Raw genomic sequence first — 57,671 nt, 5'->3', positions numbered from 1 at the left:
TGCGCTGCCAGGATATGCATAAGTAATATGGGAAAGAACGAGGGTGGTGGAGCTGTTCAAATTGGTTCTTGACATTGTGCCTCCTCGGCATGGGAGGCCGCGTTTTGCCGCATATGCTCTGATTGGCTCGTTCCGACCAACGTGAACGCCCGTCGACTCGAGTCAAGCTGAAAGAAAATGAGTCGACGGCAATGCTCGCAAAGGTAGTGTTTAGGATATACGAGGATCAGTGAAAAGACGATACGACAAATGTGCAGCCAGATTTATTCTTGGATAGATGGCAATTTGCAAATTGGCGTCGATATGTATCGTCTACAGCTTCACGAATCCTTTTCCTTTCCGGGGCGCTGGCTTGGCATATGGGCCTGCGCTGAATTCTTCCGTAGAGTCTAACAAAGCAATAATGCGGACGCAAGGAGGCGTTGCGTCTGAAAGCACGCCATTGCGTTGGACGCTTGAAGGGGTTTGCAAGTCGATTGAAAGAATACTAGTGCATCCGCTTCTTGTAACTAGCATGCGATGGTGGGCATCGTGAATGTTGAGCGAGGTCATCGACTTGATTTTTCTGGTGTTTGAGATATTAGCTTTCGCGATTTACCCTCCAAATTGCAGAGGTTTGAGACGACCGGAAAGGAATGCTTATGCTCGATTCTCCGTTCTTCAGCTACTGGGGAAAGGCGAAAGGAGTTGCTTTTCTCCATCACGGCAATATCGCATCGGGGCTCAAAGTCGTAAAAACGTCGTAAGGTACGCGATATGGTTCGCCGGGATCCTAACTAGCTAGGCATTTTTCTGAATCTGCAGATGTTCCCATGGCAGATAAACAGTACGCGTTGCATAGGGCGATACCTTTCATATAGAAGGCTGCTAAAGAGTCGAAGCCGGGCGCATGCCAAGTTTTATTTCTTGGCCAGTTTGAAGTAGCGCTCAAATATCAATTCGAAAACGTAATAGAACATCAATCGACTGTCGAGGTCCATGCTGCCCAAGCGGATTTCTTTTTGCACGGTGTAGATGGGGTAGTCGGCTAGTTTCGAGAGGGAATTTCGAGAAAAGCCGGTGAGCGTGACGACCTTGCACCCGCGCGTTTTGGCTATCGATGTGGCGTCAATAGACACCTGCGTCTCGCCGCTTACGGAAACGCTGAAGACCAGGTCGTTTTTGCCGAGGAGTTCTGCGTAATGCCTCATGACGTGGCGTTCACTGAGCGTGTCGGTATTCTTGCCCATTATTTTGAGCTTTTCAGCCATCTCGAGGCACGGGTATTTCGAAAAGCCCGAGCAGAAGAACACGATATGCGAGGCGTCCTGGATAAGACTCACAACCGAATCGATGACCCGGTCGTTAAGCAGATCTTTGGTCTGTACGAGCTGGGTATCAAGAGGAAGTGCCTCGATAGTGAATCGATTGCGATCGAGCGAGGCGGAATACGATTGTTTGAGCTCCGTAAACCCCGAGAAGCCAAGCTTGTGGGCAAGCCTGACGATTGTATTGGGAGCGACGAAGAACCGTTCGGCAACGCTCTTAAGCGTGACATCGTCAATATCATCACGCAGCTCGATGATGTAGCGCATGATCTCGCTTTCGAGATCGTTGAGCTTGCTCTCGCCAGCTCGCACATGATCATAAAAAGATTCTTGATCTTTCATAAGATGTTTCAGCCCCTCGCACCTCGCCGTACATATGGTACCGCTTTGTGTAGCCAGGTGAGAAATCGGTAATCGGTCAAGATTGCCTATTGCCCATGAACTGGGCAAACGCGCGTGTCTGCCTACACATATCTGTGTCGTGAGCGAAATCATGTGTCCCCGTTTCGCATTGGCCCACACGGGGACTTGCAAATGACCTTATGTCGCAAAATACCAATCGAAACGAAGCAAGCCGAGGACAGCCGCGGAGCCCAAGGTCTTCGAGAACACCGATCAGCCAACCCTGGAGGGACGGAACATGAAGGATAAGCTCAATATTGTGATCGTTGGCGGCGGCTCCACGTGGTGCCCTGGCATTCTTAAAGCCCTGACCAAGCACATGGACATTCTGCCGCTGAACCGCGTGATGCTCTATGACATCGATGCCGAGCGCCAGCGTCCGATCGGCGAGTTTGGCAAGATCCTCTTCGCCGAAGAGGAGCCCGGTGTGGAGTTTGGTTACACCACCGATAAGGACGAGGCTTACACCGACGTCGACTTTGTGCTCTGCCAGATTCGTACCGGCGGCTACGAGATGCGTAGCAAGGACGAGAAGATTCCGCTGCATATGGGAATCATCGGCCAGGAAACGGTGGGCCCTGGCGGCATGGCTTACGGTATGCGCTCCATGCATGACATGGTTGAGATCGTCAACGACGTTCGCGCCCATAGCCCGGAGGCGTGGATTATCAATTACACCAATCCGGCTGCTATTGTGGCATATGGTCTCGAGCGCGTCCTGCCCGATGAGCATCGCGTTCTCAACATCTGCGACCAGCCTGTCAACCTCATGCGCTCTTACGGTCGCCTGCTCGGTCGCGATATGAGCAAGACGGAGCCCGTGTACTTTGGCCTCAATCACTTCGGTTGGTTCAAGCACATCTACGATGAAGAGGGCCATGACCTCGTCCCGCAGATTAAGGAGTACACGGAGAAGAACGGCTTCCTTCCTGCCGATGCCGAGCAGCGTGACCAGTCCTGGCTTGATACCTACGCCATGGTCAAGGACATGCTCGAGGACTTCCCCGACTATCTGCCCAACACTTATCTGCAGTACTATCTGTATCCCGAGTACAAGGTCGCTCACCTCGACCCCGACTACACTCGCTCCGACGAGGTTATCAACGGTCGTGAGAAGCGCGTGTTCGCCGAGTGCGAGCGTGTTGCCAAAGTCGGCACCGCAAAGAACTCCTCGGTTGTGCAGAACGATGCTCATGGCGATATGATCGTGGAAATCACCTCGGCCATTTATCGCAACACCAATAAGACCTTCATTGTCATCGTGCCCAACAACGGCATTATCGAGGGTATGCCCGATGACGCCATGGTCGAGGTCGCGGCAAGCGTGGGCGCCAATGGCCCGCAGCCCTATGCTGTTGGCAAGATTGGCACCTTCTATCGCGGTCTTATGGAGAACCAGTACGCCTATGAGCGCCTGACTGTTGAGGCTTGGATGGAGGGTTCCTACGAGAAGGCCCTGCAGGCACTCACGCTTAATCGTCTGGTCGGTGACGCAAAGAAGGCGCGTAAGGTGCTCGATAAGCTCATCGAGGCCAATAAGGATTACTGGCCGGAGCTTAAGTAGCTAGTTCCATAGCGTTTGGTAACTGTTATGGGGCGTGTGGGTTGTAGAGCTGCACGCCCCGTTTCTTTAAGAGGGGTATCCCATGAACAAAGATGAGCTGCTGGCAAAGTTCCAGCGCCTGGGCAAAGTCCTCATGACGCCTGTCCTGATCCTGCCAATCGCCGGCATCCTTCAGGGCTTTGGCAATGCCTTTACCAGCCCCACCCTTACGGCGGCTGTTCCCTGGCTTGCTGCTCCGGGCTTTGCGATTTTCTTTTCGATTCTTAAGGCCGCAGCCGGCATCGTTATGAGCAACATCCCGGTTATCTTCTCGATTTGTCTCGCCTATGGCTTCGCCAAGTCCGAGAAGGCTACCGCGGCGCTTTGTGGCTTTTTGGGCTACATGTGCATGAACTCCGTGATGGGCACGTTCCTCACGGCGACTGGCGTTATCGATCCCGCCAATCTTACGACGGGCCAGAGCACGATCCTCGGTATCACCACGCTCGACACGGGCGTTATCGGCGGTCTTCTGGTGGGTGCAATCGTCGCATGGCTGCATAACCGTTACTACAAGATTGAGCTGCCTGCCGTGTTCTCCATCTTCAACGGCACGCGCTTTATCCCGGCGGTAACGCTGCTCTCATGCAGTGTCCTCGCATTGGTCATGTCCTTTGTTTTCCCGTTTATCCAGAACGCTCTCGGTGCGCTGTCCGAGTTCATCAAGACTACGGGTGCCTTTGGTGCATTTGTCTACGGCGCTGGCGAGCGCATGCTCCTGCCTTTTGGTCTGCATCACTTTGTCTATTTACCGTTCTTCTTCACGTCGCTCGGTGGCGTCGAGACCATCGACGGCCAGACCGTTCAGGGCGCTATCAATATCTACAACGCGATCCTGGGCTCTCCTAGCACGCCGTTTAACATCGAGGTCAGCCGTTTTGTCATGAACGGTAAGGTTATCTTCGCCATGTTCGGCCTGCCCGGTGCTGCACTCGCCTTCTACAAGACGGCGCTTCCCAAGAACAAGAAGAAGACCGCAGCGCTCATGATTGCCATCGTGGTGCCTTGCATCCTCTCCGGCATTACCGAGCCGCTCGAGTACTCCTTCCTGTTTATCGCGCCCATCCTCTACGTGTTCCACGCTCTCATGGCTGGTCTTGCCTATGCGCTGACCTATATCCTGCAGTTCAACGTGGCCGGCTCCGCATCCTTTGGCGGCCCGCTCTTGTCGTTGATCTTTAACGGCATTATGGGTGCAGCCAAGGGCTCCAACTGGCAGGTTATCCTGTTCCTCGGCCCCATCTACTTCGTGGTGTACTACTTCGTCTTCAAGTTCATCATTCTTAAGAAGGATCTAAAGACCCCTGGCCGTGAGGAAGAGTCTGGCGATGAGGCCGAAAAGGCTCCCAAGACCGTGATCAGCGACCTCATTCCCGCCATCGTTGAGGCAGTGGGCGGCGACAACAACATTAAGTCTGTCGAGGCCTGCTTCACCCGTCTGCGCATCCAGCTCAATGACTGTGACAAGGTGGTTGATGACGCCGAGTTTACCGAAAAGCTCGAAGCGCGTGGCATCGTGCATGTTAACGGCGGCGTGCAGATTGTCTACGGCAACATGGCATCTAACTACGCAACCCAGATGCGCGAGCTGCTGGGTATGGAATAAACGCCCCAAACACACGATCAAGATTAATACAGGTCGGCGTCCGATTCTTCAATCGGGCGCCGACCTGTGCTGTTTTGGGGCGAATGGGCAAGTACATGATGCGCTTGCTGCTCTCTTTTGGCACTGCCTATCGTGTATTCGGAAGCCTTGCGATGGTGAGGTGCGTTCTTTTCGGTCCTAGCGTGTTTGCGGCTAGCGCTGCGCCCGAAGTCGATTTGCACAGCTGATATACAGAGCGTTAACCGCGCTTTGTAGGCTCATGCCCTCTACCAGGGCGGTCGAGTACTCGCTGAGTGACTCCGCGCTTACGGGTAGCAAGAGCTCACGTGCCCCGTTGTTATCGAATGCCATGTTGCTCGATATCCAAATAACGCGGCAACCTCGCCGCTTGGCCTCAACGTAAAGATTGAAGATATGGCTCGTCTTCCCTGAGAACGATACAAAGACGGTTAGATCGTCGGGTTGGAGCAGACAGAGCGACGTCTCCTGTCCCTTGACGGAGCCAAATGAGAAGCACAGTCGGTTTACGCGGCTCAGCTTTTCGCAGAGTGAGCGGGCGACGAGATTGGAGAATGAGCTTCCGTATACGTAGACATTTTGCGCATCGAGAAGCCAGTCAACGGCCCGCTCGAGTCGATCCTCAGTGAGCAGGCGTTTTGTTTCAAGCAAAGAGGTCTCTACGATATCGAAATACCAGGGTATATCGATTTGCTTATGAGCCCTTGTCTCGGTTGTCTCACGCTGGAGCCAAGCGTTGAAGTCGTCAACTTGCTCTTTGAACGATCGAAAGCTCGAGCCGTTTACGCGCCTGCAGAAGCGCGAGATGGTCGCGGGCGATGTATTGCATGCGCGGGCAAGTTCTTCTATTGAGAGCTCTGGGACCTCGTCGTGATGGGAAAGGGCGTAGAGTGCGATGTGGGCGTCAAGGCTGCCGCCCTTCTCGACGTCTTCGATACAAGACCTGAGGTTCGAATAGACCTCGTACATCGACATTCAAATCACTCCAAACAATAATGCCCCGGAGCGGATATGCCATCTCCGGAGCATTGTGGTGAAGCTATGGGACGGATTTATTCCATGCCCAAGTATTCTCTCATTTCGACTTTGTAGACAGAAGCCTTATTGCCGTAAACGATCTGAACGCCGCCGCCAACGTGCACGATGGCACTGGCGCCGAGGTTTTTGGTGAAGACGCTATCGTCCTTGACCAGGGCGGTGTCTTTGAGGCTGAGCCTCAGGCGGGTGAAGCAGGCGTTGACGCCCGAGATGTTATCGGCGCCGCCCACGGCATCCACGATCTGCGGGATGAGGTCGCTTACCTGGACAGGTGCCTTGGAGTCGATGGCCGACGTGTCATCCGCTGCCTGCGTGTCATCATCCTCGCGGCCCGGGGTTTTGAGGTCAAATTTCTTGATAAAGGTGCGGAACAGCACGTAATAGATCCCGAAGTAAGCGATGCCGAGCGGAATAAGCCAGAACCAGTTGGAGCCTTTGTCGGCGTTCATGATGCCGTTGAAGATCCACGAGAGGAGCGGTCCGCCGAAGGCGGAAGGCCCGGGCACATTGAACTGTACCAGGTAGGTGAGTACATACGCGATGCCGCACAGCAGGGCGTGGACCACATAGAGTACGGGCGCTACAAAGAGGAAGGAGTACTCGAGCGGTTCGGTTATGCCCATGATGGCGGCCGGAATGACGGCGGCGATCATGAGGGAGCCGACCTTCTTTTTATTCTCGGGACGGGCACAGTGGTAGATGGCGAGCGCCGCCGCGGGCAGGCCGCACATGGCGAACAGCACCTTGCCGTTCATGACGTATTTTGAGATGTCGATGTCGTACATCATGCCGGGCGTGTTGAGCATGGCGTTGTAGATGTTGACAGCACCCTCGACGGTCTGGCCGTCAACCTGGATGCTACCGCCCAGAGAAGTGAAGAAAAACGGCAGGTAGATGAAATGATGCAGGCCGAAGGGCAGAAGCATGCGCTCGGAGAAGCCATAGATGAACGCGCCAAACACCCCGGTGGAATCGATGAGTGTCGAGGCGGCCTTTAGGCCGGTTTGCACAAACGGAAACACGAAGGCGAGCGCAACGCCCACCAGGCTCGCGAAAACGACGGTGAGGGCGGGGACGCAGCGTGTGCCGTTGAAGATGCCGAGCACCGGCGGAAGCTGCACCTTATAGAATCGGTTGTGGATCCACGCGACTACCAAGCCGATGATGATGCCGCCGAATACGCCGGTGTCGAGTGTGGTTACGCCCAGGATGGCGTTCTGACCGGTCTGCAGGTTGGCGGGATCGATGATGCCCAGCAGGATAAGCAGCTGACCCATGATCGTGTTCATGGTCATGTAGCCGATGAAGCCTGAGAGTGCGGCGGTCGCCTTCTCGGCCTTGGCGTAACCGTAGGCAATGCAGATCGCAAAGAGAACCGAGATGTTACCATTGATAACGTTGCCGGCTGCTTTGATGAGCGTGCTAAAGATCACCATCGGCTCGGTGCCCAAAAACGGGCAGAGCGAGATGAGGTTAGCATTGGAAAGGGCGGAGCCCAGACCGACCAAAATGCCGGAAACGGGCAGGAGGAGGACCGGCGCCATGAGCACCTTGCCGAGTCTCTGGAACTCGGTGTAGAGCTTGCTTTCTTTCATGATGTTCCTTCGATGCGCGGGGAGTTAGGACAGGGTCGGCCAATAATCGCCGTTCGCTTCGATCAGGTCGTCGAGGATTTGGCGCGCGACGGTAGTCGAAGGGACGGTCTTGTTGATTGCGATGGCTTCGAGCGCCTTCTGGTAGGAATGCTCGTAATATGCGTCGACGGCGAGCTTTTCGCTGGCATTCTGCTCTTCGATAAGCCCCTTGTAAAAGGTGGGGATAGCAGGCTGGCTGATGGGTTCGGGGCCCCAAGAGCGCAGGTAGGCGGGAACCTCGACCATGGCGTCGTCGGGCAGATTGGGGATGGCGCCGTTATTCTCGACGATTACGAGATAACGTTCGCACTTGTTGTAGGCGATAGAGGCGGCTGCGTCGACGATAAAGTCGCCAAAGACCGTGAAGCTCTGTACGGGGCTCTTGTAATTGGCGGGATCTGCCAGGTACTTGTCGTGCTCGGCAAACATCTCCTTCTCGCGTCCGTTGATGACGTTGTCGGCGCGCGTCCAGTTGGGGTCCATGTCATCTGCCATGTCTTTGGAGTACAGGTAGTACTGCAGGTAGCTGTTGGGCAGATACTCGGGATAGTCCTTCACAATCTTGACGTATTGACCCCAGGTGTGCATCCAGTCCTTGTCCTTGTGATGCTTGTCGCTCACGGCCATGCCGTGCTCGAGAATCATCTGACGAAGCTCCGGCAGACGATCGCGCCCCTGCTTGTCGTAGATTTTGGTAAACCAGCCAAAGTGATTGAGTCCAAAATACATGGGGTCGATATCGCGCCAGCTGGGAAGTCCAAGCATCTTAGAGTACGAGAGCAAGATAGCCGTGGGCATATCGCAGATGTTAAGGATATGGTCGTTGCCAAACTCGCGACGCGTGGCCTCGGCGACAACTGCGGCGGGGTTGGAATAGTTGAGGATCCAGGCGTCTGGACTGTATTTCTTGGCGTAGCGTACGAGGTCGAAGACGCCGGGGATAGACCTGATGCCATAGGAGATCGAACCGCCGGCGCCGCAGGTTTCCTGTCCCACGCAACCGTACTTGAGAGGGATGCGCTCGTCCTGGCGACGCATCTGAAGGCCACCCTGGCGGATTTGCGCGAAGACGAAGTCGACATCGGTGAATGCCTTTTCGGGATCGGTCGTCACGACAACTTCGATGTCAGGAGCTTCCTGCTCGATGAACTGCTTCATGATGTCGTAGACGAGATGCATGCGCTTTTCGTCGATGTCGTACAGGGCGAGTTTGCGCAGCGGTAATTCGTTTTTCTTCTGCAATAGGCTCTGGATGATGCCAGGGGTGTGGGTGCTGCCGGCCCCGGCGATTACAACTGCTTTCTTGTCCATGTGGTAAACCCCTTTCGTGTGGATTGACCATTTCAGACTACGAAAGCTCTACCTGCGATTCTATCGATTTTCAGATTGCGAAAAACGATAGCGATAATCTTAACAGGATGCGTTTTGCGTGGTTAAATAGCGCCGGGAAAGATACTGACTTGGGCGGCAGGCGACGTGTTGCACGGCTGCGGGAGCGAACGCCAGGCGGTCAAAAGATGGCGGGCGGTGCTGCGGCTTTTGGCTGCAATTGCGCTACCCGCGGCGACGCTCCCAGCGAGCCAACTTAATCGTCACCAGCGTGAGGGCCCAGGCCACAAGCGAGAACGCGGCGCCCACTGCGCCCACGTACGCAATGCCAACGCTGCTTACCACGGCGCCGCCCACCGCGGTGCCAAACGAAATGCCGACGTTAAACGCCATGGGCTCAACCGAACTTGCGAGTACCATCGACTTGGGATGGCGGCTGCGTGCCACGTCCATAAAGTGCGTGATGCACGACACCGAGAACAGGTACATGAGCAGCGCCAAGCTAAAGACAAAGACCAGTGCGAGCGGCATGGTGCCGCCCACAGCAAACAGCCCGAGTAACGCTGAAGCCTGCAGCACAAACGTCACAAGCAGCGCCTTCATGCCAAAGCGCGCATCGATCCATCCGCCCAGGATGTTCGAGATCAGGCAGAACACGCCATAGACCATAAGCGTGGTACTCGCCTGAACAGTGCCCATACCCAGCATCTGCTCAAGATAAGGCGTAACGTAGCCGTAGAATACGTAGACCGAGCCCACACCAAACAAAAAGATGAGCATGCCGGTGATGATGCACGGCTCGCATAGCAGACCCGCCTGCTCGCGAAAGGTGGCAGGTTCGTCGGTCTGTCCGGCGCGCGGCATAAACATCACGAGCGCTCCGCATATCAGAACGGCAAAGGCAAGCGTGCCGTACATGGCCACGTGCCAATCGAGCGTGTCGGCCACAAACTTGCCGATCGAAGTGACAAAGACCATTGCCACGGAAAACGCACCATATACCACCGAGATGGCAAGCGAAGTTTGCCGCGGGGACAGCAGCTCGGGGATGTACGTCACGCCCACGGCGAGCAGCGCGCCCGAGACAGAGCCCAAGATGATGCGCGAGATAAAGAGCACCTGGAAGTTGGGCGCTAGTGCCATGACTAGGTTGCCGAGCACAAAGACGATGCTATAGCACACGAGCAGCTGGTAGCGGCGAAAACGCCCCGTGCTGAGCGCGAGCACCGGCGTCGCGATAGCGTAGACAAGCGCAAACACGCTGATGAGCTGGCCCGCTGTGGCAAGCGATACGCCGAGTTCCGTCGCCAAGTCACTTTCGATGCCGATGACCACGAACTCGGAGCAGCCGAGCGAGAATCCCAACAGCACGAGCAGCGCCAGGCAGAGCTTGCTGCGCGCGGGGGAGAGCGCGGCGGCGGTTGACTTACATTTAGGCGTGGTTGCGGCGGCCAAGGTTGTCACTCCAATGTCGCATAAATAAGCGGGATTCAATCCCTGCAACTCTAACAGAATGTGGCAAAGGGACAGTTTCTTTGTCACATGGCGAGCTTGCCTGTATAGTCGCAATACAGGTGAAGATGGTCTCAGGTACATCGCGGGTGACAGGAGATCCCATGGGTATGCACACGACAAAGGTTGCAGTGGGCGAGGGCAAGTTTGCGCTCGAGGCCCAGTTGACGGTGACGCCGCGGGGCATAAGCGTCTCGAACAGGGCCTTCATGCCAAAGCATACGTTGATCTAGCTGCACAGGATATTGGAGGGCAGACAGAGCGCACCGTAGACCATAAGCATGGTCGAGATCTCGAAGGCGTCCATGCCGAGGACCTGCTCAAGATAGGCGTAACGTAGCCATGCAGGGGCGGGAGCTTGCGGACGAGATTCAGGTCAAGGCGGACGTGGAGAGATCCCTTATCGGACGGGGCGGACGCAACAACGTCTATTCCGCCACGCTCGCGCGGGATATATGATGTCCGCCCGAAGCTATTGAGCGCTATTCCTCAAAATCGGAAATAATTCAGTTTTGAGGAATAGAGACGCCCGCTACGCCTCACTGGTCCCGTCCTCGAGCGGCTCGACGTTGAAGTCCTCGCAGACGTAGTTGACGAATTCGCGCATGACCGGCGTGAGCACTTCGTCGGCGTGCCATACGAACCCAAGCGTGGAGTAGAACGGCTTCTCAAAGGACACGATGGAGAGGTCACAGGCGAGATAGGTCGAGGCCAGGCGCCGCGGCAGTACGGAGATGCCCATGTTGTTCTGCACGGCCTTCATGAGCATGCGGTGACGTGAGTGGTGGAGCGGTACGTTGGGGAAGAACCCTTCTCGCTCGCAGATACGTCGGAAGATCTGTGTGACATCGGACTTTTCCTCCAGCAGCATGAACTCCTCGTTGCGCAGTTTAGAGACGCTTATCGTATCCACCTGTGAGAGCGGGTGCTTGCGTGAGCATATGAGCACCATTTCGTCGCGCACGAGTGGTACAAACGAGTATTTTTCCATATCGAGCATGTCGCCGCGCGCGATGGCGAGGTCAATCTTGTGGCGGTCGAGCTTGCTGATCAGGTCCTCCTGACTACGCTCAAAGTACTCGAGCTGCACGGAAGGGTTGCGCACCCAGTACGAGCTGAACGAGTCGGCGAGGCCGTACTCTTCGATGAGCGGCAGCGATCCGATACGTAGGGGATACGTGGAACCCTCTCGGTACATCCTGAGGCGCGCCACGGCGCGCTGGTACTCGGGCAGGGCCTTACGCACATAGGAGTAGAAATCGAAGCCAGCCTGCGTAAGCTCGACGCCGTTTCGCGTCTTCTTGAAGAGCTTGACGCCCAGCTCCTTTTCCATCTGCGACATCTGCTTGGAGAGTGAGGATTGCGAGATGAAGAGCTTGTCCGCTGCGTCGGTGAACTTGCCGGTATTCGCCACGGTCTGAAAGGCCTCGAGCTTTCTGATATCCATGTCTGCTCCCAACAAAATGATATGGATAGGAAATGGGGCGGTTATTCCATCCGGCACATTTGCCAGTGTATTTGAGCACCACATTACTCGGTTGACATGGCGTTTATGCGGACCTTTTCCCATTTAATATGAAAATAGGGAATAATCAAATCCCCGTTCCTGCGTTATTCCAAAGCGGAAAAACAGTCTGCATTAACGGAATAGAAACATTGACGGACGCGATCGATACTGGAGCCAAGTTAACCGGAAGTTCTCGGAAAGGAGCTTTCATGTCAAACAAGGTGTACCAGGATCTTCGTTCCTTCCTCGCCGTGCTCGAGGAGGAGGGCCAGCTCGTCCATGTGACCGATGAGGTTCTCCCCGAGCCGGATATCGGTTCCGCCGGTCGCGCCGCCAGCCGTATGAACAACGGCCCCGCGGTCATGTTCGACAACATCAAGGGCTATGGCCCCGGCCATTCCGTCGTCACCAACGTCCACGGCTCTTGGGCCAACCACGCCCTCATGATGGGCATGGACAAGAACACGTCTACCAAGGACCAGTTCCTCGAGCTCAACCGCCGCTGGGACCTGTTCCCCGTCAAGCCTAATGTGGTCGCCCACGATGACGCCCCCTGCAAGGAGAACGTCATTGACGGCGCCGAGAACGTCAACCTGTTCGACCTCCTGCCGCTCTATCGCATCAACGAACAGGACGGCGGCATGTTCATCGGCAAGGCGTCCATCATCACCGGTGACCCTTCCGACCCGGATAACTTCGACAAGATGAACGTCGGCACCTATCGCATTCAGGTCAAGGGTGCCAACCGCATCGGCATGCAGTGCCTGGCCATGCACGATATCGCCAAGCAGCTTGCCGAGGCCGAGAAGAAGAACGAGAAGTTCCCCATCTGCGTTACGCTCGGCAACGCCCCGCTGGTCACCTTCATGGCCTCCACGCCCGTCGGCTACACCCAGAACGAATATGAGTTCGTCGGCGCCCTCAACGGTGGCGTCCCCGCTGACATCGTCAAGTCCGATCTGTACGACCACCTGTATGTTCCCGCCGGCTCCGAGGTTGTCCTCGAGGGCTACATCGACCCGCGCGTCCGTACTTGCGAGGGGCCGTTCGGCGAGTTCCCCGGCTCCTACTCCGGTTGCCGCGCTCAGTGCGAGGCCGTCATCACGCATGTGACCTATCGCACCAACCCGATCTTCGAGAACATCTACCTGGGCATGCCCTGGACCGAGATCGACTTCCTCATGGCACTCAACACCTCCGTGCCTATCTATAAGCAGCTGCATGACGAGGGCTTCCCCGAGGTCGTTTCCGTCAACGCCATGTACACCCACGGCTTCACCGAGATCATCTCCATCAAGCCTCGCTACGGTGGCCATGCAACGGGCGCTGCCTTCAAGCTGCTCTCCACGCCGCACGCTATGCCGTACTGCCACAACGTCATCCTCGTCGACGACTACGTTGACCCGTTCGACCTCAACCAGGTTATGTGGGCCCTTTCGACCCGCGTGCGCCCGGACAAGGACGTCAAGGTCATCCCCAACTGCGCCGGCATGCCGCTCAACCCGTCCGAGGAAGTCGCTGGTATGACTGCCAAGCTCATCATCGACGCTACCACGCCGGTCGATCCCGAGCCGCTCACCCGTTCGGTCGAGCTCCTGAAGGATCCCGCCAAGACCGCTGAATACGCCAAGATCATCGCCGATCTGATGGCTGCTAAGCAGTAAGCGTCCCTCTCTCTGCCGTAACTGGGCGCGTGGATTTTGCGCGCCCATGGGCGGCAGCTTGGTAAACCACGTCCCAAAGGAGGATAAAACCATGAAGTGCCCGCGTTGCGAACATGACCAGATTTCAACGATCGCCAAGTCGCCTATCGAAGGCGTTTGGGAAGTCTATCAGTGCGATCGCTGCTTCTATTCCTGGCGCTCGACCGAGACCCCTCACGTCGACGACGTGTTTAAGCTGGATGCCGACAAGATTGCCAAGCTTCAGGTAATTCCGCCGGTTCCGCCGCTGGAGGTCTAAAGACCAAGGGGTCGCACCTCATCCGAGGCTGAGGTGATGGGTAAATCAGGCATACCCATCGTTTCGGCAAGCGGTATCGGGCCGCGAGGGCATACGCTCTCGCGGCCTTTTTGTGTATGGAGGGGTGCATGTATCGAGCGTTATGCGCAACGATATCCCGGCCTTGCGGCATCCGTTGAACAAGATGAAACGCTCGGTTTGAAAGAGTGTCCCGGAACTATTTAATTTGGTCCTACTCGTTATAGCTCGTGCAAACGAAGTCGACGAATTCCATGGCTGTTCTGCTAAGGGAGACCTCGGGCAGCCAGGCAAAGCCGACGGTTGTCTCGATGGGCTCTTCAAACGGGACGCAGACGATATCGCTCGCATGGATGGGCGTGGCCATGCCGCGCGGCATGACGGTGGTGCCCATATTGCGCTGCACGGCCTTGAGCAGCATCCAGTGGCGCGAATGCGTGAGCGGAACATCGGGGTAGAACCCGTGCTCCTTGCAGGCGTTGATGAATACCTGGGAAAGATCGCTTCGCTCGGTGGGAAGGATGAACTGCTCGTTTCGCAGGGATTCAAGATCGATGCTCTTGCGATGCGCCAGGGGGTTGTGCTTGTTGAATACGACAACAAGCTCGTCGGTCAAGATCTTGCGCGTCGAGAACTGTGAGCGATCGAGCATGTCGAAGCGGACGATGGCAAGGTCGAGCTTGTTGCGTTGCAGCGCGTAGACAAGGTCCTCCTGGCTGCGCTCGGAGAATTCAATCTGTACCCCAGGTTTTTTGGACCAAAACGAGCAGAGGGTATCGCTGATGCCGTAGTCCTCCACAAACGGCAGGGAGCCAAAGCGGATGAATGCTTTGGTACGCCCCTTGCAAGCCTCGATGTGCGCCAGCGTGCTTTGAAGTTCCGGAAGCGCATGGCGCGCGTAGTAGTAAAACTCCCAGCCCGCCTGGGTGAGCTCGACGCCGGTGCTCGTCTTTTTGAAGAGCGGGGTGCCGATTTCTGCTTCGAGCTGCTTCATCTGCTTGGATAGCGCCGATTGCGAGGTATAGAGTTTCTCGGCCGCTGCCGTGAACTGCTTTTGAGAGGCCACGCATAGGAACGCTTCGATTTTCTTGAAGTCCATACTGCCTCCGTTTGCAACGAGCGGTTTTTGCACAATTCCATGATAGGGGGCGCAAGCCGCTCGATTTCTTCCACTTTAGACAGTCGCTATTCCAAATTGTGCATAACAGACCTGTGAGGACAGGGGTTATGCCTAATCCGGAATAGCGGTAGAACAACGACGAATTTATCAGGCTCTTCCATCGCGTTTATATAAGAGGCAACGCAAACCCTCATAGATGGGAGAGTACACATGACCAAGGTTTATCAAGATTTGCGTTCGTTCCTCGACACGCTTGAGGAGGAGGGGCAGCTTCTGCACGTTACCGACGAGGTACTGCCTGAGCCCGGCGTGTCTTCTGCTTGCCGCGCTGCCGCCCGTATGCAAAACGGCCCCGCTGTGATGTTCGACAACATCGCGGGCTATCCCGAGGGTACACGCATTGTCACCAACGTCCATGGTTCTTGGGCAAACCACGCCCTCATGATGGGCATGGATAAGAACACCCCCACCAAGGAGCAGTTCTTCGAGCTCAACCGCCGTTGGGACACCTATCCCGTGGAGCCCAAGATCCTTTCTCGCGATGAGGCTCCCTGCAAGGAGAACACGCTCGATGCCGCCTCTGGTGACGAGATCGATCTGTTCCACCTGCTGCCGCTCTATCGCATCAACGACCAGGATGCAGGCTGCTACTTCTCCAAGTTCGCGCTGGTCTCTGCCGATCCGGACGATCCGGATAACTTCAACAAGATGAACGTGGGCACCTACCGTATCCAGATCAAGGACAAGGACACTCTGGGCATCCAGGTTATCCCGTCTCACGATATGGCCGTTCACCTCAAGAAGTGCGAGGCTCGCAACGAGCCGCTGCATATCGCCATCGCCCTGGGCAATGCCCCGCTTGTCACCTTTATGGCCTCCACGCCCATTGGACACGAGCAGAACGAGTACGAGTTCGTGGGCGCCTTGAACGACGGCGTGCCTGCCGAGATCGTCCGTGCCGATACCGATGAGCACCTCTTCGTTCCCGCTGGTTCCGAGGTCATTCTCGAGGGCTACATCGAGCCTCGCGTCCGTAAGATTGAGGGCCCGTTTGGCGAGTTCACCGGTTCCGTCTCCGGCGCCCGCCGTCAGCTTGAGGCAAAGATCACGCATGTGACCTATCGCACTAACCCCATCTTCGAGAGCCTCTATATCGGTATGCCTTGGACCGAGTGCGATTACCTGGTTGCCCTTAACACCTCGGTGCCGCTGTTCAAGCAGATCCAGAAGGATATGCCCGAGGTCGTGGCGGTCAACGCCATGTACACCCACGGCATGACTGAGATCATCTCCATGAAGCCCCGCTATGGTGGCCAGGCGGCAACGGCGGCATTCCGCATCATGAGCACTCCGCACGGCGCTCAGTACGCGCACAACGTGATTATCGTCGATGACTTTGTGGACCCGTTCGATCTCAACCAGGTTATGTGGGCGCTTTCCACCCGCGTGCGTCCGGACAAGGACGTCAAGGTTATCCCCAACTGCCCGGGCATGACGCTCAATCCTACCGAGGAGATCCCCGGCATCACCGCAAAGCTTGTCATCGATGCTACGACGCCTATCGATCCTGAGCCGGTTACGCGCGAGGTCGAGATGCTCGGTGACCCCGCCGAGACGGCCGATTACGCCAAGCTGCTCGCCGAGCTGTGGGCCGCTAAGAACAAGTAAGCCTGCCGCTTGACCCTGATGAAATCACCCTAAAGGAGGACTAGCACATGAAGTGCCCGCGTTGCGATAGCGAAACCATCAAGACCATCTCGACCAGCCCCGTTCCGGGCGTCTGGGAGTATTACGGCTGCACTACCTGCCAGTATTCGTGGCGTTCCACGGAGCATCCCGTGGTTCACGACCGCTTTAAGATCAAGCCCGAGGACATCGATAAGCTGCCCATCATGCCTCCCATTCCGCCGCTAGAGAAGTAATCGGGCAGAGTCGCCTTTTTAAGATCTAAGGCCGATTCCCCAATCGCCCCCTTATAAACGTCGGCCGCCGGCATTGGTTGGCGGCCGGCTTTGAAGCCGAGGCGGCAATACCCTGCCAAATCGATGCGTTCGTACAAAAAGAAGAAAGAAGGTGAACCCATATGGCAGAGGCTGTGAAAAACAAGTACCTCACAAAGCGCTATATCGGTTTTTTCGTGGCAATTGCAGTGTTCCTGCTCATCAAATTCGTGCTGCCGCTCGACAGCCTGGGGTCTACTGCTTTGAGTGAGGGCGGAAAGAACTGCTTGGCGCTCTCACTTGCCGCGGTCGTGATGTGGGCATGTGGCGTTGCACAGCCCGGTTATACCGGCATCCTGTATTGCGCCCTACTCGTGTTGTTCCAGGTTGTTCCCGACGAAACGGGTGCCCCCAGCATGGCGGCAACCGTTGCATCTGCGTTTGGTGGCTGGACTAAGGGCACCATGTGGATCGTTGTCGGTGCGTATCTGGTGGCCGGTGCTGTTAAGGATTCCGGCCTGGGCGAGCGCATCGCATATGCGTTCATGCTCAAGTTCGTGAAGAACGTAAAGTCGCTGATCATCTCGATCTTCGCCCTGACGTTTGTTCTCTCCCTGCTCATTCCGCACCCCTTCCCGCGTTGCTTCCTCATCTTGGCGGTCGTTTCGGTTATCGCTAAGTCCGCTGGCTACAACGACGAAGATCGCGGCAAGCTCGGATTCATCATTTTCGCCGCTGCTATTCCGTGCTCCATGTTCTTTATGACCGGTGATTCCACCCTCAACCCGCTTGTTGCCTCCTATGGCGCTAACGGCGGCGCCTCCATTGGCTTTGTTGAGTGGTTTACCTACATGAGCGTCCCGATGGTCGTTGCTACGCTCATTGTTATGACCATCTGCCTGGTGCTGTTCAAGCCCTCCAAGGAGCTTGTCTACGATCGCGAGAAAGTTCTTGCCAAGCAGGCCGCTCTCGGCAAGCTCACCGAGCGCGAGATCCGCACCCTGGTGTGGCTCGTCAACGCCATCGCCCTGTGGCTCACGGTCTCCGGCGACTACCTGGCTTGGGTCACCCTGGTCATCGGCGTCCTCATGGCCATGCCCGTTATCGGCGAGGTCCTGACTCCGGCTTCGTGGTCTGCGGTCGACGTCAAGACCCTCATGTTCCTGACGGCGGCTATGGCAATCGGCACCGTGGGTGGCGCCACCGGCATGAACGCCTGGATCGCCGACGTCGTGCTCCCCAGCACGGCCCCCACGAACCCCTTCCTGTTCGCGCTGCTCGTCTGCGCCATCACGATGGTCATCCATATGTTCATGGGCTCCGTCATGGCCGGCCTGGGCATCTGCGTGCCCGCGTTCCTCACTTTTGTTCAGGGTACGAGCGTGACTCCGCTGGCGGTTGCTCTTATCGTCTACACCGCAATCAACCTCCACTACATCTTGCCCTTCCATAACCTGGCTATCCTCGTTGGCGAGGGCAAGGACGCCGGTGGCTACACCTCCAAAGAGGCCACCAAGATGGGTATTCCCATGACACTGTTTACCTTTGTTGTGGTGCTTGTCGAGGCGGCATGGTTTGGCGCCATGGGCATTATGTAAGCGCCTGACATAATAAGAGAACTACTCTCTTTTCCCAGCCGGACGGTATGCCTGATGCCGTCCGGCTTTTATATGCCGGACCCGAGACGAGAGGCGCCGTTCGCAGAAGGTGACCTTGAACGTATAGCAGGTATATAGTCGAAATTGATAGCAGATAAAGCGCATCGGAAAGGACATGCCATGAAAGAGGCTCCCAAAAGCAAGATGCACACTGCGAATGTTCGCGTGGGCGAGGGTAAGTTTGCGCTGGAGGCCGTGGTAACGGTCACGCCGCGCGGCATCATCGTCTATGCGTGCTCGCCCGAGTATGCCCATCTGGGGTCCACGGCGCAGGCTATTCCGCGCCCCGAGCCGGGAAGAACCGCCACGGTGAGCATCCTGTCGGTGCCCTGTCATCGCGACGAGATTCCGGCGCACGACATCTGTGCGGCGCTCGCCACCGAATTCAAGATGCCCTGTACCTGCTCCACGGGCTTTCATGTGGAGCATGCGAGCAAGGATGACCTGCAGACCGTGCTTGACACGACGGCGGAGCTCATCGATGCCCTTAAGAAGCACGTTGCTCGCGTGATGCGCGCAACGTGGGACGAGGCCGACGAAGTGCTTGCCGTGCATGAGGACGGCAGCGTGATCGGTCCCGTGGACCGCATAAAGGCCCATGCGGGAGAGGGCGTCTTGCACCAGGCGTTCGAGACGTTTTTGGTGGAGGGTACGGGCGATGACGCCCGTCTGCTGCTGTGTCGCCGCAGTGCGCTCAAGCGCCTATGGGGAGGCGTGCTTTCCGATAGCTGTGCTGGCCATCCCGAAGTGGGGGAGGAGCTGGCGGCAGGGGCCGCGCGTCGCTTGCAGGAAGAGTGCGGCCTGACGTCTGAGCAGGCTCCGCTCAACCAGCTGGGGCACATCGTGTACCGCGAGGACCACGGTGACGGCAACTGCGAGTGCGAATGGTGCGCCGTCTTTGCCGCGCATGTCGATGCGGGTGCCCTGCGCGTAAACGAGCAGGAGATTTCCGAGGTGCGTCCTGTGCGCCTGGGCGAGATCGACGCCTATCTCGCGGGGCATCCCGAGCCGCTTGCCCCTTGGACGCGCTTGGCACTTGAGGATGCGGATATTCGCGCGAAGCTTGTCGAGCTTTGCCAGGAATAGAGAAGGGAAGGTCCGTCCATGAAGCTTTCGTTCGATCATTCGGGTGTGCCCGTTTCGGAGAAGCGTGAGGGCATGCGCAACGCGGAACCCATGAAGCTGTGGGTTTCCAATCCCGCCGATTCTCCCGATAGGGTCGAGTACCTCTATTTTGAGGAGGGGTCGCCTGCTCCCGAGATCATGAAGACGCACTATCATGTCGCATTTTTGACAGACGACCTCGACGAAGCCGCCGCTTGGTGCGACGAGGTCATCCTCGGTCCGTTTGAGGACACGCCGGAGCAAGATGTGATGTTCGCTCGCAAAGACGACGCTTTGATCGAGTTTTGCTGCAGGAAATAGCCTGCTCCTGCGATGGGCCTAGCCACAATGCTTTGTTATAGAGCGCGGTGCCGCAAGGTGCCGCGCTCTTTTGTATCGAGGCGCCGGGCTTTGACGCCAGCGTTGTACACGCCCTGTGAAATCGCCTTCTCAACGGTTTATTTTCGCAGGTGAACGGTGTTACTCGGCTCTTTTTCAGGTCACTGCTTGCACGTACAGCGACTATACGCTTCTACACTCCAATCAACGGACCACACGAGTGGTCACCTTTTGCATTGGAGGTAAACATGGCAAATAAGGTCACTGATTTCCGTAGCGCTGTTGAGCTTCTGGAGACCATCCCTGGTCAGCTGGTCACGACTGATGTCGAGGTCGAGCCCCGCGCCCAGCTCTCTGGTGTGTATCGTCATATCGGTGCGGGCGGCACCGTTATGCGTCCGACCAAAGAGGGCCCGGCGATGATCTTCAACAACGTGAAGGGCCATCCGGGCGCTCGCGTTGCCATCGGTATGCTCGCCAGCCGTACGCGCGTCGGCCATCTGCTCGATTGCGACCCCAGGCGCTTGGGCTTCCTGCTCAACGACGCTGTCAAGAACCCCATCCCCGTGCAGAACGTTGGGGCTGACGAGGCCGTTTGCCAGGAGGTCGTCTACAAGGCAGACGATCCCGATTTCGATATCCGCAAGCTCATCCCTGCTCCCACCAACACCGAAGAGGACGCCGGCCCCTACATCACCATGGGCATGTGCTACGCCTCCGACCCCGAGACGGGCGAGAGCGACGTGACGATTCACCGTCTGTGCCTGCAGAGCAAGGACGAGATCTCGATGTACTTCGTCCCTGGCGCTCGTCACCTCACCGTGTTCCGCGAGAAGGCCGAGAAGGCCGGCAAGCCGCTGCCCATCTCCATCTCCATCGGTGTCGATCCCGCAATCGAGATTGCAGCCTGCTTCGAGCCCCCCACTACGCCGCTCGGCTTCAACGAGCTCACCATCGCCGGCGCCATCCGCGGTGAGGGCGTCAAGATGGCCGACTGCCTGACCATCCCCGAGAAGTGCATCGCCAACGCCGAGTACGTCATCGAGGGCGAGCTACTTCCCGACGTTCGCGTTCGCGAGGACCAGCATTCCGAGTCCGGTAAGGCTATGCCCGAGTTCCCGGGCTACACCGGCGGCGCCCAGGCAGCACTTCCCATCATCAAGGTCAAGGCTGTCACCACGCGCAAGAACCCCATCATGCAGACGGTCATCGGCCCGTCCGAGGAGCATGTCTCCATGGCCGGTATCCCCACCGAGGCATCGATTCTCTCCATGGTCGACAAGGCTATGCCCGGCCGTGTGCAGAACGTCTACGCTGCTACCCCCGGCGGTGGCAAGTACATGGCCGTTATCCAGTTCAAGAAGCTCATTCCTTCTGACGAGGGCCGTCAGCGCCAGGCCGCACTCATCGCGTTCACCGCGTTCCCCGAGCTCAAGCACGTGTGGCTGGTCGACGAGGACGTCGATCCGTTCGACATCAAGGATGTCATCTGGGCTATGAACACCCGCTTCCAGGCCGATCACGACGTCATCACCATCCCGGGCGTTCGCTGCCATCCGCTGGATCCGTCGAACGATCCTACGTGCGACCCCTCCATTCGCGATCACGGCATCGCCTGCAAGACGATCTTCGACTGCACGGTGCCCTACGACCAGAAGCATCGCTTCCAGCGCTCCAAGTTCATGGATGTCGACGCCTCTCATTGGGTCCCGGGCTTCGAGGACTAATCCCCTTTTCTAGTCTCACGGCCTAGGATCTTGCCGGGTGCGCCTGTTTCCAGATTGTGCGGGCGCACCCGCTCATGTATGCTTTTTCGCGCTGGTGCTTTCCTTTGGTTCGAGCTGTCAAATGAACCCCCTGTGCCAGCCCTCATCTGAGAACCTGCAGACGGTCACTTTTTGGTGGCCGGATGCGGGTTCTTATGCATATGGAAGGGTGTATAGCTGCTTTACAGGCCGCTGCCTGAGAGGAGCATACCGCTCATCGAGAGCATGCGCCCGCGCATCACCATTCGCCCTATACTGACTCGTATACAAAAATACAACCCATCGCTGGTTAGCAATCGAGCGTGCCTGAAGCTCGTGCAAACGTCCAGCGCAGGCAGAGCGTCCGCGCGTCGCGCGCTGGGCGCCATCGATTCTATCTCGATGGGAATGATGAGCATGGCTCGAGCTGAGTCACATTGGTACTCAATCGGTGAGATGGCCTCCTTGTTTGGTCTTACTCGCCAAACCTTAATCTATTACGACAAGATCGGGCTGTTCTGCCCCGCGATGGTCAACGATGATGGCTATCGTTTCTATCTTCCAACGCAGATTCCTACGCTGCGCCTTATCTGTCTGCTTAAAGACTTAGGCATCAAGCTCAAGGAAATCGCGGACATCATCGATTCGCGCAATATTGCTGCTCTGATCGACTATCTCATGGCACGTAAAGCCGAGATAGGTCGTCGTATCGGCCAGCTTGATACGCAGCTCGAGCTTATCGACCAACGCATTAAGTACTACAAGTCGGTCGAGCGCTGGCGCGATGTGACCGATACGCCCATTCTCAAGCAATATGACGAGCGCCTTGCGGTGGCAGAGGAGTTTCCTCATCCCGATGTGACCCGCGAGGTGCTGCACCCCACGCTCATGCGCAGCATGAAAAAGCTTCGTGCGGTGGAGGACGGCGTGCCGGTAGACGGCTTTGGCACCATGCTTACCGAGGTGAAGGACGAGCGCGGCGACGAGGGCCAGTTCGTGTACCGCCCGGCAGCGACATTTACCGTTGTGCCTGCAGGCGTGGATTCTTCAAAGTTATCCGACGTGGTGATGCTGCCTAAGGGCCTCTATGCATGCATGAGCTACTGGGGCATGCCGTACCAGGGTTATGCCGCCGAGCGGCTCATGAAGTGGCTCAACGACCATAATTTCGAGCCTCTGGGTAATGCCTTCGACTTCTGCCTGCTCGATACCACGTCCTATAACGATATCCATCAACAGGACTTTTGTTGCATTCAAGTCATGGTCAAGTTCTAGAGCGAAATTCGCGTGGCGTGTAAAGGGAAACGTGCGCGCTGCACCACGCTAAACCGCTCATCGGTTGCTGAAAACCGTTCAGCGCACCGAGTTCATCAAATTTCTTGACTGTATTCCAACTACACAGCGCAACGTTTCAATCGTCGTGTACAAGCGCTCCTATCAGGTAGGGGGCGCATGACAAAGGAAGGAGGGTGAAGAAATGGCAGCTGCAAAGAATAAGTTTCTGACGAAGCGCTACATTGGTTTCTTCCTGGCGATCGTCGTCTTTCTGCTGATCAAGTTTGTTCTTCCCCTGGACAGCCTCGGTTCCGTTACTCTCTCTGAGGGTGGCAAGAACTGCCTGGCTCTCTCGCTCGGTGCCGTCGTGATGTGGGCGTGCGGTGTCGCACAGCCTGGTTACACGGGCATCCTCTACTGCGCCCTGCTGGTGCTCATGCAGGTCGTCCCCGACGCTGACGGCGTGCCGAGCATGGCCGCTACCGTCTCCGTCGCATTTGGCGCCTGGACCAAGGGCACCATGTGGATCGTTGTCGGTGCTTACCTCATCGCTGGTGCGGTGAAGGACTCCGGCCTCGGCCAGCGCATCGCTTATGCATTCATGCTCAAGTTCGTGAAGAGCGCCAAGTCGCTAATCCTCTCGATCTTCGCCCTGACGTTCGTTCTCGCGCTGCTCATTCCGCATCCCTTCCCCCGTGCGTTCCTGATCCTGGCCGTTGTCTCGGTTATCGCCGAGTCCGCTGGCTACGGTGAGGAAGACCGCGGCAAGCTCGGCTTCCTGATCTTCGCCGCCGCCGTGCCTTGCTCCATGTTCTTCATGACCGGTGACTCCACCCTCAACCCGCTCGTCGCTTCCTATGGCGCCAACGGCGGTGCCGCTATCGGCTTCGTTGACTGGTTCATCTACATGAGCGTCCCCATGGTTGTCGCAACCCTGTGCACCATCGTTCTCGCTCTTGCTCTCTTCAAGCCTTCCAAGGAGCTCGTATACGACCGCGAGGATGTTCTCGCTAAGCAGGCTGCTCTCGGCAAGCTTTCCGAGAAGGAGATCCGCACCATCGTGTGGCTCGTCATCGCCATCGCCCTGTGGCTCACCGTTTCCGGCGACTACCTGGCTTGGGTCACCCTGGTCATCGGCGTTCTCATGGCCATGCCCGTTATCGGCGAGGTTCTGACTCCCGCATCTTGGGGTTCCGTTGACATCAAGACCCTCATGTTCCTGACCGCCGCTATGGCAATCGGCTCCGTCGGTGGCGCCACCGGCATGAACGCCTGGATCGCCGACGTCGTGCTCCCCAGCACCGTTCCTACGAACCCTTATCTCTTCGCGCTGCTCGTCTGCGCTCTGACCATGGTCATCCACATGTTCATGGGCTCCGTCATGGCCGGCCTGGGCATCTGCGTGCCTGCGTTCCTCACCTTCATCCAGGGAACCAGCGTTTCGCCTATCGCCGTCGCGCTGATCGTCTTCACCGCTATCAACCTCCACTACATCCTGCCCTTCCATAACCTGGCCATCCTGGTCGGCGAGGGCAAGGACGCCGGTGGCTATACCTCCAAGGAAGCCATGAAGATGGGCATCCCCCTGACCGTGGTCACCTTCCTGGTGGTTCTTGTCGAGGCCTTCTGGTTCAGCACGCTGGGCCTGATGTAAGTCGAACCCGAGCGCGCTTGCCGCCCGACAGCTCGCGCAAGTATCGCTCGCACGGCACGACTTAAGACCTTCCTAAGCACTCTTCGCGTCGCGCCCTGCGCCTGCGGCCACCGAATGCCTGATAGGCCGATGTGGCCGGGCGCTCGCGAAGAGCCCGCAAGGGACCGTCTCAAAACCGTTTGCAGTTTCTCAGATGAGGAGAAAAAGGAGTTAAAAATGGCAAACAACGAGATTCATGATCTTCGCTCTGCACTTGAGTTCCTGAAGACCATGCCGGGTCAGTATCTTGAGACCGACACCGAGGTTGACCCCAAGGCCGAGGTTTCCGGTGTGTATCGCCACGTTGGCTCTGGTGGCACCGTCATGCGCCCGACCAAGGAAGGCCCCGCGATGGTCTTCAACAACGTCAAGGGCCATCCCGATGCGAAGGTCGCCATCGGCCTGCTCGCCAGCCGCAAGCGCGTTGCTGCCATGCTCGGCCTCGAGGAGGAGCACCTTGGCCTCGAGATGGGCAAGATGTTCGACAACCTCATCGCCCCCGAGATGATCGAGGACGGCAAGCACATCGATTGCCAGGAAGTCGTTCATAAGGCCACCGACCCCGACTTCGACCTGCACAAGCTGATTCCGGCGCCCACCAACACGCCCGTCGACGGCGGCCCCTACATCACCATGGGCCTCGCCATGGGCAACGACCCGGACAAGACCATGTCCGACGTCACCATCCATCGCTTCGCTATCGTCGACAAGACCAAGCTCACGATGTTCATCACCCCGGGCTCGCGTCACCTCGGTCACTTCTTCGACATGTACAAGGAGCGCGGCGAGGACATGCCGATCTCCATCCAGATCGGTCTCGACCCGGCCGTGTACATGGGCTGCGGCTTCGAGGCTCCCACCACGCCGCTCGGCTTCAACGAGCTGCAGATCGCCGGCGCCGTGCGCAACAAGCCGGTCGAGCTCGCCAAGTGCCTCACCATCGACCAGAAGTGCATCGCTAACGCCGAGTACGTCATCGAGGGCTACCTCTCCGCAACCGAGATGGTCAACGAGGACACCGCCGGCTACGGCTTTGCTATGCCCGAGTTCCCCGGCTACACCGGTGGCGCCAAGGTCTGCCCGGTCATCAACGTCACTGCTGTGACGACCCGCAAGAACCCCATCATGGAGTCCTGCATCGGGCCTTCGCACGAGCACGTCTCCATGGCCGGTATCCCCACCGAGGCTTCCATCTTCAACATGGTCAACAAGGCTATGCCGGGCCGTCTGCTTAACGTCCATGCCGCTCCCTGCGGCGGCGGCAAGTTCTGTGCCATCATGCAGTTCAAGAAGTCCGCTGCTTCCGATGAGGGCCGCCAGCGCAACGCTGCCATGCTCGCGTTCTCCGCGTTCGGCGAGCTCAAGGAGGTCTTCCTGGTCGATGAGGATGTCGATATCTTCGATATGAGCGACGTGATGTGGGCCATGACCACGCGTTTCCAGGCCGACGTCGACATCATCACGATCCCGGGCTGCCACTGCCACGTGCTTGATCCGTCAAACGACAACGCCGTGTCACCCAGTATCCGCGAGCACGGTATCGCGTGCAAGGTCATCTATGACTGCACCGTCCCGTTTGCGCTCAAGGACCGCTTCATCCGCTCCCAGTTCATGGAGATCGATGAGGAGAAGTGGGCTCCCGAGCTTAACATCTAAGCTAGGCACTCTCATACAGAAGGGCTGATTGCGCAGCTGCGCCCCCATATTTCGCACACTGCCGCTTAGAACGGGTCGGGTCATTAATCATGGCTCCGACCCGTTTCCATTTTGGACAGTCGTCCTTCCAAAACCGATTGTCTTTGCTGGTACAGGCAAAGGTAGGATTGATAAGGAAACTAGCTTTGCCTATATGGACAGCGTCATTTTATTCACTGGCTGAAAGGAACATCATGGCTGAGAGGAAACGCATCGTCGTCGGCGTCTCAGGTGCCTCCGGATCGCTTCTTGGCTTGGAGTGCCTCAAATGTATGCGCGAGGCCGGAGCAGAGAGCCACCTCGTCGTGAGCCGCGGTGCCGAGGTCACCATCAAGCAGGAGCTCGGCATGACGCTCGATGAGTTTATGAGCTATGGCGACGTGGTCTACGACAATCGCAACATCGGTGCCTCCATTGCGAGCGGCACGTTCCCCATCGATGGCATGATCGTGGCTCCGTGCTCTATGAAGACGCTCGCAGGCATCGCCTCCGGCTATTCGGAGAACCTCCTTCTGAGAGCGGCCGACGTGCAGATGAAGGAGCAGCGCCGCCTGGTGCTCATGGTGCGCGAGACGCCCTTCAGCGCCATTCACGTCGACAACATGGCGCGCCTGGCGCGCGTGCCGGGCGTGATGCTCATGCCGCCCATGCTTACGTTTTACAACGGCCCCGCCACACTCGATGACGCGGTGCATCACATCGCCGCCAAGGCACTCGAGGCCGTCGGCGTTTCGTGTGCCAACTATAAGCGCTGGTCATAGGCGCCTTTAGGGTAGGATACGAATAGTGTTTGAGCCCGCTGCCCCTGTGGGCGGCGGGCTTTGGTGTGTCGGGAGGACCTATGCAGACGGGCATGTATGCGATTAGCGAGATGGCGAGCCTGTTTAACGTTTCGCGCCAAACGCTCATCTACTACGACAAGATCGGTCTGTTTAAACCAGCCGTAGTCAACGAAAAGGGCTACCGTTTTTATTCGCCCACGCAGATTCCGCTCATGCGTCTGATCTGCATGTTGCGCGACCTAGGGCTTGAGCTCGACGAGATCGACCGTCTGACCTCGACGTTCGACATTGGCGAGATGACCGATCACCTGCGCTCGCGGGTGCAGGTGATCGACGAACAGATTGCCGGGCTCAAAGCCGAGCGCGCGAGCGTGCGGGAGCGCCTGAGCTTTTACGACGAGGCGGTTTACTGGCGTGAGCGCGAGGGCAGGCCGGAGCTCAAACAGTTCGAGCGCCGCTACGTGGTCTTTGAGGAGTTTCCGAGCGAAATCGAGCGCGGCCGCTCGATCCTTCACCCCACGCTCATGCGGGCGATTTTGCGCATGCGCGCGCTGACGGGCACACGTCCCATGCGCGGTTGGGGCACCATGTTGCGTCGCGAGGCACTGCATTCCGACGACCCCATCGCCGGCGCCGGCCCCTTTGCCGTACTGCCGCGCGGTGCCGAGGAACTGCTGCCGAGTGATCCTGCCGAGCTGGCAGAGATCGGCGTCGAGGTGCTGCCCGAGGGCACATACCTGTGCATGAGCCGCTGGGGTATGCCGTATGAGCCCGAAGGCATCCGTGCCATCGTGGCCTGCATGGACAAGCACGCGCTCCAGCCCATCGGTAACGCCTTTGACTTTTGCTACCTCGACACCACGAGCTACGACGAGTCCCACCAAGAAGACTTCTGCTGCATCCAGATCCCCGTGGCCCTCCAGATGTGACAAGGGGACAGTCCCTTTGTCACATTGCACAGTCGACTGGCTCCCCAAACCGTCCCATCACTCGGCGAAAAACTCGAAAACGAGGAAAACCGTCGAATGTTGGGGCGGTTTTCTGCTCAGGGGCTCGCCCATTTCTTAGAAACTTGCAGCATTTGCAAGTTTCTAAGGTAACATCTTATAAACTTGCAAATGCTGCAAGTTTATAAGGTTTCATGTCTGGTCGGGCGCTAGGGAGACTCTATGGATATCGTTCGCCGAAACCGGTATCTTGATCGACTCATTGCTTTTCAGGATACCGACCTCATCAAAATCGTGACGGGTATACGCCGTTGCGGTAAATCTACGTTATTGGACATGATGAGGGACCATCTGGCGCAACAGGGGGTACCAACCGAGCGTTTGCTGACCTTTAAGATGGAATCTCTAGAGTACGCGGGTATTACGGATTACCTGACGTTTTATCGCATGGTTCGGGAGCGCATCGATGGCATCGATCGTCCCTACCTGTTCTTTGACGAGCTCCAGAATGTCGAAGGCTGGGAAAAGGCGGTCAACTCGCTCCGAGTCGATTTGCCGTGCGATATCTATGTCACGGGCTCCAATGCCTTTTTGCTATCGAGCGAGCTCGCAACGCTTATCTCGGGCCGATATGTCGAGGTCAAGATGCAGCCTCTCACGTTTGGCGAATATCTTGATTTTCGTTCGATTGATGCGGTCGCCGCTGAAGGGCTTGGTGAGAGGGTCGAACTTGTTTCCAAGACGGGCGATCGCCTTAATTCAAATACCGTGCTTGAGCAGTACATAACCTATGGCGGCATGCCGTTTCTGGCCCATGATGAGCCGAGACGTGAGCTGTGTCGCGACTATATCCGTAGCCTCTACCAGACGATCGTCGCGCGCGATATCCTGTCGCGTGTGACGCGTAGGGGTCGCGGAGCTATCACCAAGCGCGATGTTCTCGAGCGGCTCTGTGCGTATCTGGCAGACAACATCTCCAACCAAACCTCGGTCAACAAAATCGTAGGGACGCTCAACGAATCAGCGGGCGGTAAGACCAACGCATCGACGGTGTCGGCATATATTGACGCTCTGGAAGAGACGTACCTGTTTACCAAAGTAAAAAGGTATGACATCAAGGGGCGGGAGCTTCTTAAGACAGGCGGTAAATATTACATAGCTGATACGGGAATTCGCAGCTATCTTGACGGATATAGAGGTAGCGATAGCGGAAGGATGCTCGAGAACGTTATCTACAACCAGCTTGTCTTTGAAGGATACGAAGTGTTTTGCGGCCATCTACGCGCGGGGGAAATCGACTTTGTCGCAATCGGCGAGGGATCAGACCGCAAATATATCCAGGTTACCGAACGGATCGATGCCGAGGCGACGAGGGAACGCGAGCTGCGACCGCTCAAGCTAAGCACGCTAGGAAAAATTCCTGATTCGTATGAGAAGATCCTGATTGTCAGGGATGGCGACCATCCAACGGACATCGATGGCATCAGAATCGTGGGGGCAGTCGACTTCTTGTTGAGAAATAAGATTACCCGCGGCTAAACGTAAACAGATCCGTTTCGATGCGACAAAGGAGCAGTCCTTTTCGCATTCCGTGCGAGCCCTCGTGCCGTCTGGGGGTATAAGGCTAGCAAGTGTTTATTTGCGAGGCCTAAGGGGCGCCCCGTATGGATATCGATAACTTTGAATGGTGGTATAGCGAGGGCGAGGTTCCGGACGAGGAGTGGGACGAGCCCGCGCCGCATGACGTGTCGAGCGACGAGGACGAGAGCGGCAACGATGCCGTCGAGACGGATGCCGCTTCCGACTCGGCCGAACCCCTAACCTTTGAACAGGCCTGGGCCCAGGCTGAGGCCGACGAGGCAAAGGCCGATGCTACGGCCACACTGGGTGAGCCGGCCGACATGTCCATCTCGCCGGCAAAGACCCCGCAGCCGCGTCACACTATCGACCCCGACAGCACGGCATCCTTTAGCATTCTCGACGTGCCCGCGCAGGGCGCCCAGGCGCCTGCGCCCACGCATCGCCCCGATCTGGCTCGCGAGGAAGGCGCGGGCCGGCGCTCTCCGCTCGGCCCCATCCTCATCGCCTTCATGGCCGGCGTTATCGCCTGCTCGGCAATCGGCAGCGTTTGGAGCCATGTTGAGCAGCAGCGCCAAGACGCCGCCAAGGTCGAGATCTCCGTCGAACAATCGCTCAACCGTACGCGCTCGGTGCATGTGTCGGTCGAGGTCAAGGACGGCGCGACGTGGGATACCGCGCGCGGCGACAGCCAGATGCTCATCCATATCGTAGGCCGCACGCTCAAGGGACAAGCGATCGACGAGCACCAATACGTCAATTCCGAAGGTGACGGTATCGAGCTCAAGCCCGGCGACTACGAACTTACGGTCGATGAGCCACCTGTCGCCACCGACGGCACGCGTTTTCGTGCCTCGAAAAGAATGGTTCCCGCGAGCTTTAACTCGCGGGCGCCCGATACGGTCGACACCACCTCGCAGGGCGGGTTTGACCTTTACGTGGATACCCAGTAGGCGCTCGCCGCCCATTTCCGCTATGGCTACTCAATAATCGCCTGCCGTCCCGTCCCGCCGCCAAGAGTGGGACAATAGTCCTCGACACTATTGTTTACTTTTGGAGGAAGTAGCATGTCTACCGTCACTACCATCAGGCGCGGCGGCCTCACCGCGGCCATCGATTCCATGGGCGCCCAGCTCACGAGCCTTGCCCTCAACGGCAACGAGTATCTATGGCAGGGCGATCCCGCTTTTTGGGGCAAGCATGCGCCCATCCTGTTCCCCATTGTGGGCTCGCTGCGCAACAACACGGCGACGTCTGCGGCCGGCAGCTGCGAGATGGCGCGCCATGGCATCGCGCGTATCGTGGAGCACAAGCTGGTCGAGGTGTCGGAGGACGGTTCGTCCGTCACCTACGAGATCACCGATACGCCCGAGTCGCTCAAGGCCTTCCCGTTCCACTTTAAGCTCAACATGACCTATGCCCTGACTGGCGACGCCACTCTTACGCAGACCTTTGCCGTCACCAACACCGGCGACGTGGACCTGCCGTTTTCGGTGGGCGGCCACCCCGCATTTAACGTGCCCGTTCCCGGTGCCGAGGACGAGGCGTTCGAGGATTACGAGCTGGCGTTTACCGAGGCTTGGACTAACGAGGCCCCCATCATCACGCCCGATGGCCTTATGACGTTCGAGGGAAGTTACAAGGCTCCCGATAACTCGGACGTGCTGCCCATCACACACCGTAGCTTCGACAACGACGCCATCATGTTCACCGATACCCCGGGCTCCACGCTCACGCTGCGCGGTCGCAAGTCGGGCCACGGCGTCAAGATTGACTTTGAGGGCTTTAAGTACATTGGCGTGTGGTCTGCCGCCAACGACGCCCCGTTCGTGGCGCTCGAGCCTTGGACCGGACATACCACCATGGACACCGAGGACGACGTCTTCGAGCACAAGGTCAACACCATCACCTTGGCTCCCGGTGCCACCGACAAGCGCGCCTTCGAGGTTACGCTGCTCTAGAGGTTCCGCCGTTCTAACGAACGGCGGACCGGTCGACGCTGCGCGCCACCCAGAGTGACAATTTGTCATTCAAAAGGCAAGGCATGACCAGAAGGTCTATGCCTTGCCTTTTTCATGCCAACTTGTTCGCTCTGGGTGGCGCTCGCTGGCATTGCCGAATCATCGACGTCCCCAACGACTGTCCCCGATGACTACTTGTTTGACCCGTCGTTTAAGAACGTCCCCAACGGCTACCAATCGTTTTCAGTTTGTTAATCTGTATATATGCATCTGCTGGAGGTAACGCTGAGCGGTATCCTGTTACGTCGTTAGCATACGATTCAACAGGGAAGGCAGATTATGCATTCTCCCCATCAGCGCGACGTGCATCCACAGCCGGTGTGCAGCCGTCGCATCTTCTTGGGTAGCGCTCTTGCCGCGAGCGCTTCCGTCGTTGCCGGCGCGCTCGCCGGCTGTCAGCGCCCGTCCACGCTCAAGGTGGTTCAGCCCACGACGGGCGGCGGTCGCGACGACCTGTCCGATTCCGTGATCGGCAAGGATAAGATTCGCATCGGCATGGAGGCGGCCTACGCCCCGTACAACTGGCAGGTTTCCGAAGCCAGTGAGTACACCATTCCCATCGACAACGTACAGGGCGCCTATGCCGATGGCTACGACGTGCAGATCGCCAAGATTGTCTGCAAGGCCTTCGGTGGCGAGCCCGTTGCCGTCAAGCAGAGCTTCTCGGGCCTTATCGATTCGCTCAACAACGGCCAGATCGACCTCATCATCGCCGGTATGAGCGCCACGCCCGAGCGTGAGGAGTCGGTCGGCTTCTCCGACCCGTACTTTATTGGCTACTTTGGCCTGTTCGTAAAAGAGGGTTCCCCCTACCAAAACGCCACCAAGCTCAGTGACTTCAGCGGCGCCACGGTGCTCGGCCAAAAGGACACCATGCTCGATACCGTCATCGACGAGATCCCGGGCGTCGTTCACAAAAACCCGGTCGACTCCGTCCCCACGGTGTTCTCGAACCTGCTGCAGGGCACCTGCGACGCCGTGACGTACAACACCGAAAACGAAAAGGGCTACATGGCCCAAAATCCCGGTATCGTCCCCATTCATTTTGCCGAGGGCGAGGGCTTTAAGCAGGAGGTCGCGGCAAACGTCGGCTGCCGCAAGGGCTCGGACAAGCTGCTTAAGCTCATCGACAAGACGCTCAAGGGCGTCAGCCAGGAGGAGCGCGACCAGATGTGGGACGCGTGCCTCGACCGTCAGCCGGCATAGGGAGGCAGCATGAAAGCCATTAATCGTCTGGTCTCCTTTATCAAAGCCGACCATCGTTATGTGTACCTGGGCACGAGCGTCATCGCGGCGCTCGGACTGGCGTTTAGCCAGCGCAACCCCACGCCGCTGAGCTTCCTGGCCCCCACGGGCGTGTTCCAAGATTGCCTTTGGGCGATCCTGTGGGCGTGGCTCGTCGTGTCGGCGGCGGCGCTGGTCACCAAGCTTATGCACTGGAGCGACTATCGCGAAAAGTCGCCGTTCGCATCCGAGCGTTTCCGTCGTGGAGCACGCTTGGGCAGCTACGTCGCGGTCGCCATCGCGGTGGTCTTTTTCGTGGATCGCTGCGTCATGTCGTTTATCGACTTGGTGCAGGTGAGCATTGTCTCGGATTCCAACCCCAGTGACTTTTTGTCGAGCCTGGTCTATATGACCTACAAGAGCGGCGACTTCTTTATCCGCGGCATCGAGATTACCATCGCACTTGCGACCTTCGGTACCGTTATCGCCTTTTTCCTGGCACTGCTCTTTGTGTTTTTGCGCATTCAGACCTTCGATCGCGTGGACAACGACCTGGTGCGCTTCTTTAAGAGCATCGGCCGCGGCTTTACGACCGTCTACTCCACCATCGTGCGCGGTACGCCCATGATGGTCCAGGGCCTGCTCATCTATTACGCGGGCTTCACCGTTTTGCGCGGCATGGGCTTCGAGACCGCCCAGGCCAACCAGATTTGGAGTACCTTTACCGCCGGCCTCGTCACCATCTCGCTCAATTCCACCGCCTACATGATGGAGGTCCTGCGCGGCGGCATCGAGTCCATCGATCCCGGTCAGGCCGAGGCGGCGCGCTCGCTGGGTCTGTCGCAGTGGCAGGCTATGCGTAAAGTCGTGTTTCCCCAGGGCATTAAAAACGCGATTCCGGCGCTCACCAACGAGCTCATCATCAACATCAAGGACTCGTCGGTGCTCTCGGTCATCGGCGTGTTCGACCTCATGTACGCCACTACCACCGTCGCCGGCGTGTACTACCGCCAGATGGAGGTCTACTGCGTGGCACTCGTGGTCTACCTAATCCTGACGCTCGTGGCGAGCCGCCTGCTCGAGGCCTTTGGCAAAAAGCTCGGCGCCGAGGCCCCGGCCACGCTGCCCAGCTCCAACTAGGCTCAAGACGAGGAGAATCATCATGGCAGATACCGCCACTACCGGCGCTGCGGCCGCCGCACAGACCAATGAGCCGCTCATCCGCGTCGAGGGCCTGCACAAGAGCTTCGGCTCGCTCGAGGTGCTCAAGGGCATCGACCTGTCCGTTAACCCCGGCGAGGTCGTTACCATTATCGGCGCTTCGGGTTCGGGCAAATCGACCTTTCTGCGCTGCCTCAACCTGCTCGAGACCCCGGACGCGGGCCATATCTGGTTCCATGGCCAGGACCTCACGGCCGAGCGCTGCAACATTAACAAGCTGCGTGAGGACATCGGCATGGTGTTCCAGGGCTTCAACCTGTTTAACAACATGGACGTGCTCGATAACTGCACGCTTGCGCCCGTCACGCTCAAAAAGATGAGCAAGGCCGAGGCCGAAAAGGTCGCGCTGGAGCATCTGACGAGCGTGGGACTCGAAAAGTTCGCGCACGCCGCCGTGGGTCGCCTGTCCGGTGGTCAAAAGCAGCGCGTGGCCATCGCTCGTGCCCTATGCATGAATCCGCAGATCATGCTGTTCGACGAGCCGACCTCCGCACTCGACCCCGAGATCGTGGGAGAGGTGCTCGAGGTCATGCGCAAGCTCGCTGCCGACGGCATGACCATGGTCGTCGTCACGCACGAGATGGCCTTTGCCCGCACCGTGTCCGATCGCGTGGTCTTTATGGACAAGGGCGTGGTCCTCGAGGACGCCGCGCCGGCGGAGCTCTTTGGCAACCCCAAGCACCAGCGTACCCGCGAGTTCCTCTCGCGCTATCTCGAGGACAAATAACCAACCGCAAATGTTTGCATGGCAGGGCCGTTCCGGTGGGGCGGCCCTCGTCATCACAATCGAAAGGATGTCATGGCCGATGTTTGGCGCTTCTTTGCGCATGAGGATGATTTTGCCGATTTGGACGAAGTTGGCGCGTGCGAGCGCTTGGGGCGCGTGCTGTCGTTTCCGACCGTTTCGAGTATGGATGCCGAGGCGGTGAACTGGCAGCCGTTCGATGACCTGCGCGCCTATATGCAGCAGGCGTGGCCACATGTGTTCGCGGCGGGCGAGGTCGAACTCATCGACCACTCGCTGCTGGTGACACTTGGCGGTTCCGACCCTGCCCTCAAGCCCGTTATGCTCATGGGCCACATGGACGTGGTTCCCGTGGTGCCCGGCACCGAGGCCGACTGGACGCATGCCCCCTTTAGCGGTCACGTGGACGACACCTACATTTGGGGTCGCGGCGCTATCGACATGAAAGACCAGGTTGCAGGTATTCTCGAGGCGGTTGAGTATGCGTTGGTGCACGGCTGGGAGCACGAGCGGACGCTGCTGCTCGCCTTTGGCCAGGACGAGGAAACCACGCAGTATGGAGCGGGGGCCATCGGCCGCGTGCTCGAGGAGCGCGGCGTTGAACTTGAATACCTGATCGACGAGGGTGACTACCGTATTGTTTCGGCTGCCGAGTACGGCGCGGGCGAGGGCTGGCTTATGCATGCCGACCTTGCCGAGAAGGGCTATGCCGATATCGTGCTCAAGACGAAGAGCGAAGGCGGGCATTCGTCCAACCCCTACGGCGGCACATCGCTCGAGGTATTGAGCCGCGCTATCGCCGCAATCTGCGATATCGAGTGGCCGACGCGCGTGACCGATCTGCTTGCCGCGCAGCTTGTCGAGTTGGGGCTCTACACGGCGGATGAGATTGCCGCCAACGGAGGCGTCATTGTTCGCGACTGCCTCGCCAGCAACAAGCTCTATCCGCTCGTGACCACTACCTGTGCGCCCACGCAGATTGAGGGCGGCAGCACTGGCGCCAACGTGATGCCGCAGGATATGTGGGCCAATATTAACTTCCGCATGCTCGAGGGCACGGGCGTGGCTGATGTTGTTGACCGTTGCCGCGAGGCCGTTGCCGCTGCGGGCCTTACCGGGCGCGTGGAGGTCGAACTTGGCCCCGGCAGCTCAGAACCTTCGCCGTCCCCACGTGTTGGCGGACCGGGGCTCGAGGCCGTTCGCACTATTGCCGCCCGCTACTTTCGTGATCAAAAGGGGGCGGAGGAAAACGTACCGAATGCGGCGGGCGGGGCTGCTGTCGGCATTGTGCCCTCAACTGTGATCGGTGCCACCGATGCGGCTAACTATCAGCGTATTTGCTCTGAATGCATTCGCTTTTCGGCGTTTGTGGTCGACGATGACGAGTGCGATCGCGGTGTCCACGGCACCAACGAGCGCATTACCCGCCGTGCCTACCTCCAGGGTGTCCACTTTTTCATCGCTCTGCTTCAAACGCTCTAGAATGTGACAAAGCGACAGTCCCTTTGTTAGCCGTTGTAGTCGTTGGGGACGTTCTTAAACGACTCGTCGTTAAGGAACGTCCCCAACGACTACGTCCACTCATTCCGTGCGGGTTATATGCAGGTTTGCCTGCGCACGCTATCATATATGGGTTAGACCGCAACTATGTACCCTATACGCGAAGGGATGCGCATGTATCTGAAAATCGACATGTTCTAGCTGGGCTTACCCCGCAACGGCGCCATGCGCCCCATCAATTCCGCCGATTTTCACCTTCACGCATATAAAGGAGTTCCGCCATGCGCGACAAGCTCGAAAAGATCATCAAGGCCTACGAGGAGCTCGAGAAGAAGCTTTCCGACCCGGCCGTCGCCTCCGACATCAAGGAGTTCACGCGTCTCAACAAGGAGTACGCGCACCAGTCCGACCTCATTGCCGCTGCGCGCGAGTACATCGGCGCGCTCGACGACATCGAGGCTGCCAAAGAAATGCTCCGTGACACTACCGATGCCGACGAGAAGGAGATGCTCCAGATGGACATCTCCGAGAACGAGGACAAGCTTCCCCAGCTTGAGGAAGACATCAAGTACATGCTCATCCCGAGTGACCCCAATGACGACAAGAACACCATCGTCGAGATCCGCTCCGCCGCAGGTGGCGACGAGGCGGCCATTTTCGCCGGTGACCTGTACAAGATGTACCAACGCTTCTGCGAGTCGCGTGGCTGGAAGACCACCGTGCTCGACTCCAGCCCCAGCGAGGCCGGCGGTTTTAAGTCCATCGAGTTCAAGGTCGAGGGCGACCGTGTCTACTCCGTCATGAAGTTCGAGTCCGGCGTGCACCGTGTCCAGCGCGTTCCCAAGACCGAGTCCCAGGGCCGCATCCAGACCTCCACGGCAACTGTCGCCGTGCTTCCCGAGGCCGAGGAGATCGACGTTCAGATCAACCAGTCCGACCTGCGCATCGATACCTACTGTGCCTCCGGTCCTGGCGGTCAGTGCGTTAACACCACCTACTCCGCCGTGCGCATTACCCACCTGCCCACCAATACCGTGGTGCAGTCGCAGGAGCAGCGTTCCCAGATTCAAAACCGCGAGGTCTGCATGCAGATGCTGCGTGCCCGTCTGTACGAGATGGAACTCGAGAAGCAGCAGGCCGAGCTCGGCGCCGAGCGCCAGAGCCAGATTGGCCACGGTAACCGTTCCGAGAAGATCCGTACTTACAACCAGCCCCAGGACCGCGTGACCGACCACCGTATCGGTTTCAACTCCACCTACAACGGCGTCCTTCTGGGCGACCAACTCGGTGCCGTCATCGAGGCGCTTGCCGCCGCCGAGCGTGCCGAGAAGCTGGCACAGGCCGTGTAGTAGGTTCCGCCGTTCTACCGAACGGCGGACCGGCCGACGCTGCGCGGGCCGCACCTGTACAATCTGACGTTCAACTTCAAGGGCGCGACCAGAAGGTCAGCGCCCTTTCGTTCCACGTCACCTTGTCTCAAATGCGACCCGCTCGCTGTCCGTCCTCTACCTGCGGCGGGTAGTCATTGGGGACTTATGCTCAACCTGCGGCGCCTTAGATGTAGTCATTGGGGACGTTCTTAAATGACTAGGTTGGGTTAATTACTTTTCGAGTTTATTTAATCTGCTTTGTTGGAAATTGACCTGTCTACCTGCTTAAAGTAATTAACAACCTTCATCTGCTATTGAAAATATTGCTCGAAAAATCGTCCAAGAAGTCGCGGGGCCCTTTTTGGTGCGTCGCACGTCAAGTGATTTGGCAAGTTCTTGGTTAGATATTGGTTAGTTTTGGGGCAACCTTGCCAAAAGCTTGACGAATGCAAATCTAGACGTCGGCGAATGAACACTTTGAGCGAGCCCGGTGCAAAATTCTGGGCTGATTCTCGATAATCGCTTCCAATCGTCTCTCGCCGCGTGCCGCCCTCGCGTACAATCTGCTCCGACATTCGCGCGCCGCCCGGCGCTTAAGAGGGGAGGACCCATGGCAAACGAGATCTGGACCATCAGGCGTTGTCTCGAGTGGACCAAGGAGTACCTAGCCGAGCGCGGCGAAGAGCACCCCCGTCTTTCTGCCGAGTGGCTGTTGTGCGCAGCCACGGGCCTAGCGCGCATCGACTTATATATGCGTATGGACGACACGCTCGATGCAGCGCAGCTCGAGACCATGCACGCGGCGGTTGTCCGTCGCGCCAAGGGCGAGCCGCTGCAGTACATCACCGGCAGCACGCAGTTCCGCATGATCGACGTCGCGTGCGCCCCCGGCGTGCTCATTCCACGTCCCGAGACCGAGATGCTCGTCGAGGAAGTCCTCAATTATCTGGATGCCGAGGTTCTGAGCCCCGAGGCTGCCACCCGCCAGCGCGTAGAGTTGCCATGGAACGACGAGGTCGAGCAGGCGCGTAAAGCCGAAGTCGCATTGGCTGACGAACGCGCGACTGCCGAGCGCCGTGCCGCCAACCTCACGGCTGCCGATGAGGCGGCGTTGGGCGGAGACGTGCTGGGCAGCCGAGCTTATGCCGAGGAGCTGGCCGATCGTGAGGCCGAGGAAGCCGCCGCGCAGGCAGCTGAGGCCGAGACCGCGGAAGTCGCTGAGCCCGGGCTCGACGAATACGGCATTGCCATCGAAGGCGTCGACCAAGAGACGGCCCTAGTGCAGGATGCCGCCGCGTCTGTGCCTGCCGACCCCCGCATTGCCCGCGTTCTCGAGGTCGGCTGCGGCACGGGCTGCATCTCGCTCTCCCTTGCTTGGGAGCGTCGCGGCCATGTCGCCTGCACCGCTACCGATATCGAGCCGCGCGCCATCGACCTGGCCACCAAAAACCGCGATGCACTCGGGCTGACGTCCGATGAGGTCGCCTTCAGCCTCACGAACCTGGTGAGCTCTATCCCCCGCGAGGAGTGGGGCACCTTTGACGTGCTCGTTTCCAACCCGCCTTATATCCCGACTGACGTCATGCGCTCGCTGCCGCACGAGGTCAAGGACTTTGAGCCCGATTTGGCGCTCGAGGGCGGCGCCGATGGCCTTGATATCTTCCGCCGCCTGCTCAATGCGGCGCCCTATATGCTGCGCGCCGGCGGCCTGTTTGCCTGCGAGCTCTATGAGGGTGCCCTCGACGCCGCGGTCGAGCTCTGCCGCCAGGCGGGTCTTTCGGACGTACGCATCGTCCGTGACCTCACCGATCGTCCCCGCATCGTTCGAGCTATCGTCACCGAGCCCAAACAACGTCAGTAAAGTACGAAGCGTATTGGCGGTGCGGCGGCGGGAGCGCTGCGCCGGAAATGTAAAGAGGCTTGTCACGGCTCAATTACCCCTCACTTTCACCGACTGCTATAGCCGCTCACCAAACCAACATGCGCTGTGGACAAATAGGTTAAACGTTTCGTGCGAGAATGCCCCTCAGTAAACAAACTTTCACCAGAGCGTAAGGGGCTGGCATACACATGCAGACGGTCTATCGGGTATTCGAGGGAGCGCGCGAGCCGCATCGGCTCGCCGTCGAGCGTACGGCCGAGGTGCTCGGCCGTGGCGGCCTGGCCCTGATCCCAACCGAGACCGTCTATGGCGTCGCTGTGGCAGTCAACGCCTTCTCGGACGCCGTGCCCCAAGATACAAGCGAATCTCTGCCGTGGCCGCGCGATCCGCAGGCTGCCGTCAACGGCGCCGCGGTGCCCGCGCTCGGTACCGGCTACCGTCGCATCTTTACCCTCAAGCAGCGTGAGCTCACCCAAACGGTCGCCTGGCTGGTCGATGATGCCGAGGCCCTCGACCGCTACGGCGTGGATATCCCAGAAGAGGCACGCATACTTGCCCGACGATGCTGGCCGGGCGCCCTGACTATTGTGGTCAAGGCGGCTCCCTGCGTGCCGACCTTTATGCGTGCCGCCGACGACACGGTGGCTCTTCGCGCGTCGGCCTCGCCCGTGGTACAGGCGCTCATTCGCACCTGTGGCAGCCCACTTGCCTGTACGAGCGCCAATACACACGGCGCGCCCGCGCCGGCAAGCTTTGCCGACGTTGAAGACCGCATTCTAGAAGGGGTCGACGTGGCCGTCGACGCGGGCGAGACGCCGTGCCGCGACGCTTCGACCATCGTGTCGTTCCAGCACGGCGGGCTTCAGATCCTGCGCCAAGGCGCACTTCCCGCATCAGAGATTGAGCGGGTCCTGTCCGACCCGATGCAACAGAAAGGTGTAAGCGATGTCGTTGAATCTGGGCAGCCTGGGCATGGAAGATGCCTCGTTTGACTTTGGCGGTTCCTACATCATGGCGCTCGACTGCGGCACCACCTCGGTACTTGCGACCATCGTCGACGAGTACGGCTGCATCGTCGCCCAAGCGCGCCGCAGCGTCAAAACCAGCTTCCCGCGTCCCGGCTGGGTGGAGCAAGACCCCATGGCGGTCCTTGCCAGCCAGATTGCGGTCATGATGGAGGTTCAGTTTAAGAGCGGGATTCATTCCGATCGCATCGCCGCCATCGGTATCTCCAATCAGCGTGAGACCACGGTGGTATGGGACCGCGTGAGCGGCCAGCCCATCTATAACGCCATCGTATGGCAGTGCCGTCGCACCGCGTCTCTGATCGATAATTTGGTTGAGCAGGGCGCAGAAGAGCTGGTGCGCTCCCGCACGGGGCTTACGCTCGACCCGTATTTCTCGGCCTCCAAGGTGCAGTGGATTCTCGACAACGTCGACGGCGCACGCGAGAGTGCGGCGGCGGGCGACCTCATGTTTGGCACCATCGACACCTGGCTCATCTACAACCTCACCGGCGGTCAGGTTTTTGCCACCGACTACACCAATGCCAGCCGCACGGCACTCTTTAATATCCATACGCTCGATTGGGACGACGACCTGCTGGCGCTCTTTGACGTTCCGCGTTCCATGATGCCCGAGGTTCGCTGGAGCTCGGGCGACTACGGCCGCGTCGCGAGCGACATCATGACCAACATGCCACCCATCATGGGTGTGGCGGGCGACCAGCAGGCGTCGCTGTTCGGCCACTGCTGTTTCCGTCCCGGCCAGACCAAAAACACCTATGGTACTGGTTGCTTTATGCTCATGAACACCGGCGACGAGGTCATCGAATCCAAGAACGGTCTGGTCTCCACCATCGGTATCGCTGCGAACGGGAAGATCAGCTATGCACTCGAGGGTTCCATCTTTGCCGCCGGCTCCACCATGAACTGGCTGCGCAACAACATGGGCATCATCTCGAGCGTGAGCGAATCGGCACAACTCGCCGCTTCGATTAACGACAACGAGGGCTGCTACTTCGTTCCCGCCTTTGCGGGTTTGGGCGCTCCCTGGTGGGACCCGCGTGCCCGCGGTATCGTGTGCGGTCTGACCGGCGCCTCGAGCCGTGCGACCATCGTACGTGCCGCCTGCGAATCCATGGCATATCAGAGCTACGACGTGCTGCGCGCCATGGAGCAGGACGTGGGGCTTTCGATCGAACGCCTGTCTGTCGATGGCGGCGCGTCGCGCAACGAGTTCATCATGCAATTCCAGGCCGACCTGCTGGATATCCCCGTGCTGCAATGCGAGACGGTGGAGACCACGGCAATCGGTGCCGCGTACTTGGCGGGCCTTGCCGTCGGCTATTGGGAAGACCTGGAAGAGCTGGAGCAAAATGCCCAGATTGTTAGGACCTTCCTTCCCCACATGTCCGCCGAGCGCCGCGAGCAAAACCTTGCGGGCTGGCGCGATGCGGTCAAGCGCTCGCTCAGTACCGCACAGTAGGGCTGCGACGGGCCACTCGATACAGCAAACCGCTAAACTTGTGTATGGCGCGCGGCGGCAACATTGCTGCGCGCCTTGTCAGCAAGGCCATTTTGTGGCCGCAACGAAAGGGGCAAGACCCATGACCGTCACCTACGATGCGTCCCGTGTGACGCTTGTCGATCATCCGCTCGTTCAGCACAAGCTGTCGATCCTGCGCGACAAAAACACCGGCACCAATCAGTTCCGCCAGCTCGTGCGCGAACTCGCGCTTTTTGACGGCTACGAGGCCATGCGCGACCTGCCTATGGAAGACGTCGAGGTCGAGACCCCCATCACTACCGCCACGTTCAAACAGCTCGCCGGCAAGAAACTCGCCATCGTGCCCATCCTGCGTGCGGGCCTTGGCATGGTCGACGGCATCCTCGACCTGGTGCCCTCCGCTCGCGTGGGCCACATCGGTATGGAGCGCGACGAGGTTACCCACGAACCGCATGAGTATTACTGCAAAATGCCCAAGGATATCGACCAGCGCATCTGCCTGGTTGTCGACCCCATGCTCGCCACGGGCGGTTCGGCCGAGATGGCCATCAGCTACCTGCGCGAGCGCGGTGTCAAGGACATCCGCATGCTGTGCATCGTCGCGGCTCCCGAGGGCCTCAAGTCGCTGACCGAGAAGGACCCAGATGTGCATATCTATACCTGTGCCATCGACGACCATCTCAACGAGGCTGCCTACATCGTTCCCGGCCTCGGCGACGCCGGCGACCGCATCTACGGCACGCTCTAGTCGCCAGGCATGGGCAGCTGCACGTTCTCATTCGTGCATGATTGGTGCGTGCGGGTGTACGAGTGACGCCTGCACGCATATTTATGAGTGTCGTCGCAGCCACCGAGGGCCCAAAACGCGCTATACCGTAGGTACGGTATAAAGAGTGTCTTAAGAAAATGTACAGTTGTGTATTAACTTACGTTTTCCCACTTGTCATCGCGTGTTCGGTTCGTACAATAGTCAACAACGCTGTCGTGCTGCGCTTACGCGGGTGCGGCGGCGTTCGTCAAGTACGCTCGTCGACTATCGCGACCCATTCGTCCTCAGTGCCCGGCCTTTTGTCCGTTTGACGCCCTACGGGGTTAAAGACGCAATTAAGGTTGGGTAACGGCGCATTGATTTTGCAACCTTGCGCCCTAAAATACTAGGACGATGTGAGCGGGGTATGGCTCCATGCGAGTTGTACGTCGCGAGAAGGGAACGCAGATGCCGGTTGAGCTGGCAGGCCACGTGCCGTTCATCGCAATGGGATTCGTCGTCGGTCTTGTTGCTTTTTTGCCGTTGTACCTTGCGCTTGCTCCGGTACTGGCGCATCGACGCGATGCCAACATGACCGTGGGCATGTTGGGTATCATGGTGTCGTTTGCGGTGCTCTTTATGGGCGTCGTAATTGTGCACCTGGTAGTCCCCGCGGCGCTCATCGCCTTTTTGTGCGGCGAGCTCGCCGGGTTTTTGATTTGTTGGATCGTGATCGCCTGCATGGTGATTATGAAGGATTAAAGGCGTTGCCCCACCTCGGTGCGGGCAAACAGGGAAGGTGGAATCTTGGACGCATTTGCCAAGTTACCCAGCGCGATCGCCGAACTCGTGGAGGAGTTCTCCTCGACTCCGGTCGTGGGTGACCTTAACGCGGGCCTGACGCAGTACTCGTTCTGGCTGCTTATCGCTGCCGTCGTCATGTTCGCGGTCTTCTTCGCGTTTACCAAGAAGCAGAAGGTTGTCCCCGAGGGCTTCTTCGTTAACGGTGTCGAGTGGGTTATCGAGTACGTGCAGGACGATATCGCCAAGGGCGTCGTCGGCGACAACTGGAAGAAGCACTTCCCGTTTTTGGCCTCGTTGTTCTTCTTTATCCTGATCAACAACTTCATCGGCCTGATCCCCGGCATGAAGCCCGGCACCGGCGCCATTGGCTGCACGGCTGCCCTCGCGCTCGTGTCCTTTGTGTACTTCCTCTACTTCGGTATTAAGAAGCACGGCTTCTTTGGGTACTTCAAGAGCCTCGCCCCTGCGGGTGTCGCCTTCCCCATGAACGTCTTCGTGTGGGTCATCGAGCTCTTCTCGCTGTGCCTGCGCCTGATCACGCTCGCCGTCCGTCTGTTCTGCAACATGTTCGCCGGCCACGTCGTCATGGGCTCGTTTGCCATCATGGCAACGCTCTTTGCCCAGCCGATGCTGGAGCACTTCACGGCCATGAACGCCGTGGGCGCCCTGCCCAGCGTGGCGTGGGTCCTGATCCTGTTGGTGATCTACGTCGTCGAGCTGATCGTTGCCTTTGTTCAGGCATACGTCTTTACGGTCCTCGAGGCCGTGTACATCCAGATCGCAGAGGCTGACGCCCACTAGCGGTCGCATTCATTTGGTGTTCGGAGGCGCGGCACCCGCGTGCGCCTCTACAACATAGGTATTTATCCTGCGCACACGCGCACGACAAAGGAGGAATCGTGGGAGTTATCGGATATGGTCTCGGCGTTATCGGTGCCGGTCTCGCAATTGGTCTTGCAGCACTCGGTGCTACGGGCGCTATGGCTCGTCAGCCTGAGGTCCAGGGCCGTGCCTTCACCGTCTTCATTCTTGCATCTGCATTCACCGAGGCTCTGGGCCTGATCGGCTTCGTCGTTACGCTGATTTCGTAATTGAGCACGAAGGTAGTCGCCATGAAGCATTTCAACCACGCGAAAGTCGCTGCTGCGCTGACGGGCGCCATGCTCGCCATGCCGGTGTCGGCATTCGCCGAGGAGTCTGAGAACAAGGCCGAGATCCTCGTCCCCAAGATGGCGGAATTCGTCCCTGCACTCATTGCCTTCCTCATCATCTTCATCGTTTTGGCCAAGTTCGCCTGGCCGCAGATTCTGCAGACGATGGAAGAGCGCGGCAAGCGCATCAAGGACAGCCTCGATGAGGCTGAGACCACCAAGCGCAAGGCCATCGAGGCCCGCAAGGAGTCCGACGCCCTCCTCACCGACGCCCGTCGTCAGGCTGCCGACATCGTGACCGCCGCCCGTCAGGACGCCGAGTCCGAGCGCGCCCGCATTATCGCCAAGGCTCACGAGGAGGCCGAGGACATCATTGCCAAGGCCCACGCCAACGCCGAGGACGAGCGCAACTCCATCTATGCTGCCGCTGCCGGCTCCATCGCCGATCTTTCCGTCTCCGTTGCGACCAAGATTGTCGGCGAGGCCCTCGAGAACGACGACGAGCAGCGTCGTCTGATCGAGCGCTACATAAAGGAAGCAGGTAGCCTGAATGCCTAACAGCCGCATGGAGAACAGGGTTCTCGAGACCTATGCACGCACCCTCCTGGAGGCCGCTAAGGCCGAGGGCCGTGTGTTCCGCGATCTTCACGAGCTTGAGGTCATCGCGAACGCCAGCCCCGAGGTGCTTGCTGTCCTCGGTACCGTGTTCGAGCGCGGCCAGCTCGATCTTCTGCCGCAGATTGCATCGGCTTATCGGATGGTAACCGCGACCGACGAGGACGTCGTAGGCGTCACCGTCACCACGGCTGTCCCGCTCGATGACGAGCTGCGCCGCACGATTACCGAGAAATGCGAGGCCGATCTAAAGCGCAAGGTGTTCCTGATCGAGAAGGTCGATCCGTCCATCATCGGCGGTCTGATTCTCGAGGCCCGCGGCCAGCGTCGCGACGTTACCGTCAAGACCCAGCTGCGCGCAGCGCGTGAGGCCCTCGGTTCCACGATTTTGAATAACGGAGGTGAAGCCTAGTTATGTCCGATACCCTCAATGCCGAAAGCATCGCCCGCGCCCTGCAGGCGAAGCTCGATGGCCTGGCGGCTACCGTCGACACGCAAGAGGTTTCCCATGTTGACGAGGTTGGCGACGGCATCGCGCGCGTCTCGGGACTGCGCAACGCCATGGCCGGCGAGCTCTTGGAGTTCAAGAGCTCCGAGACCGGCGAGACCGTCTACGGCCTTGCCCAGAACCTCGACCGCGATGAGGTCGGTGCTGTTCTGTTCGGCGCCGTCAACGTCATCAAGGAAGGCGACGAGTGCCGTACCACCGGTCGCGTCATGGATATTCCCGTGAGCCGCGCCATGCTCGGTCGCGTCGTCAACCCGCTGGGCCAGCCCATCGACGGCCTGGGCGATATCGTCGCCACGCACCGTCGCCCCATCGAGTTCAAGGCCCCCGGCGTTATCGACCGCACCCCGGTCTGCGAGCCGGTTCAGACTGGTCTGCTCGCTATCGACTCCATGGTTCCTATCGGCCGTGGCCAGCGTGAGCTCATCATCGGCGACCGTAAGACCGGCAAGACCGCCATCGCGATCGATGCTATCCTCAACCAGCGCGGTAAGGACATGGTCTGCATCTACGTCGCTATCGGCCAGAAGGCCTCTACGGTTGCCAACATCCGTGAGACCCTCGCCCAGCACGGCGCACTCGACTACACCATCATCGTCTCGGCTACCGCTGCCGACTCGGCCCCTATGCAGTACATCGCCCCTATGGCCGGTGCCGCTATCGGCGAGTTCTTTATGTACAACGGCGAGAACGGCGAGCCCGCCAGCGAGACCAACCCCGGCGGCCATGTGCTCGTCATCTACGATGACCTATCCAAGCAGGCTGTCGCCTATCGTCAGATGTCGCTGACGCTGCATCGTCCGCCCGGACGCGAGGCCTATCCTGGCGACATCTTCTACCTGCACTCTCGCCTGCTCGAGCGTGCCGTCAAGATGTCCAAGAAGAACGGCTACGGATCCATGACGGCCCTGCCGGTCATCGAGACCCAGGACGGCGACGTTTCGGCCTACATTCCGACCAACGTCATTTCCATTACCGATGGTCAGATCTACCTGCAGTCCGAGCTCTTCTTCCAGGGCCAGCGCCCGGCAGTCGACGTCGGCATCTCGGTGTCGCGCGTCGGTGGCTCCGCTCAGACCAAGGCCATGAAGCAGGTCGCCGGCAACCTCCGTCTGGACCTTGCCGCCTACCGTGAGCTCGCCGGTTTTACCCAGTTCGGTTCCGACCTGGATGCAGCCACCCAAAAGCAGCTTACCCACGGTGCGCACATGACCGAGCTTCTTAAGCAGCCGCGCTTTAAGCCGTTCGACGTCGCCGAGCAGATCGTTACGCTGTTCGCCGGCAACGAGGGCTTTATCGACGACCTGCCCCTTTCCGAGGTGCTGCCGTTCCGCGCCGAGCTGCTCGAGTACATGAATGCTGGCTTTGGCGGCTTGCTGCAGAAGGTCCGTACCAACAAGATCGACGGCGAGACCAAAGAGCAGCTGCTTCAGGCCATCACCGATTTCAAGAACGAGTACGCCTCCAAGCATGCCTCCACCGCGAGCGCAGCTGAGGGCGCAGAGGAGAACTAAGCTCTATGGCTAACCTTCGCGACATTAAGAAGCGAATCTCCTCGGTCACGAGCACCAAGCAGATCACGCGCACGATGGAGATGGTCTCTACGGCCAAGATCCGTCGCGCGCTCGATCGAGCCACGCAGGCTGAGCCCTACAAGAAGGCGCTCACCGACGTCATGCACACCGTTGCGAGCGATACAGAGACTGTCGGCGACAACCCCATGCTCAAGACGCATGAGGAGTTCAAGCGCGGTCTGATCATCGCGATCACGTCCGATCGCGGTCTGGCGGGCGGCTTCAACGTCAACGTTGAGCGCACCTGCGAGAAAATCGCTCGCGAATGGGCACATGATGGCGCCGAGTGCGAGATCATCGCATGCGGTCGCAAGGCGAGCGAGTATTTCCGCAGCCGTGCCAACACGGTCATGCACTTCGAGGGTTCCTCGGCCGACCCGAGCCTCGAGGATGCCCGCATGATCGCGAGCTATATCTGCGACGAGTACTCCAAGGGTCAGCTCGACCGCGTCGAGATCGTGTACCATCACGCTCGCAACCGCGTCGATCAGGTTCTTCGTACCGAGCATTTGCTTCCGCTCGACCCCGAGATGATCGCCATGGCACATGGCCCGCGTAAGAACGCAGACGAGGGCCCCGAGCGCGTTTCGTCCTCGTTCAAGTTCGTGCCGAGCGCCCAGCATGTGTTGGCTGAGATGGTCCCCAGCTACATCCTGACCGTCATTCACCAGGCGCTGATCGATTCGGCCGCCGCCGAGCAGGGTGCGCGCCGTAAGGCCATGCACTCCGCCACGGAGAACGCGTCGTCGATCATCTCGACTCTTACCCGTACGTATAACCGCGTGCGTCAGGCTTCCATTACCACGGAGATCAACGAGATCGTGGGCGGAGCCGCAGCATTGGAGGAACACTAATGGCAGATACCACCGTTAAAGCGGCGGTCGAGGAGGCCACGGCACGTCAGACGGCCGGTGAGGGACGTATCGTCCGTATCATCGGCGCAGTTGTCGACGTTAAGTTCGATGGCGCTGTCCCCTCGATCTACAACGCGCTCACGGTCGAGGCCGATACGCCGATGGGTCACATCAGCACCATCCTGGAGGTTGAGTCTCAGCTTCCCGGCGGTGTCGTTCGTACCGTCGCCATGACGTCGACCGACGGCTTGCAGCGCGGCGTCGTCGCGGTCGACACCGGCGCACCCATGAAGATGCCCGTCGGCCCCGAGACCCTCGGCCGCATTTGGAATGTTATGGGCCAGCCTGTCGATGGCAAGCCCATGCCCCAGATCGATGAGTTTTATCCCATCCATCACCCGGCACCTCATTTCGACGAGCTCACTACCAAGACCGAGATCTTCGAGACCGGCATTAAGGCCGTCGACCTGCTCGAGCCCTACATCCGTGGCGGCAAAACTGGTCTGTTTGGCGGCGCCGGCGTCGGCAAGACCGTTCTGATTCAGGAGCTCATCAACAACCTCGCCCAGGAGCATGGCGGCACCTCGGTGTTCACCGGCGTTGGCGAGCGTACCCGTGAGGGTACCGATCTGTTCCTCGAGATGAGCGAGTCTGGCGTTATCGACAAGACCTGCTTGGTCTACGGTCAGATGAACGAGCCGCCTGGAGCGCGTCTGCGCATCGGTCTGGCCGGCCTCACCACCGCTGAGTACTTCCGCGATCGTGGCCAGGACGTCCTGCTGTTCATCGATAACATTTTCCGCTTCTCCCAGGCCGGTTCCGAGGTTTCCGCCCTTCTGGGCCGTATGCCGTCCGCTGTTGGCTACCAGCCCACGCTGGCTACCGAGATGGGCGACCTCCAGGAGCGCATCACCTCGACCAAGACGGGTTCCATCACCTCCGTTCAGGCTGTCTACGTCCCTGCAGACGACCTGACCGACCCGGCTCCCGCCACGACGTTTACGCACCTCGACGCCACGACCGTTCTTTCGCGTTCCATCGCCGAGCTCGGTCTGTATCCCGCAATCGACCCCTTGGCTTCCTCTTCCGACGCCCTGGATCCCTCGATTGTCGGCGAGGAGCACTATCGTGTGGCCGTCGCAGTCCAAGAGCTGCTCCAGGAGTACTCCGACCTGCAGGACATCATCGCCATTCTGGGTATGGACGAGCTTTCCGAGGAGCAGCGCCTTACGGTCAACCGTGCCCGTAAGCTCCAGCAGTTCCTGTCTCAGTCCTTCCACGTCGCCGAGCAGTTCACCGGCAACCCCGGTGTCTACATCCGTGTCGAGGACACGGTCCGCTCGTTTGCCGCCATTGTCGACGGCGAGTGCGACGACCTGCCCGAGCAGGCGTTCCGTTATGCGTCCACGATTGACGACGTGCGCGAGCGCGCCGCCAAGATGGAGGAGAAGTAGTGGCTATGCAAATCCGCATCGTGTGTCCGGAGAGCTGCGCCTATGAAGGCGAGGCGGCATTTGTCGCCCTGCCTTCCACGGACGGCGAGTTCGGCATTCTTCCGCGTCACGCTAGCGAGATCTGCACGATCGATCGCGGCTACGTTCGCGTTTGTGATAAGCAAATGGGCACCGTCGACCACACGTTTGCTGTGGACGGCGGCTATGCCCAGGTTGCGGACGATGTCGTGATTGTCCTCGCCGAGCGCGCTTGCGATTTGGCGACCGTCGATGCCGACAAGCTTAAAGCTGATATTCAAGGTTTTGAAGAGAAGCTGGGTAATTTGTCGGAGGATGATGCACGCCGCGCCTACCTCTATAATGAAATCGCATGGTGTAAGCTCATGCTTGCCCAATAGTCAAACGATTTGGCGTTCGACCATTTGCGAACACATCATGCCCGGGATGGCCCAGCCATCCCGGGCATGCTTTTTGAAAGGGTAGACCTTGGATATTATCCGTGTTGAAGGTGGCCACACCATCGGAGGCTCCGTGCCCGTTTCGGGTGCAAAGAACTCTGCACTCAAACTCATGGCGGCAACGCTTCTGGCACCGGGGAAGACGACGCTGCAGAACGTGCCCGATATCTCGGATGTCCATGTTATGGGCAAGGTGCTCAAGGGTATGGGCGCCAAGATTGACGTTCTCGATGAGCATACGCTCGAGATTGACACTTCTCAGGTTGATTCCTGGGAGGCTCCCTACGAGCTTGTCGCCAAGATGCGCGCCTCCACGGCCGTGATGGGTCCCCTGCTGGGCCGTTTCCATCGTGCCAAGATTGCCATGCCGGGTGGCTGCAATCTGGGTGCCCGTAAGATCGACATGCACATCTTGGGTCTTGAGGCGCTGGGCGTAGAATTCGACACTGCACACGGTTACATCAATGCCAACGCTCCTCATGGGTTGCGTGGTACCACGGTTACGCTTGAATTTGCCAGCGTCGGCGCTACCGAGAACCTCATCATGGCGGCCGTGCGCGCACAAGGCACTACGGTTATCGATAATGCGGCTCGCGAGCCCGAGATCGTCGACCTTGCCAATATGCTCAACGAGATGGGCGCCAAGATTGTTGGCGCCGGCACGCCCGTCGTGACCATCGAAGGTGTGGACGAGTTGCATCCCGTTACCCATCGCGTGGTGGGCGACCGCATCGAGGCCGGCACCTTTATCGTTGCCGGTGCCCTGATGGCCGATGACCGCGGTGTCGACGTTACGGGCTTTTGCCCCATTCACTTGGGCATGGTGCTCAAGAAGATGGAGCTCATGGGTATCGAGTGTGAGCGAATCGAGAATGGCGTTCACGTGAGTCGTGTCGAGCGCATCAGGCCGGTCGATATTCAGACACTTCCGTTCCCGGGCTTCCCGACGGACATGCAGGCGCAGATCATGGTGCTTTCCGCTCTTGCTGATGGCAGCTCTGTGATTACCGAGAATATCTTCGAGAACCGCTTCATGTTCGCGTCGGAGCTGGTCCGTATGGGCGCGGATATCCGCATCGAAAGCCATCACGCCATGATTCATGGCGTCAAGGGGTTCTCGGGTGCACAGGTTACCTCGCCTGATCTGCGCGGCGGCGCCGCGCTCGTCGTTGCTGGCCTTATCGCCGACGGCGTTACCGAGGTCTCGGCCATCCATCACATCAAACGTGGCTATGAGCAGTTTGTCGAAAAACTGCAGGCACTTGGTGCAAACGTCGAGCACGCCACTGTTCCCGATCCCGTCATCTACTAATGCAGGTTGCCTATGTTTAATAATAAGAAGCCCTTAGCGGATACTCGAAGACCTTCAACCGGCGCACAGGCCAAGATCTACAGTCGCGATAATGTTGCACGCTACTCCGAGCGCGCTCGTCAGCGCCGCCGCGGCCAGACAATCCGTCGCGTTGCGCTTATCGCCGTGCTTGGCGTGCTGCTGAGCGCTACGACTGCCGCCGGGCTGTGGTTCGCCAACATTGTGGGCAAGCTTGGCGATTCCAATGTCATTACCGACAATCTGCGCCATATCTTGGTGGATACCAATGAGGCCAAGGATCCGTTCTACGTGCTTCTTTTGGGTACCGATGGTCGTCCGGGCGAGGACACGTATCGCGCCGATTCAATTATCTTGGCGCGCATCGACCCTACGCAAAAGCAGGCTACGCTTATATCCATTCCACGTGATACCAAGGTTGTCTATAACGGCGAAACCATGAAGGTCAACGCCTGCCATACCTATGGCGGTGCCGAGGCCATGGTTCAAGCGGTCAATGAGCTGTGCGGCGTGCAGATTTCCCACTATGCCGAGGTTAGCTTTGACGGTATGCAATCATTGATTGACTCTGTGGGCGGTATCGACATCAACGCCACCGACGATGTCGATGACCCCGAGCATCTGGACATTAAGATTACGGCAGGCCAGCAGCACATGGACGGTGCTACCGCGCTCACCTATGCCCGTTGCCGCTATACCTATGCCGACGGCGACTATACGCGCATGCGTCACCAACGCCAGGTGCTTGGTGCCCTTGCCAACCAGATTCTCAACAACTTTGATGCTACTAAGGTCTTCGACCTGGTTAATTCGCTGTCCGATATGCTTGTGACCGATATGAGCGTTCAGGACATCGTGTCTACGGTCAATGCTATGCGCGGCATGGATGTCGATGGCATCTATTCGGCGAATCTGCCTTCCTACGCAGATGAAACCACCATGATCGACGGCCAGAGCTATGTCTTTGTCTACGAGGACGAGCTTAAGGAGATGATGGCGCGCGTCGATGCCGGCAAGGATCCTAAGGGACCAAACACCATGGGCCTATCCGACGGAACCAGCTCCACAATCGGTGATTTGAGCAACCATACTTCTGACGATTACGCCTACGGTACGGCCGGTTCGTCGGAAAGCTCGGGCGATTCGAGCTATTCGGACGATTCGAGCTATTCGGACGATTCGGATTACAGCTCATATTATTACGAGGAGCCCACTGGCGACGGCAACGGTTACGAAGCCAACTACTAGGGTTGCGCGGGCTTGCCAGCCCGTGCAACGGCTCGACGCTGCGCGCCGCCCAGAGCGACAATTTGTCATTCAAAAGGCAGGGCATGACCAGAAGGTCAATGTCCTGCCTTTTTCATGCCAACTTGTTCGCTCTGGACGTCGCTCGCTGACGTTGATTCAACCAGCGATGCCGACTACTCCCCTTGCACCAAAAAATCGCCCCGTTCTCGGTTTTGAGGACGGGGCGATTTTGCTTACCTAGATTATTCGAGTTCCTTATGCGAAGCGGGCGACGAGCTCCTGCAAGACGTCGGTCATCTTGACGAGCGAGCTGACCGGAACAAACTCGTTGACGCCGTGGTAGCAGTAGCCGCCCGTCGAAAGGTTGGGACAGGGCAGGCCGCGGAACGACAGCTGTGCACCGTCGGTGCCGCCGCGAATCGGCAGCACCTGGGGCTCAACATCGCAGGCAAGGAAGGATTCCTTAGCGACCTCGATCAGCTCTGGGTAGTTGCGGACAATCTCGGCCATGTTACGGTACTGGTGCTTGATCTCGACCGTTACGCGCTCCTCGCCCAGACGCTGGTTGAGTAGCGCGGCGGCAGCATCCATCAGATCGAGCTTCTGCTGGAACTTGGCGGCATCGTGATCACGGACGATATAGCGCGCCGTGGCATGGTCGACTGTGGCAGAAACGCCCTCGAGGTGATAGAAGCCCTCGTAGCCCTCGGTGTATTCCGGACGCTGCACGTAGGGAAGCAGGGCATTGAAGTCGCAGAACAGATTGCCCGCGTTAACCATGCGGCCCTTGGCGTCGCCGGGGTGAATGGACTGGCCCTCAAAGCTAACGGTAGCCTCGGCGGCGTTGAAGCACTCCCACTCAAGCTCGCCAACCGGACCGCCGTCGACTGTGTAGGCATACTTACAGCCAAAGTCCTCGATATCCAACAGCTCGGCACCGTGGCCGATTTCCTCGTCCGGGCAGAAACAAATACCAAGCGTGGGGTGGGGCAGGCTGGGGTCCTGTGCAATGCGTGCGACGAGCGCCATAATCTCGGCGACACCGGCCTTATCGTCGGCGCCCAGCAGCGTGGTGCCGTCGGTGCAAACCAGGTCCTCGCCCAAAAGGTTGTTGAGGGCGGGGAGCTTGGCGGTGCTCATGGATACGGGCTTGCCGTCGACGATGCCGCAAACCAGGTCGCCGCCCTCGTAGTGCACGATGTGCGGCGCTACGCCGGCGCCCGGTGCGACCTCGGTGGTGTCGAGGTGCGCGATCAGGCCCAGGGCGGGCTTATTCTCGGAGCCGGCGCTCGCGGGAATGTGAGCGCAGACATAGGCGTTTTCGGTTACATGGGCATCGGTTGCACCAAGCTCGCGCAATTCCTCGGCAAGCACATTGGCAAGATCAAACTGGACGGTGCTCGACGGAACCTGGTCACAGTTGGCGTCCTCGGACTGTGTGTTGATCTGGACGTAGCGCAAAAAACGCTCGAGTACGTCGGGGTTCGTGGTGGTGTTTTCCATAGAGACCGCTCCAATCTTGGTTGTCGTGTGCAACAAGAACTCTAGCACGGTATGCCGCAGCATACCGCGACGCTTGGATGGGGTAGAATCAGCCATTGAATGCAGAAGGGACGGATGTTCATGGATACGACAAATAGCTCGCGCGAGCTACATCTAACGGTGGCGAACGAAGACTACTTGGAGTGCATGGTTCGCATCGAAAGCGAGGATGGGGAGACTAATGGCGTGCGGTCGGTCGATATCGCACAGCGCCTTGGCGTCTCGAAGGCATCGGTCAACAAGGCGGTTTCGGCTCTCAAGGCATCCGAACTTGTCGAGCAGTCTCACTACGGCAAGGTTATCCTGACCAACCGTGGGCGCGAGGTCGGTTTGGCTATCTGGTATCGCCATCGCCTGATTCGCACATTTTTGGTCCAGGAGCTCGGCGTCGACTTTGAGCGCGCCGATGCCGAGGCCTGCATGATGGAGCACGCGCTTTCCGAGGACACAATGGTCCGTTGGCTCGCCTATCTCGAAAAGCAGGGAATCAGCATCGAGGAATAGCGAAACATATATATGGATACGAGTTATTACAATCGCTTCGGCGGCGAGGAGCTTATGCGCCGACTTGCCAGCGAGACGCTGCTGGCACAGGGTCCGATGGGCAGCGTGCTGCTGAGTGAATACGGTGCCGCCGATATTCCGCCGGCATTTTGGAACCTCGCCGAACCGCAGACGGTTTCTCGCATCCACCGACTGTATGCCGCCGCTGGTGCACAGGTGCTTATTACCAATACGTTCCAGGCATCGGGTTTTGCGCTCGATCGCGATGAAATCGCTCCATCTATGGCAGAGGTCAATCGCGGGGCGGTCGACGATGCCCGCCAGGCAAATCCCCAGCTATTGCTGGGGTCCATGGGGCCTATTGCGATTGAGTGGTTTGTCGAGGATTCTTCCGAGTATCGAGAGATTCGCGCAAATGCTCGCGAGCAGGCGTCCGCCCTGCTCAACGCCGGCGTCGACGGGATTCTGGTCGAGACGATCACGTCTATCCGCAATCTGCAGCCCGTGCTCGCCGGTGTCCATGATGCCGCTGATGGCATGCCCGTTCTGGTGAGCTTTGCTATTGATGACAAGGGCGACCTGCTGGGTGATGGCCTAAACATCGAAGGTGCCATCTTGTATGCCGAGAAGCACGGTGCGAGCTCGGTTGGGATCAATTGCTGCACCCTGACAGCGGCTACCGCTGCGGTACCAAGAATGGTCAAGATAGCCACGACGCCCGTTACTGTACGTCCCAATGCGGGAAATCCGGTCCAAACGCAAGATGGGCCCGTGTGGCACGAGGACCCCGAAGCTTTCGCGCGCGCATGCGTCGAGTGGAAGCGGGCTGGCGCCGCAATGGTTGGTGGCTGTTGCGGAACCACGGCGATCACGACGGCTGCTATGGCAGACGCGCTCGATATATAGAGTCCGAAGAAAAGCACATTCGAATTACCGCCCCAACCGGGGCGGTTTTTTTTTGTCTATATGCGCCCTCGATGGCTTTTGCCTAAACGGTGAATGCGTGCGCCGGCGGCTTGCCGGGCGCTCGTTGCGGGTATACCACCTGCGTACCATGATCCAAACACTGCGAGGTGTCTGCGTGTGTGCGCGATAATTCATTTTGGAACTGATGGCTGGCGCGCTCGCGTCGGCGAGGATTTTAACGCTGACAATGTTGCCCGTATCGCTGATGCCGCCGGCGAGCTCTGGCAAAAGACATATCCCGGCAAGACGGTATATATCGGGTATGACACCCGTCCCCGGGCGCGCGAGTTTGCAGAACTTGCAGCTGGCGTGCTTGCGGCCCATGGCCTTGATGCCGTGCTCGCGGCCCGTTTTGTACCCACGCCTGCCATCACGTGGGCTGCCGCATACGATGGCGAGGCGTGCGGGGCGCTCATGGTGACCGGTTCACATCATCCGCAGGGCTATCTCTGTCTCAAACTGCGCATGGGCGATGGTTCCACGGCAAACCAGGACGTCATCGAAGAACTCGAGGCAACGATGGCCGCCGAACCTCTGGGGCTCGAGGAGCAGTACCGCACGGCGGATATCATTCCCGACTATATGCGAGCGGTAGCATCGTTTGTCGATGCCGATGCCATTCGTGCCGCTCATCTGCGCGTGGTGGTCGACCCCATGGGGGGAGCGGCTCAAGGTTATCTTGCCGATTTGCTGCGCGAGCTGGGTGTTGAGGTCCATGAGATTCATGTGGGGCAAGCATCGGATTGGGGGGATATCTGTCCCGATCCCGTAGAGCCGTGGGTGGATGCCTGCGAGCGTGCAGTTATCGAAGACGGTGCGTGTGCCGGCCTGGTGACCGATGGCGATGCTGACCGTATTGGCGCGGTCGACGAGCGCGGTAGATATATACATCCGCATCAGATCATGGCGCTCGTAATGGGCGAATTGGTTCAGTTTCGCAATTTGAAGGGGCGAGTCGTCGTCAATCTATCGTGCTCGACGCTTGTGCGTCGTGTTGCCGAGGCACTCGGTTGCCGCGTGACCGTAAAACCGGTTGGCTTCAAATATATAGCCGCCGAGATGAAAAAAGACGGGGTGCTTATGGGCGGTGAGGAGGCCGGTGGCATCGGCATTGCCGCGCATATGCCCGAGCGTGACGGCATTCTCGCTTGCCTACTCCTGTGTGAGCTCATGGCAAAGACGGGGGCTTCGCTGGGCGTGCTGGTCGATCAGCTCGAGGCGAGTTTTGGAAAAACAAGTTATGGCCGTCGAGATTTACGACTTGAGGCAGAAGATGCTGAGTCGCTGCGCACGCTGCTTCCCGGTGTGAATCCAAAGTCGATTTGCGGCAAGGCGCCGCAGAGCGTAAGTCACATGGACGGCTTGCGTTTGGCATTTGAGGATGATACCTGGCTGTTGGTTCGCCCGAGTGGCACTGAGCCGGTGGTGCGAGTGTACGCCGAGGGCTTTTCGGTGGAGGAGCGCGACGATTTGCTTGATGCCGGCTGCGCTTTGGCTCGGGGCGCATATCGGCTCTAGCCATGGGGCTGATCAATATAAAGATATGCTCGGCGAGTGGTAGGTAACGACTGGCAAGCGTCAGCTGCGGGTATAAATGTGTAGGAGTTGTGTGCAACCAGATTCCCGCCCCCG

General features: G+C 58.7%; 51 protein-coding genes (1 of these 51 running past the window's edge). 42 read left to right on the top strand and 9 right to left on the bottom strand.

All coding sequences use genetic code 11. The annotated features are described in order from the left end of the window. Together ACQRAP_RS06500 and ACQRAP_RS06495 are read right to left on the bottom strand one after the other, a co-directional pair. Positions 1–75: part of an ATP-binding cassette domain-containing protein coding region (locus ACQRAP_RS06500; RefSeq protein ID WP_427795185.1), annotated on the bottom strand (this coding region is incomplete at its 3' end). The annotated region extends 757 nt beyond the left edge of the window; the window shows 75 of its 832 annotated nt. 824 nt (positions 76–899) lie between these two features. Beyond that, positions 900–1,649 (bottom strand): MurR/RpiR family transcriptional regulator, encoded by a 750-nt coding sequence (locus ACQRAP_RS06495; RefSeq protein WP_117757480.1) that lies wholly within the window; start codon positions 1,647–1,649, stop codon positions 900–902. A gap of 298 nt (positions 1,650–1,947) precedes the next feature. Here ACQRAP_RS06495 and ACQRAP_RS06490 point away from each other — a divergent pair, with 298 nt between their 5' ends. Continuing rightward, complete coding sequence (locus ACQRAP_RS06490) at positions 1,948–3,273, top strand: 6-phospho-alpha-glucosidase (protein WP_089573127.1); 1,326 nt, start codon at positions 1,948–1,950, stop codon at positions 3,271–3,273. Positions 3,274–3,355: 82 nt separating this feature from the next. Further along, positions 3,356–4,918 carry a PTS transporter subunit EIIC gene (locus tag ACQRAP_RS06485; RefSeq protein ID WP_427794056.1) on the top strand — a complete coding sequence of 521 codons (1,563 nt, stop codon included), beginning with the start codon at positions 3,356–3,358 and terminating at the stop codon, positions 4,916–4,918. Positions 4,919–5,110: 192 nt separating this feature from the next. On the opposite strand, the gene ACQRAP_RS06480 is transcribed toward ACQRAP_RS06485, so the two are convergent. The 4 genes from ACQRAP_RS06480 to ACQRAP_RS06465 form a co-directional block, all read right to left on the bottom strand. After that, on the bottom strand, positions 5,111–5,911 hold the full coding sequence (locus ACQRAP_RS06480; protein ID WP_156600897.1) for a MurR/RpiR family transcriptional regulator: 801 nt from the start codon (positions 5,909–5,911) through the stop codon (positions 5,111–5,113). A 77-nt stretch (positions 5,912–5,988) separates the two neighbouring features. Next, positions 5,989–7,569, bottom strand: coding sequence for a PTS transporter subunit EIIC (locus ACQRAP_RS06475; protein ID WP_427727686.1), 1,581 nt, complete (start codon positions 7,567–7,569; stop codon positions 5,989–5,991). A 24-nt stretch (positions 7,570–7,593) separates the two neighbouring features. Further along, on the bottom strand, positions 7,594–8,919 hold the full coding sequence (locus ACQRAP_RS06470) for a 6-phospho-alpha-glucosidase (protein ID WP_089573123.1): 1,326 nt from the start codon (positions 8,917–8,919) through the stop codon (positions 7,594–7,596). A gap of 243 nt (positions 8,920–9,162) precedes the next feature. Then, the gene (locus ACQRAP_RS06465; RefSeq protein ID WP_427795184.1) at positions 9,163–10,401 is read right to left on the bottom strand and encodes an MFS transporter; all 1,239 of its coding nucleotides are present in this window, start codon (positions 10,399–10,401) and stop codon (positions 9,163–9,165) included. 152 nt (positions 10,402–10,553) lie between these two features. Between ACQRAP_RS06465 and ACQRAP_RS06460 the strand changes: the two genes are divergently transcribed. Continuing rightward, a complete protein-coding gene (locus tag ACQRAP_RS06460; RefSeq protein WP_427795183.1) occupies positions 10,554–10,682 on the top strand; it encodes a hypothetical protein in 129 nt (42 codons plus the stop codon). 299 nt (positions 10,683–10,981) lie between these two features. Here ACQRAP_RS06460 and ACQRAP_RS06455 read toward each other — a convergent pair whose 3' ends face one another. Beyond that, positions 10,982–11,896 (bottom strand): LysR family transcriptional regulator, encoded by a 915-nt coding sequence (locus ACQRAP_RS06455; protein WP_427727690.1) that lies wholly within the window; start codon positions 11,894–11,896, stop codon positions 10,982–10,984. A gap of 269 nt (positions 11,897–12,165) precedes the next feature. Between ACQRAP_RS06455 and ACQRAP_RS06450 the strand changes: the two genes are divergently transcribed. Further along, a complete protein-coding gene (locus ACQRAP_RS06450; RefSeq protein WP_427727692.1) occupies positions 12,166–13,620 on the top strand; it encodes a non-oxidative hydroxyarylic acid decarboxylases subunit C in 1,455 nt (484 codons plus the stop codon). A 91-nt stretch (positions 13,621–13,711) separates the two neighbouring features. After that, positions 13,712–13,918: a non-oxidative hydroxyarylic acid decarboxylases subunit D gene (locus ACQRAP_RS06445; protein ID WP_427727694.1), complete on the top strand. Its 207-nt coding sequence runs from the start codon at positions 13,712–13,714 to the stop codon at positions 13,916–13,918. A 232-nt stretch (positions 13,919–14,150) separates the two neighbouring features. On the opposite strand, the gene ACQRAP_RS06440 is transcribed toward ACQRAP_RS06445, so the two are convergent. Further along, positions 14,151–15,035, bottom strand: a complete 885-nt coding sequence (locus ACQRAP_RS06440; protein ID WP_427727696.1) for a LysR family transcriptional regulator — start codon at positions 15,033–15,035, stop codon at positions 14,151–14,153. Positions 15,036–15,266: 231 nt separating this feature from the next. On the opposite strand from ACQRAP_RS06440, the gene ACQRAP_RS06435 reads away from it, so the two are divergent. From ACQRAP_RS06435 to ACQRAP_RS06270, 34 genes are all read left to right on the top strand, one after another. Then, entirely contained in the window at positions 15,267–16,724 is a 1,458-nt protein-coding gene (locus ACQRAP_RS06435) for a non-oxidative hydroxyarylic acid decarboxylases subunit C (RefSeq protein ID WP_427727698.1), read from the top strand. A gap of 47 nt (positions 16,725–16,771) precedes the next feature. Then, positions 16,772–16,978 carry a non-oxidative hydroxyarylic acid decarboxylases subunit D gene (locus ACQRAP_RS06430; protein WP_427727700.1) on the top strand — a complete coding sequence of 69 codons (207 nt, stop codon included), beginning with the start codon at positions 16,772–16,774 and terminating at the stop codon, positions 16,976–16,978. Between the two features lie 161 nt (positions 16,979–17,139). Then, entirely contained in the window at positions 17,140–18,594 is a 1,455-nt protein-coding gene (locus ACQRAP_RS06425; RefSeq protein WP_427727701.1) for an SLC13 family permease, read from the top strand. 180 nt (positions 18,595–18,774) lie between these two features. Continuing rightward, the gene (locus ACQRAP_RS06420) at positions 18,775–19,740 is read left to right on the top strand and encodes an isopentenyl-diphosphate Delta-isomerase (protein WP_427727703.1); all 966 of its coding nucleotides are present in this window, start codon (positions 18,775–18,777) and stop codon (positions 19,738–19,740) included. An 18-nt stretch (positions 19,741–19,758) separates the two neighbouring features. Then, positions 19,759–20,079, top strand: coding sequence for a hypothetical protein (locus ACQRAP_RS06415; protein ID WP_427727705.1), 321 nt, complete (start codon positions 19,759–19,761; stop codon positions 20,077–20,079). Positions 20,080–20,345: 266 nt separating this feature from the next. Next, positions 20,346–21,824, top strand: a complete 1,479-nt coding sequence (locus ACQRAP_RS06410) for a UbiD family decarboxylase (protein ID WP_138377663.1) — start codon at positions 20,346–20,348, stop codon at positions 21,822–21,824. Between the two features lie 435 nt (positions 21,825–22,259). Then, positions 22,260–23,117 (top strand): MerR family transcriptional regulator, encoded by an 858-nt coding sequence (locus tag ACQRAP_RS06405; RefSeq protein ID WP_427795182.1) that lies wholly within the window; start codon positions 22,260–22,262, stop codon positions 23,115–23,117. A gap of 202 nt (positions 23,118–23,319) precedes the next feature. Next, positions 23,320–24,771: an SLC13 family permease gene (locus ACQRAP_RS06400; protein ID WP_427727709.1), complete on the top strand. Its 1,452-nt coding sequence runs from the start codon at positions 23,320–23,322 to the stop codon at positions 24,769–24,771. Between the two features lie 216 nt (positions 24,772–24,987). Beyond that, entirely contained in the window at positions 24,988–26,466 is a 1,479-nt protein-coding gene (locus ACQRAP_RS06395) for a UbiD family decarboxylase (RefSeq protein ID WP_427727711.1), read from the top strand. A 233-nt stretch (positions 26,467–26,699) separates the two neighbouring features. After that, positions 26,700–27,266, top strand: a complete 567-nt coding sequence (locus ACQRAP_RS06390; protein ID WP_427727713.1) for a UbiX family flavin prenyltransferase — start codon at positions 26,700–26,702, stop codon at positions 27,264–27,266. 80 nt (positions 27,267–27,346) lie between these two features. Further along, positions 27,347–28,216 (top strand): MerR family transcriptional regulator, encoded by an 870-nt coding sequence (locus ACQRAP_RS06385; protein ID WP_427727715.1) that lies wholly within the window; start codon positions 27,347–27,349, stop codon positions 28,214–28,216. Positions 28,217–28,456: 240 nt separating this feature from the next. Next, positions 28,457–29,773 carry an ATP-binding protein gene (locus tag ACQRAP_RS06380; RefSeq protein ID WP_427727717.1) on the top strand — a complete coding sequence of 439 codons (1,317 nt, stop codon included), beginning with the start codon at positions 28,457–28,459 and terminating at the stop codon, positions 29,771–29,773. 125 nt (positions 29,774–29,898) lie between these two features. Further along, complete coding sequence (locus tag ACQRAP_RS06375) at positions 29,899–30,765, top strand: hypothetical protein (RefSeq protein ID WP_427794054.1); 867 nt, start codon at positions 29,899–29,901, stop codon at positions 30,763–30,765. A 114-nt stretch (positions 30,766–30,879) separates the two neighbouring features. Beyond that, positions 30,880–31,773 carry an aldose 1-epimerase family protein gene (locus ACQRAP_RS06370; RefSeq protein WP_427727722.1) on the top strand — a complete coding sequence of 298 codons (894 nt, stop codon included), beginning with the start codon at positions 30,880–30,882 and terminating at the stop codon, positions 31,771–31,773. Positions 31,774–32,112: 339 nt separating this feature from the next. Then, positions 32,113–33,039, top strand: a complete 927-nt coding sequence (locus tag ACQRAP_RS06365; RefSeq protein WP_427727724.1) for a transporter substrate-binding domain-containing protein — start codon at positions 32,113–32,115, stop codon at positions 33,037–33,039. A 9-nt stretch (positions 33,040–33,048) separates the two neighbouring features. After that, a complete protein-coding gene (locus tag ACQRAP_RS06360; RefSeq protein WP_427727726.1) occupies positions 33,049–34,197 on the top strand; it encodes an amino acid ABC transporter permease in 1,149 nt (382 codons plus the stop codon). Positions 34,198–34,219: 22 nt separating this feature from the next. Then, a complete protein-coding gene (locus ACQRAP_RS06355) occupies positions 34,220–35,005 on the top strand; it encodes an amino acid ABC transporter ATP-binding protein (protein ID WP_154518360.1) in 786 nt (261 codons plus the stop codon). Between the two features lie 72 nt (positions 35,006–35,077). Beyond that, positions 35,078–36,505, top strand: coding sequence for a M20/M25/M40 family metallo-hydrolase (locus tag ACQRAP_RS06350; protein ID WP_427727728.1), 1,428 nt, complete (start codon positions 35,078–35,080; stop codon positions 36,503–36,505). A 299-nt stretch (positions 36,506–36,804) separates the two neighbouring features. After that, the gene (gene prfA, locus ACQRAP_RS06345) at positions 36,805–37,872 is read left to right on the top strand and encodes a peptide chain release factor 1 (RefSeq protein WP_154518366.1); all 1,068 of its coding nucleotides are present in this window, start codon (positions 36,805–36,807) and stop codon (positions 37,870–37,872) included. 631 nt (positions 37,873–38,503) lie between these two features. Next, positions 38,504–39,754 carry a N5-glutamine methyltransferase family protein gene (locus tag ACQRAP_RS06340; protein WP_427727730.1) on the top strand — a complete coding sequence of 417 codons (1,251 nt, stop codon included), beginning with the start codon at positions 38,504–38,506 and terminating at the stop codon, positions 39,752–39,754. Positions 39,755–39,963: 209 nt separating this feature from the next. Beyond that, the gene (locus ACQRAP_RS06335) at positions 39,964–40,767 is read left to right on the top strand and encodes an L-threonylcarbamoyladenylate synthase (protein WP_427727732.1); all 804 of its coding nucleotides are present in this window, start codon (positions 39,964–39,966) and stop codon (positions 40,765–40,767) included. Next, positions 40,721–42,262: a glycerol kinase GlpK gene (glpK, locus tag ACQRAP_RS06330; protein ID WP_427727734.1), complete on the top strand. Its 1,542-nt coding sequence runs from the start codon at positions 40,721–40,723 to the stop codon at positions 42,260–42,262. The genes ACQRAP_RS06335 and glpK overlap by 47 nt, the downstream gene beginning before the upstream one ends. 121 nt (positions 42,263–42,383) lie before the next feature. Continuing rightward, entirely contained in the window at positions 42,384–43,031 is a 648-nt protein-coding gene (upp, locus tag ACQRAP_RS06325; protein ID WP_040359658.1) for a uracil phosphoribosyltransferase, read from the top strand. Between the two features lie 468 nt (positions 43,032–43,499). Continuing rightward, complete coding sequence (locus tag ACQRAP_RS06320) at positions 43,500–43,793, top strand: hypothetical protein (protein ID WP_427727736.1); 294 nt, start codon at positions 43,500–43,502, stop codon at positions 43,791–43,793. Between the two features lie 45 nt (positions 43,794–43,838). Next, positions 43,839–44,636, top strand: a complete 798-nt coding sequence (gene atpB / locus ACQRAP_RS06315) for a F0F1 ATP synthase subunit A (RefSeq protein WP_427727738.1) — start codon at positions 43,839–43,841, stop codon at positions 44,634–44,636. 98 nt (positions 44,637–44,734) lie between these two features. Next, the gene (locus ACQRAP_RS06310; RefSeq protein WP_427727739.1) at positions 44,735–44,926 is read left to right on the top strand and encodes an ATP synthase F0 subunit C; all 192 of its coding nucleotides are present in this window, start codon (positions 44,735–44,737) and stop codon (positions 44,924–44,926) included. A 21-nt stretch (positions 44,927–44,947) separates the two neighbouring features. Continuing rightward, positions 44,948–45,544, top strand: coding sequence for a F0F1 ATP synthase subunit B (gene atpF / locus ACQRAP_RS06305; protein ID WP_427727741.1), 597 nt, complete (start codon positions 44,948–44,950; stop codon positions 45,542–45,544). Next, positions 45,537–46,013 (top strand): F0F1 ATP synthase subunit delta, encoded by a 477-nt coding sequence (locus ACQRAP_RS06300; protein WP_427727743.1) that lies wholly within the window; start codon positions 45,537–45,539, stop codon positions 46,011–46,013. Before atpF ends, ACQRAP_RS06300 begins: the two co-directional genes overlap by 8 nt. A gap of 2 nt (positions 46,014–46,015) precedes the next feature. Continuing rightward, a complete protein-coding gene (atpA, locus tag ACQRAP_RS06295; RefSeq protein ID WP_427727745.1) occupies positions 46,016–47,623 on the top strand; it encodes a F0F1 ATP synthase subunit alpha in 1,608 nt (535 codons plus the stop codon). Between the two features lie 5 nt (positions 47,624–47,628). Beyond that, positions 47,629–48,537: an ATP synthase F1 subunit gamma gene (gene atpG, locus ACQRAP_RS06290; protein WP_427727746.1), complete on the top strand. Its 909-nt coding sequence runs from the start codon at positions 47,629–47,631 to the stop codon at positions 48,535–48,537. After that, on the top strand, positions 48,537–49,991 hold the full coding sequence (gene atpD, locus ACQRAP_RS06285; protein ID WP_427727748.1) for a F0F1 ATP synthase subunit beta: 1,455 nt from the start codon (positions 48,537–48,539) through the stop codon (positions 49,989–49,991). The genes atpG and atpD overlap by 1 nt, the downstream gene beginning before the upstream one ends. A gap of 5 nt (positions 49,992–49,996) precedes the next feature. After that, on the top strand, positions 49,997–50,389 hold the full coding sequence (atpC, locus tag ACQRAP_RS06280; RefSeq protein ID WP_427727755.1) for an ATP synthase F1 subunit epsilon: 393 nt from the start codon (positions 49,997–49,999) through the stop codon (positions 50,387–50,389). A gap of 88 nt (positions 50,390–50,477) precedes the next feature. Next, positions 50,478–51,761: a UDP-N-acetylglucosamine 1-carboxyvinyltransferase gene (gene murA / locus ACQRAP_RS06275; RefSeq protein WP_427795181.1), complete on the top strand. Its 1,284-nt coding sequence runs from the start codon at positions 50,478–50,480 to the stop codon at positions 51,759–51,761. 12 nt (positions 51,762–51,773) lie between these two features. Next, positions 51,774–53,027 (top strand): LCP family protein, encoded by a 1,254-nt coding sequence (locus tag ACQRAP_RS06270; RefSeq protein WP_427795180.1) that lies wholly within the window; start codon positions 51,774–51,776, stop codon positions 53,025–53,027. A 255-nt stretch (positions 53,028–53,282) separates the two neighbouring features. Here the strand turns inward: ACQRAP_RS06270 and pepT are convergent, their stop codons facing one another. After that, on the bottom strand, positions 53,283–54,530 hold the full coding sequence (gene pepT / locus ACQRAP_RS06265; RefSeq protein WP_427795179.1) for a peptidase T: 1,248 nt from the start codon (positions 54,528–54,530) through the stop codon (positions 53,283–53,285). Between the two features lie 120 nt (positions 54,531–54,650). On the opposite strand from pepT, the gene ACQRAP_RS06260 reads away from it, so the two are divergent. The 3 genes from ACQRAP_RS06260 to ACQRAP_RS06250 all read left to right on the top strand — a co-directional run bounded on the left by ACQRAP_RS06260 (position 54,651) and on the right by ACQRAP_RS06250 (position 57,557). Beyond that, positions 54,651–55,073, top strand: coding sequence for a metal-dependent transcriptional regulator (locus ACQRAP_RS06260; RefSeq protein WP_154518396.1), 423 nt, complete (start codon positions 54,651–54,653; stop codon positions 55,071–55,073). A 12-nt stretch (positions 55,074–55,085) separates the two neighbouring features. After that, positions 55,086–55,979 carry a homocysteine S-methyltransferase family protein gene (locus ACQRAP_RS06255; RefSeq protein WP_427794534.1) on the top strand — a complete coding sequence of 298 codons (894 nt, stop codon included), beginning with the start codon at positions 55,086–55,088 and terminating at the stop codon, positions 55,977–55,979. Positions 55,980–56,156: 177 nt separating this feature from the next. Next, a complete protein-coding gene (locus tag ACQRAP_RS06250) occupies positions 56,157–57,557 on the top strand; it encodes a phosphoglucomutase/phosphomannomutase family protein (protein ID WP_427795177.1) in 1,401 nt (466 codons plus the stop codon). The last annotated feature ends 114 nt before the right edge of the window (positions 57,558–57,671 follow it).

Source organism: Collinsella sp. SGI.180, from assembly GCF_050313455.1.
In the GTDB taxonomy this organism is placed as follows: Bacteria; Actinomycetota; Coriobacteriia; order Coriobacteriales; family Coriobacteriaceae; genus Collinsella.
The sequence above is the reverse complement of the archived record's forward strand: the minus strand, read 5'-3'. Positions and strand labels throughout refer to the sequence as shown.

Bases quoted from the DNA above. Each gene is read 5' to 3' on its own strand.
- ACQRAP_RS06365 (WP_427727724.1), top strand. From the start codon at position 32,113: ATGCATTCTCCCCATCAGCGCGACGTGCATCCACAGCCGGTGTGCAGC.
- ACQRAP_RS06470 (WP_089573123.1), bottom strand. From the start codon at position 8,919: ATGGACAAGAAAGCAGTTGTAATCGCCGGGGCCGGCAGCACCCACACC.
- ACQRAP_RS06485 (WP_427794056.1), top strand. From the start codon at position 3,356: ATGAACAAAGATGAGCTGCTGGCAAAGTTCCAGCGCCTGGGCAAAGTC.
- atpC (WP_427727755.1), top strand. From the start codon at position 49,997: ATGCAAATCCGCATCGTGTGTCCGGAGAGCTGCGCCTATGAAGGCGAG.
- ACQRAP_RS06480 (WP_156600897.1), bottom strand. From the start codon at position 5,911: ATGTCGATGTACGAGGTCTATTCGAACCTCAGGTCTTGTATCGAAGAC.
- ACQRAP_RS06460 (WP_427795183.1), top strand. From the start codon at position 10,554: ATGGGTATGCACACGACAAAGGTTGCAGTGGGCGAGGGCAAGTTTGCG.
- ACQRAP_RS06400 (WP_427727709.1), top strand. From the start codon at position 23,320: ATGGCAGCTGCAAAGAATAAGTTTCTGACGAAGCGCTACATTGGTTTC.
- upp (WP_040359658.1), top strand. From the start codon at position 42,384: ATGACCGTCACCTACGATGCGTCCCGTGTGACGCTTGTCGATCATCCG.
- ACQRAP_RS06475 (WP_427727686.1), bottom strand. From the start codon at position 7,569: ATGAAAGAAAGCAAGCTCTACACCGAGTTCCAGAGACTCGGCAAGGTG.
- ACQRAP_RS06260 (WP_154518396.1), top strand. From the start codon at position 54,651: ATGGATACGACAAATAGCTCGCGCGAGCTACATCTAACGGTGGCGAAC.
- ACQRAP_RS06445 (WP_427727694.1), top strand. From the start codon at position 13,712: ATGAAGTGCCCGCGTTGCGAACATGACCAGATTTCAACGATCGCCAAG.
- ACQRAP_RS06430 (WP_427727700.1), top strand. From the start codon at position 16,772: ATGAAGTGCCCGCGTTGCGATAGCGAAACCATCAAGACCATCTCGACC.
- ACQRAP_RS06270 (WP_427795180.1), top strand. From the start codon at position 51,774: ATGTTTAATAATAAGAAGCCCTTAGCGGATACTCGAAGACCTTCAACC.
- atpA (WP_427727745.1), top strand. From the start codon at position 46,016: ATGTCCGATACCCTCAATGCCGAAAGCATCGCCCGCGCCCTGCAGGCG.
- ACQRAP_RS06455 (WP_427727690.1), bottom strand. From the start codon at position 11,896: ATGGATATCAGAAAGCTCGAGGCCTTTCAGACCGTGGCGAATACCGGC.
- ACQRAP_RS06450 (WP_427727692.1), top strand. From the start codon at position 12,166: ATGTCAAACAAGGTGTACCAGGATCTTCGTTCCTTCCTCGCCGTGCTC.
- ACQRAP_RS06395 (WP_427727711.1), top strand. From the start codon at position 24,988: ATGGCAAACAACGAGATTCATGATCTTCGCTCTGCACTTGAGTTCCTG.
- ACQRAP_RS06340 (WP_427727730.1), top strand. From the start codon at position 38,504: ATGGCAAACGAGATCTGGACCATCAGGCGTTGTCTCGAGTGGACCAAG.
- ACQRAP_RS06385 (WP_427727715.1), top strand. From the start codon at position 27,347: ATGCAGACGGGCATGTATGCGATTAGCGAGATGGCGAGCCTGTTTAAC.
- ACQRAP_RS06255 (WP_427794534.1), top strand. From the start codon at position 55,086: ATGGATACGAGTTATTACAATCGCTTCGGCGGCGAGGAGCTTATGCGC.
- ACQRAP_RS06410 (WP_138377663.1), top strand. From the start codon at position 20,346: ATGGCAAATAAGGTCACTGATTTCCGTAGCGCTGTTGAGCTTCTGGAG.
- pepT (WP_427795179.1), bottom strand. From the start codon at position 54,530: ATGGAAAACACCACCACGAACCCCGACGTACTCGAGCGTTTTTTGCGC.
- ACQRAP_RS06370 (WP_427727722.1), top strand. From the start codon at position 30,880: ATGTCTACCGTCACTACCATCAGGCGCGGCGGCCTCACCGCGGCCATC.
- ACQRAP_RS06495 (WP_117757480.1), bottom strand. From the start codon at position 1,649: ATGAAAGATCAAGAATCTTTTTATGATCATGTGCGAGCTGGCGAGAGC.
- ACQRAP_RS06440 (WP_427727696.1), bottom strand. From the start codon at position 15,035: ATGGACTTCAAGAAAATCGAAGCGTTCCTATGCGTGGCCTCTCAAAAG.
- atpD (WP_427727748.1), top strand. From the start codon at position 48,537: ATGGCAGATACCACCGTTAAAGCGGCGGTCGAGGAGGCCACGGCACGT.
- prfA (WP_154518366.1), top strand. From the start codon at position 36,805: ATGCGCGACAAGCTCGAAAAGATCATCAAGGCCTACGAGGAGCTCGAG.
- ACQRAP_RS06420 (WP_427727703.1), top strand. From the start codon at position 18,775: ATGAAAGAGGCTCCCAAAAGCAAGATGCACACTGCGAATGTTCGCGTG.
- ACQRAP_RS06320 (WP_427727736.1), top strand. From the start codon at position 43,500: ATGCCGGTTGAGCTGGCAGGCCACGTGCCGTTCATCGCAATGGGATTC.
- ACQRAP_RS06350 (WP_427727728.1), top strand. From the start codon at position 35,078: ATGGCCGATGTTTGGCGCTTCTTTGCGCATGAGGATGATTTTGCCGAT.
- ACQRAP_RS06375 (WP_427794054.1), top strand. From the start codon at position 29,899: ATGGATATCGATAACTTTGAATGGTGGTATAGCGAGGGCGAGGTTCCG.
- ACQRAP_RS06355 (WP_154518360.1), top strand. From the start codon at position 34,220: ATGGCAGATACCGCCACTACCGGCGCTGCGGCCGCCGCACAGACCAAT.
- ACQRAP_RS06360 (WP_427727726.1), top strand. From the start codon at position 33,049: ATGAAAGCCATTAATCGTCTGGTCTCCTTTATCAAAGCCGACCATCGT.
- ACQRAP_RS06335 (WP_427727732.1), top strand. From the start codon at position 39,964: ATGCAGACGGTCTATCGGGTATTCGAGGGAGCGCGCGAGCCGCATCGG.
- ACQRAP_RS06300 (WP_427727743.1), top strand. From the start codon at position 45,537: ATGCCTAACAGCCGCATGGAGAACAGGGTTCTCGAGACCTATGCACGC.
- ACQRAP_RS06405 (WP_427795182.1), top strand. From the start codon at position 22,260: ATGGCTCGAGCTGAGTCACATTGGTACTCAATCGGTGAGATGGCCTCC.
- ACQRAP_RS06415 (WP_427727705.1), top strand. From the start codon at position 19,759: ATGAAGCTTTCGTTCGATCATTCGGGTGTGCCCGTTTCGGAGAAGCGT.
- glpK (WP_427727734.1), top strand. From the start codon at position 40,721: ATGTCGTTGAATCTGGGCAGCCTGGGCATGGAAGATGCCTCGTTTGAC.
- ACQRAP_RS06435 (WP_427727698.1), top strand. From the start codon at position 15,267: ATGACCAAGGTTTATCAAGATTTGCGTTCGTTCCTCGACACGCTTGAG.
- atpG (WP_427727746.1), top strand. From the start codon at position 47,629: ATGGCTAACCTTCGCGACATTAAGAAGCGAATCTCCTCGGTCACGAGC.
- ACQRAP_RS06490 (WP_089573127.1), top strand. From the start codon at position 1,948: ATGAAGGATAAGCTCAATATTGTGATCGTTGGCGGCGGCTCCACGTGG.
- atpF (WP_427727741.1), top strand. From the start codon at position 44,948: ATGAAGCATTTCAACCACGCGAAAGTCGCTGCTGCGCTGACGGGCGCC.
- ACQRAP_RS06380 (WP_427727717.1), top strand. From the start codon at position 28,457: ATGGATATCGTTCGCCGAAACCGGTATCTTGATCGACTCATTGCTTTT.
- ACQRAP_RS06425 (WP_427727701.1), top strand. From the start codon at position 17,140: ATGGCAGAGGCTGTGAAAAACAAGTACCTCACAAAGCGCTATATCGGT.
- ACQRAP_RS06390 (WP_427727713.1), top strand. From the start codon at position 26,700: ATGGCTGAGAGGAAACGCATCGTCGTCGGCGTCTCAGGTGCCTCCGGA.